48 protein-coding genes and 2 riboswitches (2 of these 50 cut by a window edge) are annotated in these 57,671 nt (G+C 41.8%); of the genes, 20 read left to right on the top strand and 28 right to left on the bottom strand.

The window, feature by feature from the left end; genetic code table 11:
- From L4D20_RS12095 to L4D20_RS12070, 6 genes are all read right to left on the bottom strand, one after another.
- Positions 1-626, bottom strand: the 5' portion of a protein-coding gene (locus L4D20_RS12095; RefSeq protein WP_428801846.1) for a lactate/malate family dehydrogenase. 328 nt of this gene lie to the left of the window's left edge; the window shows 626 of its 954 coding nt (coding positions 1-626); it begins with the start codon at positions 624-626; the stop codon falls past the left edge of the window.
- A 198-nt stretch (positions 627-824) separates the two neighbouring features.
- Complete coding sequence (locus L4D20_RS12090) at positions 825-1,712, bottom strand: DMT family transporter (protein WP_428802139.1); 888 nt, start codon at positions 1,710-1,712, stop codon at positions 825-827.
- Positions 1,713-2,043: 331 nt separating this feature from the next.
- Positions 2,044-2,829, bottom strand: a complete 786-nt coding sequence (locus L4D20_RS12085; protein ID WP_428801845.1) for an HAD-IIB family hydrolase — start codon at positions 2,827-2,829, stop codon at positions 2,044-2,046.
- Between the two features lie 27 nt (positions 2,830-2,856).
- Complete coding sequence (locus L4D20_RS12080; RefSeq protein WP_428801844.1) at positions 2,857-4,140, bottom strand: TRAP transporter large permease; 1,284 nt, start codon at positions 4,138-4,140, stop codon at positions 2,857-2,859.
- 9 nt (positions 4,141-4,149) lie between these two features.
- Positions 4,150-4,614, bottom strand: coding sequence for a TRAP transporter small permease (locus L4D20_RS12075; protein WP_428801843.1), 465 nt, complete (start codon positions 4,612-4,614; stop codon positions 4,150-4,152).
- Between the two features lie 107 nt (positions 4,615-4,721).
- Entirely contained in the window at positions 4,722-5,738 is a 1,017-nt protein-coding gene (locus L4D20_RS12070) for a C4-dicarboxylate TRAP transporter substrate-binding protein (RefSeq protein WP_428801842.1), read from the bottom strand.
- Between the two features lie 298 nt (positions 5,739-6,036).
- On the opposite strand from L4D20_RS12070, the gene L4D20_RS12065 reads away from it, so the two are divergent.
- On the top strand, positions 6,037-6,741 hold the full coding sequence (locus tag L4D20_RS12065) for a glycerophosphodiester phosphodiesterase family protein (RefSeq protein WP_428801841.1): 705 nt from the start codon (positions 6,037-6,039) through the stop codon (positions 6,739-6,741).
- Positions 6,742-6,781: 40 nt separating this feature from the next.
- A complete protein-coding gene (locus L4D20_RS12060; protein ID WP_428801840.1) occupies positions 6,782-7,528 on the top strand; it encodes a DeoR/GlpR family DNA-binding transcription regulator in 747 nt (248 codons plus the stop codon).
- Positions 7,529-7,832: 304 nt separating this feature from the next.
- Here the strand turns inward: L4D20_RS12060 and trpS are convergent, their stop codons facing one another.
- The 6 genes from trpS to hppD all read right to left on the bottom strand — a co-directional run bounded on the left by trpS (position 7,833) and on the right by hppD (position 14,656).
- Positions 7,833-8,855, bottom strand: coding sequence for a tryptophan--tRNA ligase (gene trpS / locus L4D20_RS12055; RefSeq protein ID WP_428801839.1), 1,023 nt, complete (start codon positions 8,853-8,855; stop codon positions 7,833-7,835).
- 608 nt (positions 8,856-9,463) lie between these two features.
- Positions 9,464-10,462, bottom strand: coding sequence for a DUF1254 domain-containing protein (locus tag L4D20_RS12050; RefSeq protein ID WP_428801838.1), 999 nt, complete (start codon positions 10,460-10,462; stop codon positions 9,464-9,466).
- Between the two features lie 206 nt (positions 10,463-10,668).
- A complete protein-coding gene (maiA, locus tag L4D20_RS12045) occupies positions 10,669-11,322 on the bottom strand; it encodes a maleylacetoacetate isomerase (RefSeq protein WP_428801837.1) in 654 nt (217 codons plus the stop codon).
- A gap of 1 nt (position 11,323) precedes the next feature.
- The gene (locus tag L4D20_RS12040; RefSeq protein ID WP_428801836.1) at positions 11,324-12,385 is read right to left on the bottom strand and encodes a fumarylacetoacetate hydrolase family protein; all 1,062 of its coding nucleotides are present in this window, start codon (positions 12,383-12,385) and stop codon (positions 11,324-11,326) included.
- Positions 12,386-12,423: 38 nt separating this feature from the next.
- Positions 12,424-13,560, bottom strand: a complete 1,137-nt coding sequence (locus L4D20_RS12035; RefSeq protein ID WP_428801835.1) for a homogentisate 1,2-dioxygenase — start codon at positions 13,558-13,560, stop codon at positions 12,424-12,426.
- A 10-nt stretch (positions 13,561-13,570) separates the two neighbouring features.
- Positions 13,571-14,656 carry a 4-hydroxyphenylpyruvate dioxygenase gene (gene hppD, locus L4D20_RS12030; protein ID WP_428801834.1) on the bottom strand — a complete coding sequence of 362 codons (1,086 nt, stop codon included), beginning with the start codon at positions 14,654-14,656 and terminating at the stop codon, positions 13,571-13,573.
- A 469-nt stretch (positions 14,657-15,125) separates the two neighbouring features.
- On the opposite strand from hppD, the gene L4D20_RS12025 reads away from it, so the two are divergent.
- Both L4D20_RS12025 and ribA read left to right on the top strand, forming a co-directional pair.
- Positions 15,126-16,232, top strand: a complete 1,107-nt coding sequence (locus tag L4D20_RS12025) for a M20/M25/M40 family metallo-hydrolase (protein WP_428801833.1) — start codon at positions 15,126-15,128, stop codon at positions 16,230-16,232.
- A 292-nt stretch (positions 16,233-16,524) separates the two neighbouring features.
- Complete coding sequence (gene ribA / locus L4D20_RS12020; protein WP_428801832.1) at positions 16,525-17,577, top strand: GTP cyclohydrolase II; 1,053 nt, start codon at positions 16,525-16,527, stop codon at positions 17,575-17,577.
- Positions 17,578-17,700: 123 nt separating this feature from the next.
- On the opposite strand, the gene L4D20_RS12015 is transcribed toward ribA, so the two are convergent.
- Entirely contained in the window at positions 17,701-18,456 is a 756-nt protein-coding gene (locus tag L4D20_RS12015; RefSeq protein WP_428801831.1) for a substrate-binding periplasmic protein, read from the bottom strand.
- A 128-nt stretch (positions 18,457-18,584) separates the two neighbouring features.
- Between L4D20_RS12015 and L4D20_RS12010 the strand changes: the two genes are divergently transcribed.
- Positions 18,585-20,555, top strand: a complete 1,971-nt coding sequence (locus L4D20_RS12010) for an ATP-binding protein (RefSeq protein WP_428801830.1) — start codon at positions 18,585-18,587, stop codon at positions 20,553-20,555.
- A 4-nt stretch (positions 20,556-20,559) separates the two neighbouring features.
- Here L4D20_RS12010 and L4D20_RS12005 read toward each other — a convergent pair whose 3' ends face one another.
- The 5 genes from L4D20_RS12005 to L4D20_RS11985 form a co-directional block, all read right to left on the bottom strand.
- The gene (locus tag L4D20_RS12005; protein ID WP_428801829.1) at positions 20,560-22,326 is read right to left on the bottom strand and encodes a putative bifunctional diguanylate cyclase/phosphodiesterase; all 1,767 of its coding nucleotides are present in this window, start codon (positions 22,324-22,326) and stop codon (positions 20,560-20,562) included.
- 265 nt (positions 22,327-22,591) lie between these two features.
- Complete coding sequence (locus tag L4D20_RS12000) at positions 22,592-23,332, bottom strand: chromosome partitioning protein ParA (RefSeq protein WP_428801828.1); 741 nt, start codon at positions 23,330-23,332, stop codon at positions 22,592-22,594.
- Between the two features lie 115 nt (positions 23,333-23,447).
- Positions 23,448-23,606, bottom strand: coding sequence for a hypothetical protein (locus L4D20_RS11995; protein ID WP_428801827.1), 159 nt, complete (start codon positions 23,604-23,606; stop codon positions 23,448-23,450).
- 545 nt (positions 23,607-24,151) lie between these two features.
- Positions 24,152-25,498: a YadA C-terminal domain-containing protein gene (locus L4D20_RS11990; RefSeq protein WP_428801826.1), complete on the bottom strand. Its 1,347-nt coding sequence runs from the start codon at positions 25,496-25,498 to the stop codon at positions 24,152-24,154.
- A gap of 185 nt (positions 25,499-25,683) precedes the next feature.
- Positions 25,684-26,154, bottom strand: coding sequence for a TetR family transcriptional regulator (locus tag L4D20_RS11985; protein WP_428801825.1), 471 nt, complete (start codon positions 26,152-26,154; stop codon positions 25,684-25,686).
- 284 nt (positions 26,155-26,438) lie between these two features.
- Positions 26,439-26,541: riboswitch (glycine riboswitch) on the top strand.
- 20 nt (positions 26,542-26,561) lie between these two features.
- Positions 26,562-26,675: riboswitch (glycine riboswitch) on the top strand.
- 192 nt (positions 26,676-26,867) lie between these two features.
- On the opposite strand from L4D20_RS11985, the gene L4D20_RS11980 reads away from it, so the two are divergent.
- The 3 genes from L4D20_RS11980 (at position 26,868) to L4D20_RS11970 (ending at position 33,114) form a co-directional block, all read left to right on the top strand.
- On the top strand, positions 26,868-28,256 hold the full coding sequence (locus tag L4D20_RS11980; RefSeq protein WP_428801824.1) for an alanine/glycine:cation symporter family protein: 1,389 nt from the start codon (positions 26,868-26,870) through the stop codon (positions 28,254-28,256).
- A 349-nt stretch (positions 28,257-28,605) separates the two neighbouring features.
- Complete coding sequence (locus L4D20_RS11975) at positions 28,606-31,473, top strand: ATP-binding protein (RefSeq protein ID WP_428801823.1); 2,868 nt, start codon at positions 28,606-28,608, stop codon at positions 31,471-31,473.
- A 117-nt stretch (positions 31,474-31,590) separates the two neighbouring features.
- Positions 31,591-33,114 carry an HD domain-containing phosphohydrolase gene (locus L4D20_RS11970; protein ID WP_428801822.1) on the top strand — a complete coding sequence of 508 codons (1,524 nt, stop codon included), beginning with the start codon at positions 31,591-31,593 and terminating at the stop codon, positions 33,112-33,114.
- 89 nt (positions 33,115-33,203) lie between these two features.
- Here the strand turns inward: L4D20_RS11970 and L4D20_RS11965 are convergent, their stop codons facing one another.
- Entirely contained in the window at positions 33,204-33,848 is a 645-nt protein-coding gene (locus tag L4D20_RS11965; protein ID WP_428801821.1) for a LysE family translocator, read from the bottom strand.
- A 181-nt stretch (positions 33,849-34,029) separates the two neighbouring features.
- Between L4D20_RS11965 and L4D20_RS11960 the strand changes: the two genes are divergently transcribed.
- The 8 genes from L4D20_RS11960 (at position 34,030) to L4D20_RS11925 (ending at position 42,192) form a co-directional block, all read left to right on the top strand.
- Positions 34,030-34,455 carry a glycine zipper family protein gene (locus L4D20_RS11960; RefSeq protein ID WP_428801820.1) on the top strand — a complete coding sequence of 142 codons (426 nt, stop codon included), beginning with the start codon at positions 34,030-34,032 and terminating at the stop codon, positions 34,453-34,455.
- A 155-nt stretch (positions 34,456-34,610) separates the two neighbouring features.
- The gene (locus L4D20_RS11955) at positions 34,611-35,048 is read left to right on the top strand and encodes a hypothetical protein (RefSeq protein ID WP_428801819.1); all 438 of its coding nucleotides are present in this window, start codon (positions 34,611-34,613) and stop codon (positions 35,046-35,048) included.
- A gap of 238 nt (positions 35,049-35,286) precedes the next feature.
- A complete protein-coding gene (locus L4D20_RS11950; protein ID WP_428801818.1) occupies positions 35,287-35,943 on the top strand; it encodes a response regulator transcription factor in 657 nt (218 codons plus the stop codon).
- Between the two features lie 132 nt (positions 35,944-36,075).
- On the top strand, positions 36,076-36,567 hold the full coding sequence (locus L4D20_RS11945) for a Csu type fimbrial protein (RefSeq protein WP_428801817.1): 492 nt from the start codon (positions 36,076-36,078) through the stop codon (positions 36,565-36,567).
- A gap of 59 nt (positions 36,568-36,626) precedes the next feature.
- Positions 36,627-37,310, top strand: a complete 684-nt coding sequence (locus tag L4D20_RS11940) for a fimbria/pilus periplasmic chaperone (RefSeq protein WP_428801816.1) — start codon at positions 36,627-36,629, stop codon at positions 37,308-37,310.
- A complete protein-coding gene (locus tag L4D20_RS11935) occupies positions 37,307-39,688 on the top strand; it encodes a fimbria/pilus outer membrane usher protein (protein WP_428801815.1) in 2,382 nt (793 codons plus the stop codon). Before L4D20_RS11940 ends, L4D20_RS11935 begins: the two co-directional genes overlap by 4 nt.
- Positions 39,678-40,529 (top strand): hypothetical protein, encoded by an 852-nt coding sequence (locus tag L4D20_RS11930; protein WP_428801814.1) that lies wholly within the window; start codon positions 39,678-39,680, stop codon positions 40,527-40,529. Before L4D20_RS11935 ends, L4D20_RS11930 begins: the two co-directional genes overlap by 11 nt.
- Before the next feature lie 178 nt (positions 40,530-40,707).
- Complete coding sequence (locus L4D20_RS11925) at positions 40,708-42,192, top strand: carboxypeptidase M32 (protein ID WP_428801813.1); 1,485 nt, start codon at positions 40,708-40,710, stop codon at positions 42,190-42,192.
- A gap of 80 nt (positions 42,193-42,272) precedes the next feature.
- Here the strand turns inward: L4D20_RS11925 and L4D20_RS11920 are convergent, their stop codons facing one another.
- The 4 genes from L4D20_RS11920 to L4D20_RS11905 all read right to left on the bottom strand — a co-directional run bounded on the left by L4D20_RS11920 (position 42,273) and on the right by L4D20_RS11905 (position 43,866).
- Positions 42,273-42,884 (bottom strand): LysE family translocator, encoded by a 612-nt coding sequence (locus tag L4D20_RS11920; RefSeq protein WP_428801812.1) that lies wholly within the window; start codon positions 42,882-42,884, stop codon positions 42,273-42,275.
- An 84-nt stretch (positions 42,885-42,968) separates the two neighbouring features.
- The gene (locus L4D20_RS11915; RefSeq protein WP_428801811.1) at positions 42,969-43,193 is read right to left on the bottom strand and encodes a hypothetical protein; all 225 of its coding nucleotides are present in this window, start codon (positions 43,191-43,193) and stop codon (positions 42,969-42,971) included.
- A gap of 160 nt (positions 43,194-43,353) precedes the next feature.
- Positions 43,354-43,605: a PnuC protein gene (locus tag L4D20_RS11910; RefSeq protein ID WP_428801810.1), complete on the bottom strand. Its 252-nt coding sequence runs from the start codon at positions 43,603-43,605 to the stop codon at positions 43,354-43,356.
- Between the two features lie 75 nt (positions 43,606-43,680).
- Positions 43,681-43,866 (bottom strand): hypothetical protein, encoded by a 186-nt coding sequence (locus L4D20_RS11905; protein WP_428801809.1) that lies wholly within the window; start codon positions 43,864-43,866, stop codon positions 43,681-43,683.
- Between the two features lie 251 nt (positions 43,867-44,117).
- Between L4D20_RS11905 and L4D20_RS11900 the strand changes: the two genes are divergently transcribed.
- Positions 44,118-44,429 carry a hypothetical protein gene (locus L4D20_RS11900; protein ID WP_428801808.1) on the top strand — a complete coding sequence of 104 codons (312 nt, stop codon included), beginning with the start codon at positions 44,118-44,120 and terminating at the stop codon, positions 44,427-44,429.
- A 23-nt stretch (positions 44,430-44,452) separates the two neighbouring features.
- On the opposite strand, the gene L4D20_RS11895 is transcribed toward L4D20_RS11900, so the two are convergent.
- A complete protein-coding gene (locus L4D20_RS11895) occupies positions 44,453-45,361 on the bottom strand; it encodes a DMT family transporter (RefSeq protein WP_428801807.1) in 909 nt (302 codons plus the stop codon).
- A gap of 167 nt (positions 45,362-45,528) precedes the next feature.
- Between L4D20_RS11895 and L4D20_RS11890 the strand changes: the two genes are divergently transcribed.
- Positions 45,529-46,437, top strand: a complete 909-nt coding sequence (locus L4D20_RS11890; RefSeq protein ID WP_428801806.1) for a helix-turn-helix domain-containing protein — start codon at positions 45,529-45,531, stop codon at positions 46,435-46,437.
- 25 nt (positions 46,438-46,462) lie between these two features.
- Here the strand turns inward: L4D20_RS11890 and L4D20_RS11885 are convergent, their stop codons facing one another.
- Entirely contained in the window at positions 46,463-47,221 is a 759-nt protein-coding gene (locus L4D20_RS11885) for a RecX family transcriptional regulator (RefSeq protein WP_428801805.1), read from the bottom strand.
- Between the two features lie 255 nt (positions 47,222-47,476).
- Here L4D20_RS11885 and L4D20_RS11880 point away from each other — a divergent pair, with 255 nt between their 5' ends.
- Positions 47,477-48,142 carry an SDR family NAD(P)-dependent oxidoreductase gene (locus L4D20_RS11880; RefSeq protein ID WP_428801804.1) on the top strand — a complete coding sequence of 222 codons (666 nt, stop codon included), beginning with the start codon at positions 47,477-47,479 and terminating at the stop codon, positions 48,140-48,142.
- Positions 48,129-48,752, top strand: a complete 624-nt coding sequence (locus L4D20_RS11875; RefSeq protein WP_428801803.1) for an alpha-ketoglutarate-dependent dioxygenase AlkB family protein — start codon at positions 48,129-48,131, stop codon at positions 48,750-48,752. Before L4D20_RS11880 ends, L4D20_RS11875 begins: the two co-directional genes overlap by 14 nt.
- A 33-nt stretch (positions 48,753-48,785) precedes the next feature.
- Here the strand turns inward: L4D20_RS11875 and L4D20_RS11870 are convergent, their stop codons facing one another.
- The 3 genes from L4D20_RS11870 to L4D20_RS11860 form a co-directional block, all read right to left on the bottom strand.
- Positions 48,786-49,505 (bottom strand): class I SAM-dependent methyltransferase, encoded by a 720-nt coding sequence (locus tag L4D20_RS11870; protein WP_428801802.1) that lies wholly within the window; start codon positions 49,503-49,505, stop codon positions 48,786-48,788.
- Between the two features lie 115 nt (positions 49,506-49,620).
- The gene (locus tag L4D20_RS11865; protein WP_428801801.1) at positions 49,621-49,833 is read right to left on the bottom strand and encodes a hypothetical protein; all 213 of its coding nucleotides are present in this window, start codon (positions 49,831-49,833) and stop codon (positions 49,621-49,623) included.
- Between the two features lie 234 nt (positions 49,834-50,067).
- Positions 50,068-57,671 carry the 3' portion of a retention module-containing protein gene (locus tag L4D20_RS11860; protein WP_428801800.1) on the bottom strand. 5,164 nt of this gene lie beyond the right edge of the window, so 7,604 of the gene's 12,768 nt are visible here — the last part of the coding sequence; its start codon lies beyond the right edge, outside the window — the gene reads right to left on this strand; its stop codon occupies positions 50,068-50,070.

The following is a 57,671-nucleotide window of genomic DNA, read 5'->3' as shown; positions in this document are numbered from 1 at the left end:
TCATCCGCATCAATACGTGAAAGATGATTGGTATCGCAATAATAGTCTGCTGGTTGCCCTGCAATACTGATCAAGCTTTTCGGCGTGAAGCAGTTGCTTCCGTGTTCACCAAGTACATAGCCAAACACATTTTTGGGGTCAAGATTTACTCGACTCGCAACAATAGACATGAGCCTTGCTGTATCAATAACGCAGCCGCTACTAATGACTTTATTCGCAGAGAAATAGGTGTTTTTAACAATGAAATGAGTGACGATATCACATGGATTACTAACAACGATTAACGTGGCATTAGGTGCTACTCGGCCCACTTTAAGCGCAATATCAACACCAATTTTGGCATTAATTTCTGCTAAATCCATTCGGGTTTGGCCTTGCTTGATTTGCGCACCAGCTGTGATAACTACAATATCAGCGCCGATCAATGATAAGTAATCATCGCTCGCCATAATATGAGTGTTTTTTGAAAAAGTTAACGCAGCTGTGTGACGAAAATCTAGAACCTCCCCTTCAGCTCGCTCTAGGTTTTGATCCAATACGACTAATTCACTAACACTTCCTAGCGTTAGTAAATAATTACAAATGCCAACGCCAACAGAGCCTGCGCCAATCACACCGATTTTCATGTTCGTTCCTTGATAAAGAGTGTTACAACTAAATTTAGTCTACTAACAGCCTTATCATCAACGCTAACTTTATTTCAGCGTTCGAATCAAATAAAGAATTATCTACTGCATTTAAGATTTGAATTGAAATATTTCAATCAACAGCAGTCAGATCATCTAGTTACAAGTAACTCTTTATTTAATGAAAGTACCATAGTTCTAGCGATGGCGAAGGGTGAAGCCTTTAAACAGTCGGCCTTGAGTTCGATATAAAACCAAAGCTAACAAGATAAAACCACAACCAATCAGCTTTCCCGTAGAGAGCTGTTCGCCATACCAAAGGATACTTAAAATCACAGTCCAAACAGGCTCCAAAATCATGATAAGTGCGGCCGTTCCCGCAGCTGCTCCCTTTTGTCCTAGCGTCTGCATGACATAACGAAGGCTGGTAGCTAAAACAACGCTTAGCGCAAACCAAACCCAGATTGAAGGTTCAATCACGGCAGGGAAATCTTCAGTAATAAGTGAAAACAGCGAAACTAAACACCCAACGGTGAACAGTTGAATCGTGGTAAGCAAAAGCACTGGCAGCTTTTGTGCGTATTTTCGGTTCACATTAAAATGTAGCGCAAGCATGGTGGCACAGCCGATAAAAAAGAACTGGCTACTCGATTGCTGCCAACTCCCCGATAAAGAGAGAAAGGCTAATCCGATCATTGCAACAGGTAGCGACAACCAGAACGCGCGCTGTGGACGCTCTTTGAACAATAGCCAACCAACAAGCGGAACTATAAGCATCGACAAGCTAACAATAAACGCACCTTCGCCGAGCGTATCACTAATAGAAATAGCGTAGATCCAATTCATAATCGCGCCCGCAAGCAGGCACCCTACCATTGCCGCCGAAGTGATATCTTTCAATCGAGCTTTAACCAATGATTTATAGCAAAGCGGAAGCAGACACAGTGAGGCGAGGATAAATCTCAACCCAATAAACCCAAACGGAGGTAACCCTTGAATAGCCTCTTTGGAAAAAATCCAACCAAACGCGGCTAGAATCGTGGTCATTACGAGGATCAGTGAGGATTTGTATTCTGTGTTCAATATGCACTCTCGAAAAGTGATCGCTAGCCATAATGGGTAGCTAAGATTAAAGGTATGGGCCAAAAATATGGAGCAATATTTACGTCTATTGATAAGAGATTTAAGACCTCGCTATGATGCCAAAGTTACTTAGTAGATTCGACTAACTTTTTGTCTAGATTAGAAGTATTTTATATTGCCTACGTTATTAAATAGACTTGACCAATCACTAGAGCACCAAACCATTGCACATAGAAATATGTACAACTCAAATGTTCAAAAAGGCGATAAAAATAGCTTTCATCGCCTCAGATTGAGCTTACCAATATTGTTGCTTCTCTACACTTAGGGCTTACTACTTTAACGCCAGTAATTTTTCTGCGAACTCTGAAAAGCCTAACCCGCCAGGTTGTTGCATCACAACAGATGGATGATGATCTAAGCGATCCCAATAGTGTTTGATATTGGCAACGCCTACGCTGTATGGCATCGCTTCAAACATAAACTGATCATTCATCGAATCGCCGACATAACACGCACGATGTAAAATCTCATGATCTGACAATCCTTTCTCTTTTAAGAAAGCCATCGTCGTCGCTCGCTTAGAATGCTCACCATACCAAGCATTAATATGAATAGAGCTCGCCGTAGCATGTGCACCCAACGCGTGAATTTTAGCCACGACCTCTTCAATAACTTGGTCGTCGACTTTAGGACGGTTCTGGCCAATATCAATCGCTACTTCGCACAATCGGTAAGATTGATCCAAAGTGAGCTCAAGCTCTGGATATTCACTCAAGATTTCCAATACTTGCGACTTCAGTTTGTCTTGCTTTGTTCGAATATGGTCTAAAGGAACGTCTGAGCGCAGAGTTAAATAGCCTTCTTTTTTCTCCATGATAAACGCGCCATTTTCACCCAATACCGCATCTACTGGCCACAGTTGAGCAATATGGTCGCACCACCCCGCACAAGCACCAGTAACAGCAACCACCTTCTTGCCTGCATCTCTTAGCTTTTGCAGTGCAATCAGTGTTTCAGGAGGCAAACGGCCTTCCCATGTCAGGGTATCGTCCACATCGGTCATTACCCAGTCTATCTCTTTCCAATCTTGGCTTAATTCATTCGGTACCGAATTCATTACTACACCTCAAATTTATACATAGTGTTAAAGTAAATTCGGCAAAAACATCACTAAACTTTCAGAGAAAGTCAGCAACATCAACACCGCCAGCAGTGCCAGCAATAAAGGCACAACCTCTTTTACGAAATCAACCATACGCACTTTTAGTATCGAGCATACGGTGAACATCATCGAACCAAATGGTGGGGTTACGCCCCCTATCATTATGTTTACGATGACAATAATGCCGAAATGAACAGGGTTAACACCCAAGTTCAATACGGCAGGAAGCAGCAACGGTGTCAGAATGATCATGGCTGCGCCCCCTTCTATAAACATGCCAACAACGAGCAATAAAACGTTGATGAGTAACAGCAGCACTAGCTTGTTGTCTGTCAATTCAATCAGAGCAGCCGCAACGTTATGAGGAATTTGTTCTAGGGTCATGTAATAGCCGAACACCATCGCACCAATAATGATGAACATGACGCTACTGGTTCCCTGAACCGTTTCTCGCATTATCTTGGGAATATGTCGAATACCCAGTTCTCGATAAACGAAAACACCAATAATGATACAAAGTAGAACGGCAATGGCGCCTGCTTCTGTTGGTGTGAACAACCCAAATCGCATACCCAAAATGATGCCAAACGGGATCAACAACGCTGGTATTGCTTTTAGGAAGTAGTGAATACGCTCCTTTGCTGGCGCAGCTTCAGAGCGTGAAGGCTTGTATTTACGTTTACGAGATATAAACGCAATCGTCACCATTAGCGACAGCGCCATCAAAAACGCAGGGACATAACCTGCAATGAACATTTGATGCACAGATACGTTTGCCAATAAGGCAAAAATAATCAGGTTAATACCCGGTGGTATCACCGGACTAATACTTGAAGAAGCGGCCGTAACAGCTGCGGTAAACGGTAAATCGTAACCGCGCTTTGTCATCTCAGGCGCAAGGATCTTGGACTGCATCGCCGCATCAGCATTGGCTGAACCAGAAATACCGCCCATCAAGGTACTCAACGCTACATTAACCTGCGCCAAGCCCCCTGTTTTATGGCCAATCATAGAGTCTGCGAACGCAAGCAAGCTTCGGCTTATACCCGCGTAGTTCATCACCGAGCCAACCATAATAAAAAACGGAATAGCTAATAGCGGGAAAGACTCAGCAGAGCTGATAAAACGCTGCATAACCAAGCTAACGGGGATGGATTCGTTGATGAACAGGAAATACACCATTGATGACGCAATCAACGAAAACGCAATAGGAATATTTAGAAGAAACAAAACAAAAAGAATGATTATCGGCAGATAGATTTCCATCGACAGAACCTATTTATGTAAACGTTTGAGTAAAGCGATATCTTCCACAATGAATCTCACTGTGTGGATAGCCATTAGAGAAAAACAAAGTACTAATACACCATTAATGGAAAAGTAAGACATACCCATCACCGGTGTCACTTTGTTAGAAAGCATGAGGTACTGGTAACTCAGAACGACCATTAAAATATTCAGTGCGAGTAAAAAGAAAGAGACGCACAACTTAAAAGGTATCTTAACTTTGCTTGGCAACATGGCGACAATCACATCAACGCCCATGTGGAGTTTATGTTTGTAGCAAGAACTGATGCCTAGATACACCGACCATATAAAACAGATGACCGATAACTCTTCACTCCAAGGGACAACAAAACCAAACCCATAGCGCAGTATCACGTTCACTATCACCACTAAAATGGTGATTGAAATAGCAATTGAGGCGAGTATTTCTTCAATATTTCTTAAAAAAAACAACAACCTTCTCCATCAAAAGTCTTGGAACAGGGGGATAAAATAGGAACAATGCGATCCGGTTTCATCCAGATCGCATCCTTTTTAGTAAATGAGACTGTTATGATCGGCTATTGGGCAGCACGAATTTTTTCAAGCTCATCCATAATAGTTGCGTGTACACCTTCGCTCCACGCAGGGAACTGGTTATATACATTCGCCGTCAATTCGTTGAACTCTTCAGAGTTCACTTCGTTGAACGTTACTCCAAGCTCTTCAAGCTTCTCTGTATATTCTACGTCCAACTTAACAAGTTCAGCGGTGTTAGACGTAGCGCCTGCGTCAAGCTCTTCATTGATGATAGCTTGTTGCTCTGGTGTAAATTTGTCCCACAATTGTGGCGAGATGTAGATACCTACCGTGCCAAGGAAGTGCTTAGTTAATGACATGTTCTTAGCCACTTCATATAGCTTGGTAGAGTACATAGTCAGAATAGAACCTTCTAGCCCGTCAACAACACCTTGCTGAACGCCTGCATAGGTTTCAGGGAATGGTAGAGAAGCGGGTGCTGCACCCATCGCTGTTAGAGTACTAATGAACAGCTGACTTTGAGGTACTCGAACACGCATCCCTTTCATGTCTTCAGAGTTAACAATTTCTTTATTGGTGATCATATGACGATAGCCAAACATATAGTCAGCATTTAAAACCTTAACGCCTTTTTCTTCGGCTTGTTTTTTAAGACCAGCCACAAAGTCAGTGCGCATCATTGCCAGATATTCGTCGTAAGTGTTGTATAGCATTGGGCCAGCAAGTGCAGCAAAGTCTGGCACGTAGTCGCCTAGGTACGTTAAATCTTCAACAGCAATCCAGTTTGCTCCGTTCACAACTTGCTCTAGGTTATCTTTATAAACAGGAAGTTGACCGCCAGGGAAAACTTTAATGTTGACCGAGCCATCAGTGCGTTCACGAATTTTATCTGAAACCTTGATAAGTTCTTGAGTAAGTAGTTCATTTTGTGAGAACACTAAACTCATGTTGATATTAATGGGTTCAACCTTTGCCGCCGTGTCCGTTTGCTCTGATTCACCGCAACCGACCAGTAGCGCCGATGCAGCAATGACCGTACCTATAAGTAGCTTTTTCATTTCTCGTCACCTTGTAATGGCTATTTTTAGCTCAAATAATAATGGGGGTTATTAAGTTTCGTAGAGTATGCAAAGTAATTATTACATTCACATGAACATTTTCACTACAAATATGAACATTAGGCGACTTGTAAGATTGAGAGTGAGAATTGGCTCCCACTATTGGATTAATGTCATTAGCAAACAGCATTGATTGATCTATCGTCTCAATTCAAATACATGAATAAAATAATCATAAATCTGTAATAAACCCAATATATTGTCACTTTTATTTTCAAATGAACATTGAGAGCATATTATGATCACAGGACATCGCGGCGCAGCGTCACTTGCACCAGAAAACACGTTAGTAAGTATTGAGCAAGCCGCTAAAGCAGGCGCTCACTGGGTTGAAATTGATACTCAGCTTAGTGCCGATAACGTTCCGGTTGTTTTTCATGATAAAACGGTGAATCGCTGCACCAACGGTAAAGGCAAGATATCTGAGTTAGACCTTGCCACTCTTAAATCACTGGATGCAGGTAGTTGGTTCGGAGAAGAGTTCTCTGGTGTTACCATTCCGACTCTAGAAGAAGCTTTGGACAAATGTGTTGAACTCAACCTAACTCTCAACCTTGAACTAAAGACTTACGATGATAAAACCATTCACGCGTTGGTCGAACAGGTTATCGACGTCGTCAACAGCCGAGATTACCCGATCGATAAATTGCTATTTTCAAGCTTTAGTAAGGACGCGTTGGTTTTGTGCCAAACGCTAGCACCTAAAGTGAGAAGAGGGTTTATTTGCGAAGTGTGGAACAGTGCTAGCATTGATTCATTGACGTCTTTGGCGCTTTATAGCGTACACATTGATCATCAAATTCTCAATGAATCAACCGCAAAACAGATTAAAGAGTCAGGCCTAGTTCTTAAGATCTGGACGCTCAATGAGCCAGAAAAAGCAGAGACTTACTACCAGCTCGGTGTCGATAACATCATCACAGACATGCCAGATAAATTCTAACGAATAAACATTTAACGAGTAAGCACTTAGTGAGTAAGCAATGGAATTGAACGACCGTCAAAAACAGATTCTGTCTACGCTAAAAAGCAATGAAGACGTACAGATTGATCACTTGTCCGAGCTATTTTCAGTAACGACCCAAACTATTCGTCGTGATGTAAATCACCTATGCGAGCAAGGATTAGCACGCCGAGTACACGGTGGAGTTAGCCTTCCTACTACGTTAGCCAACACCAGTTACCGTTTTCGTTCAGAAGTTGAATCTGAAATTAAAGATAGAATTGCGATGGCCGTTGCCAATGATATTCCAGATGGTTCGACGGTCATGATGGGGATTGGCACTACGGTGACTCGTATCGCTCAGTACTTATTAACTAAGTCATCATTGCGGATAATCACCAATAACCTCCAAGTATCAAAAATTTTAGAAGCCAATGAACAAATTGAAGTTTACATGGCAGGTGGACTGTTACGTCGAGAGCACCAAGATTTAGTCGGTAGCAGCGTTATTGATTTTTTCTCAGGTTTCGAAGCAGACATTGGTATTTGTGGTTGTGCTTCAGTGACAGACAGTCACTTCTCAATGGAGCACGAACAGCTCGAATCCGATCTTTCTCAATCTATTATTGGTAATAGTCGTCAGAGTTGGCTGGTAGCAGATGCCAGTAAGTGGGATCGCTTTGCTGCCGTGAAAGTATCGTCTCTCTCTGCATTTGAAAGAATCTATACCAATAAGATACAGCTTCCAGAAGATATCAACATTCAGCCTATTATCAGCAAACAATAGAGTTTGCTCGCGCAAGATACGACAGAATCGCTCGGTGATCACACGCGCAAAAGCATCTTTGTAACTCGTTATTGGGCAGGAACGTGATGGCAACCTTGCTAAAGATTATCTCAGGTATAGGAAAAATTAATGCTTTTCCCCCGTTGAGTGTGCTTTACAAAAATCAGCTAAACGAAAAGGCGTTAGTAAGTTCAATCCCACTAACGCCTGAAATAAATAGAACATCATGCAATGTATGATGAGCATAGTTAAGTTTATCGTTCAAATAACAAACGTTTCGAATCAAATTGCATAAGTGACCTGTTTAGAAAATATTAAGCCCAAAAACATCTTTAACATCAAAAAGTACTTTTTCTGTTTTCTCTCTAGAGAGTTGGCTTCCTTTCACCAAAATATCAATGAGTTGAGCTTTGTCGTTCAAAAAGTCTGCTCTTCTTTCTCTTACTGGTCGAAGCATGTCCTGCAAGCACTCTTCTAGAATTTTCTTCGTCGTACCGTCCCCAAGGCCACCTCGCTGATAATGTTCTTTTAGCTGACTGATATAATCCGAATCTGGATGAAAAGCATCGAGATAGGTAAAAACAACATTCCCTTCAATCGCACCTGGGTCTTCAACTCTCAGATGATTTGGGTCTGTATACATCGATTTAACGGCAGCTGAAATCTCTTTTTCAGTCGCCCCTAGATTGATGGCGTTACCCATCGACTTCGACATCTTATTTTTCCCATCCGTACTAGGCAAACGAGGTGAATTGCTTAATAAGGGCTTACATTCAGTCAATACTGCTTTTCCTGCTAAAGAGTTAATCTTTCTCACTATCTCATTAGTTTGTTCAAGCATTGGTAATTGATCATCCCCAACAGGAACTAATGTTGCATTAAATGCCGAAATATCAGCCGCTTGAGATATCGGATATGTTAGAAAACCAGCAGGAAGCGACCGCTCAAACCCTTTACTCTGAATTTCACTTTTTACCGTTGGGTTTCGTTCTAACCGACTGATCGTTACAACATTACTGTAATACATTGTCAGCTCTGCAAGAGCGGGGATTTGCGATTGAAGACAAATCGTCGATTTAGAAGGGTCGATACCGACAGCAAGATAGTCTGCTACAACATTAAGAATATTAGATGATACTTTCTTAGGGTTGTGAGCGTTATCAGTAAGGCCCTGCATATCAGCAACAAGAATCGTTTGGTCATGAATTGTCTGTAATTTTACGCGCTGCTTTAATGAGCCGACATAATGACCTAGATGCAAAGGGCCTGTAGCTCTATCACCGGTTAAAATGATTTCTGATTTGTTGGTATCTTGTTTTGTGTTCATAGATGTATCTCCTAGTAAAATAGATCGCTACTGGAGATACAAAAGAGGTTACAGTCTTAGGCTACCTTCCAGCAGCTTTAGAATGTAAGAATTCCGCGCCGCTCTAATTAGAGCGCCACCAGAAAAAGAATGAGGTAGTCATGGGAATGTATTTCATTTTGACAATCTAGCAACAACTAGGTTGAAACGCAACCCTCTAAAATTCATTCATTTCCCGTTATTTTGAACAAGTGAATGCCCTCAGAATTGAAATTATTCACTATCCGACAGTACATCTTTCATATTTTTAATTTCGGTATGAATTGAGTCTGATAGGTTAATGGATAATTCATAGAGCACCTTGGGGCAAAAGTGATTGAGCTGATCACGGAACCAGGTACCCCCCCGTCTACTTGATATAGCCAAGAGCCGATCAGGTTTTATTATAACTGGCAAACTCTATTATCCTCCGACACCAGTTGAAGAATAATTTTCGATCTTCTTTACGAATATTCGAACTGGTTTTCTACTTACCTGAATCTGGCTTTTTATCCTTTCTTTTAAAAGAAAATCGCACCTACTTTTGAATTTATACTCAAAAGAGGTGCGAATTTTTGATTGCTCTTAAATTACTTTACCGGCTTGATATCCAGTAAAGGCTGAAACTCTTTATCTAATACCGCTTTACTTGGCCCATAATGACGCATCAATGGTGACCACTCGCCCGTTGGATTATCAATCGTAATATTGTTTGCCTGACCATCACAGCCAAAACGAACCGTGTAAGTACCGTCATCATTTTGTTCAGCATTCGTGCTGCTTACATGTGCGTTATCACTAAATACATAGATGTCTTTGTTATATACGGTAATTGACCAGAAGTATTTGTCCTTAGGATCTTCAAACGTGACAGCGTGACACTCCATGCTATTGAAATTCTTAGACATCTGATAGACGGCGTCTTGTTCCATTGCACCGCCCCAACCCGTTGCTGCACCTAACGGATGAAGCTTCATATCAACACTTTTTTCTGTTCCAAACATTCCAGCGTATGAACCGCCCATTTGAGCAAACTCCTTTTGAAGCTCTTTATGAACCACTTCATGGGTATGTGCATCAAATGCTTTTTTGGGTACAGCTTTAGAGCTATTTGCTTCGATCTTTAACTGCTTTTGAAGACGGTTAATCTCTGCAATATCTTCAGGGCTTCCATCAATCGTTCCTATTCGAACAATCACAAAAACATGGTCGGTCGTTCCTTCCACTTTATATTGACCGCTGCCATAATTCATTGGCTTGGTGAAGTGATTACCGTCAACTTGTAGCAAACTAATATAACGTCCATCGGTTTCCGGTAGAGTCACCGTTGCGCCTTTTGAAGTGTCAATAACGGCGGTGGAATACACGGTATCGTTATTTGAGCGTACTATTTGCGCATGTTGCTTAAGCGTTGGAACTCCAGGATATTTAAACCACTGGTTCACGCCTTCCCCTCGCTTCTCTTGCATTAACATCATCTTTTGCGATTCTGCTTGAGCATAATTATCACGTGTGACTTCGATAGATTGGCTTGCAAACACTGAGAATGTGGTTGACGTTAACATAGCGGCTAAAATAAGCTTTTTCATAATGGAACTCCCAACTGGCTTTATGAACTGTCTTTGATTTAGTATCAATATTAATCTATTTATTCGCTCAAATCTGAGCCTCAACAACATCAATATATGACATCGATTAAATAAGCCACTGATTTTGTTGCCAGTTTGTGATCGATATGACACCTAGTGAGTAATATAAAGCTATTGGTCGGACGGTCAGCACACAACAAGTTCATTCAGACTTGAACGGCATCCGGTTGATTTTCAGGTAACGCATCAATAAATGCGGGATGTGCGGATAAGTTTTTATGTATTACACTGATAATAGGAAATGGGCTCATATCAAGTTTAAAACGGTTTGCGTTATAAACTTGAGGAGCAAGACAAACGTCAATCAACGACAACTGATTCCCCTCACAATATAAGCCTGAGGTTTGGGACAGCTTCTTCTCTAATGAGTGAAAGCCGACCGAAATCCAATGACGGTACCATTGGGATTTTTGATCGTCTGTCACTGCTAACTCACCTGCTAAATATTGCAATATACGTAAGTTGTTAACGGGGTGAATATCAATCGCGATATCTTGAGCTAAGGCTTTCACTCTATACTTTGCTTCGGTTTCACTTGGAATCAAAGGAAACTGAGGGTATTGCTCATCAAGATACTCAATGATCGCCAACGATTGAGTTAGCTTTAAATTCCCATCAATCAAAACGGGCACAAGCTCGCTAGGGTTAAGTGCGCTAAAATTAGCGTGATGCTGCTCTCCCCCATTTTTAATCAAGTTAACGGAGAGCTGCTGATAATCGAGTTTTTTTAAATTAAGCGCAATCCTGACACGATAAGCGGCGGAAGAGCGCCAATACCCATATAGCGTCCTTTCTTCCATTTTACGCTCCTTTCTCGCTGCCTAATTCATCAAACCATTGATCTAATATTGGACCGTAAGGCACGATCTTCTGGTTAATGGCGCCAAAAATAGTGTTACCACCCTCATCCCTCATCTCTATGTTTATCGTATCGTGATAACGCATAAATGAAGTACTTGGTTTTCCGTCTCGGATGGTTTCTATCATTCTTACCTCGGCAATACATGAATAGCCAACGCCTCCTTCAGATATCGCACTACCATGATCCGTACCTTGCTTATTTGACACGGTACCAGACCCAATAATTGTTCCTGCGGACAACAGACGCGTTTTCGCTGCATGAGCAATAAGTTGAGGAAAACTAAACGTCATGTCTACCCCTGCGTTTGGGCAACCGAACGGTTCATTGTTATAGTTTGATATCAACGGTAAATGCAATTTCCCTTCGCTCCATGCATCCTCTAATTCATCTGGGGTCACCGCCACCGGAGAAAAAGCGGAAGAAGGTTTCGATTGATAGAAGCCAAAGCCTTTACCGAGTTCTGCGGGGATCAAACCTCGTAAAGAGACATCATTAACAAGCATCAGCAGACAAATCGAATCAGAAGCGTGATCCGCTTTGATTCCCATTGGCACATCACCCGTGATAATCGCGACTTCTGCTTCGAAATCGATTCCCCAGTCTTCACTTTCAACAGGGATATCATCGGTTGGGCCGATAAACGCATCAGAGCCCCCTTGATACATCAAAGGATCGCTCCAAAAACTCTCAGGGATCTCAGCGCCTCTTGCTCGCCGAACGAGTTCAACATGGTTTACATACGCAGAACCGTCTGCCCAATGATAAGCACGGGGTAATGGAGATTCACATTCATGACTATAAAACGAAATCGCCCCTGCATGATTCCCTTGATTCAGTGATTCATAAACACCTTGAAGTGATGAGACAACGCTCTGCCAATTATCTAGGGCTGTTTGTAATGTCTGCGCAATATCGGGTACCGCGATACATTGAGTTAATTCTCTATTCACAACCACAAGAGTGCCATCTCTCGTTCCATCTTTTAATGTGGCTAACTTCATTGTATCTCCTCATCCTTGTTCTAGGGTCTGTTATCGAGTTACTTCTCAGACGTACGCCAACTGTATACGTAGTCCTTATTTTCCACGTTTTCAGCCTCTTGAGTAAAGTGTAGTGCATGGCGAGTATCAATCATGACTGCTACTTCATCGGTAAACTTCTTCTTATACTCTCGCCCTGCTTGAAAGGCTTTAGGGTGCGGTCCATGAGTAAACCCCGCCGGATGAAACGTCATCATCCCCGCTTCAATATTGTCTCGACTAAAGAAGTCACCTTGGTGATAGAACAGCACTTCATCATAGTCATCGTTATTATGATAAAACGGGACTTTTAACGCGCCAGGATCGCTCTCGATGGGTCTTGGTACAAAGGTACACACGACAAATCCACAGCCAACAAACGTCGTATGTGCCGATGGTGGAAGATGGTAGCGGTGTGACATCAAAGGTCGAATATCACGCCAGTTGAGTTTTACGACAGCAAGATCACCATGCCAACCAATTGCATCGAGCGGGTTAAATGGATACGTGATAACGCTTACGCTGTCGTGCCTTTTCACTTGAACCTTTGTTGTCTCTTCAGAGTATTGCGCCTTAAATTCATCATCTATCGAAGGCACTTCAAGGACTGCAGGATCAAACAGTGCATGATTACCAACAATGCCTTTTTCCGGCAATGAATACGCTCCATCACTGTTTTCAATCATCAGTAAAAATAGCGGCTCATCAACTTCAATTCGCCACATTGTCGAGCGAGGAATCATCACATAGTCACCCTCGCTGATATCAAGGTGCCCATAGTCACAAAACAATTTTGCAGTACCTGCATGCACAAACAGCAATTCATCACCATCTGCATTGCGGACTAAGTCGGTCATTGATTCTTCTAGTTGCCAAACGCGAATTTTACATTGAGCATTGTGAAGCACAGCAGGAACTGACCAAGGGCTTTCTTGTTTAGACTCTTCGATATTATTGAGGTTAAACGCTCGTGGTTTTAAGTCCCCCTGCCACTCTTGCCAACCCGTTGGAGCATGCTGGTGATGAAAGTGTGCAGCAGGGCCAAAAAATCCGCTTCGACCCGCTTCACGCTCATAGATTCCTTGCTCAGGAAAGTCGGCATGAGCTTGTTTTGAGCTGATGCCTTCCTTATGTGGAAACGATATCCATTTGTTCATCAATAACCGCCTATGACTTCACGTTTTCTGCATCTAGCACGCCACGTCTGATCTGATCTTCCTCAATAGATTCAAACAGCGCTTTAAAGTTACCTTCTCCAAATCCTTCATTTCCTTTCCGTTGGATAATTTCAAAGAAGACTGGGCCAATAACTGTTTGAGTGAAAATTTGCAGTAATATGCCATCTTTCTCTGGTGCGCCGTCGATCAACACTCTCAAATCTCGTAATTGATTAAGGTCTTCTCCATGACCGACAACTCGCTGATTCACTTTGTCGTAGTACGTGTCAGGGGTTGGCATAAAATCCATACCTTGCTCACGAAGAGTTTTCACTGTCTGGTAAATATCATCGGTAGTTAGGGCGATATGCTGAATCCCCTCGCCTTTATACTCACGAAGGTACTCTTCAATCTGTGATTTATCGTCTGAAGACTGGTTAATTGGGATTCGGATTTTCCCACATGGTGCTGTCATTGCACGGCTCGTTAACCCTGTTAGTTTTCCCTCAATATCGAAATATCGAATCTCTTTAAAGTTAGCAATTCGCTCATAAAAACCAGCCCAGACATCCATTTTCCCCTGCATAACATTATGGGTTAAATGGTCTATTTCATATAAGCCAACATCTTTCTCTTTTAGTCTTTGTGCTGCATCTGAATAAAACAGAAAGTCCACGTCATAAATACTCTGGCTTCCGTAGCGATCGACAAAATAAAGTAAGCTATTACCGATGCCATAAATCGCTGGGATGCTTAGCTCCATTGGGCCAATTTCTGTTTTATACTCTTCACCACCGTTGTTAAGCACATGCTTCATCGCATTGCCTGCGTCATGAACACGAAAAGCCATGCCACACACAGACGGCCCATGAACTTTTGCAAACTCTTCGGCCTGACTGTGAGGCTCTGCATTAACGATGAAACTGATATCACCTTGTCGATACAGCCACGCCTCTTTAGAGCGATGCTTAGCGACTTCCGCAAAACCCAATGAGTTGAATAACTGTTTTAAGTCATTAATTCCTTTTTCAGTTGCTGCTGTGTATTCAACAAATTCGAACCCATCTGTACCCAATGGGTTATTTTGATCAATCATGCTTCACTCCTTCGATAGCGCATTATCTTCATTACAAAAAACCGTGGTCCTTTTAATAACTTAAGATGAAGTGGGTACAAATTAGAACTTTCTTACAAAAATACTTTATGGCCTATCAACAATAAAACAGATGTAATCAAATTGTTACACAGTGATTTTCATGCATCATGCATTGATAAAAATACAAATCGCGCCGACTAATAAATACGTTAGATCAAAAGCTTACACTTTATTAACAGGGATTTATCACTGTCAACCTCCTCACTCTGTTGATGAAAATTTGGTAACCCAGAAATTACAACGCAACATATTATTTACATTAGGGCTATTTACACCCGTAATGGAAGGCTCGATTAACGAAAAGATGATTACTAACTAAACAGTAGAACGTTTTATTGATTTAACTCAGTGTTTTTTGACGTGCTTCAAGGCTAAGGTAACAACCTCCTGTTCCCTGCGAGATATAATAATGACTCAAATTAACCAAGAAAGACTGGTTGAACACTTTTGCCAACTGATCAAAATCGACAGCGAATCACGCTTCGAACTCGAAATTTCTATGGCACTAGCAGAACAACTAGGTGAGCTTGGCTTCACTGTACATAAACTGCCTGTAGCAGAAGAGATCTCAAACGGTTTCAATATTTATGCTCGCCTAGAAGGTAAATTGGATGACAGTGTAGTTTTAAGCTGTCACATGGACACGGTTGCACCCGGAAACAGTATCGAACCTATTATTGAAGACGGTGTAATCCGCTCAAAAGGCGACACTATTTTAGGTGGAGATGACAAGTCAGGCATCGCCGCTATTATGGAAGCGGTTCGTTGTATTCAAGCTGAAAACATCGAACATAAAACCATCGAAATTGCATTTACTGTTCATGAAGAAGGTGGCCTTCAAGGTTCAAAAAACTTCGACATGTCTTACATTAAATCGGACAAAGCTGTCGTTCTAGATTCAGGCGGCCCTATTGGTACAATTATCAATCGCGCACCTGGTCAGCAATCAATGGCGTTTACCATTAAAGGCCGCCCTGCCCACGCAGGATTAGCGCCAGAAGAAGGCATTAGTGCCATTGGTGTCGCTGCTGAAGCAATCACAAAAATGAACCTTCTTCGTATTGATGAAGAAACAACAGCGAATATCGGTATTGTTGAAGGTGGTAATGCAACCAATATCGTTATGCCAGAGCTTCGCGTTGTAGCTGAAGCTCGTTCCCTAAATGACGAAAAGCTTGCAGTGCAAGTTAATCACATGGTTGAGACGTTCCAAGCTGCGGTTGACAAGCATGGCGCGGAAATGGAACTTGACTCAAAACGTGCGTACAATGCTTATGTGATTGCTGAAGATCACCCTCATATTGCCACTATCATGCAGTCATTTGAAGCTATCGGAGTAGATCCACAAGCTAAACCAACTGGCGGTGGTAGTGATGCAAATAACTTCAATGAGAAAGGCCTAACAACCGTGAACCTTTCGACTGGAATGGCGAAAGTTCATACGACAGAAGAGTTCATTACGGTTGATGATTTAGTAAAAATCACTCAGTTCATGAAACATTATCTCACCGCATAAATTATATTGATATAAATATTAATCTAAACTCCAATAAACGGAACGAAGATAACCTATTAAAAATCCGACAGTTACCTGTCGGATTTTTTGATATTACTATCAATAAAGTTTCATATCTCTCTAAGTACCTGACCTGCATGGGATTGACGAACTCTTATCCCCTAACTAGCCTTACTATAGTCAATGCATACTCAACTAGGTTGTATGAGTATCATCACACTGAACGTTAGACACATGGCTTGGCATTTAATTTTAGAAATAAAGTTAAAATAAGGCTTAGGAGCACACTGTTATGGCTACATCGATTTTGTTCTATGAACCGTTTGACTCAAATGGTTTCCTCTCCAACTTTTACCCCGTTATTATCGACATATCCGGCGTAAATTGGCCCTCCAGCGAACATTATTATCAAGCTCAAAAGTTTCATTCTCAAGAGCTTCAAGAGAAAATACGACAAGCTGAATCTCCAGATGTCGCGTTCCAACTAAGTAGGCAGTACCAAGATCAGGTTCGTGAAGATTGGATGGACACTAGAGTCGAGGTGATGAAATTCATCGTTAATCAAAAATTCACCCAACATACTCAATTGGCCTTTCACTTAGTCAATACTGGTGACATAGATTTAAAAGAGCACTCACACAAGGATGATTTTTGGGGCGATGGCGGTGATGGCCACGGCAGAAATGTGCTCGGCCAGATTCTCATGGAAATTCGCAGCTCACTAAAAACTCAAACACCTTTCAATCTCGTTAGTTTTATCGATGCTGCTAAGCTGCCGACTCGATGGGGTGAATTCAAAATGCATGCTTTTGTCGAGCACAGTACTCAAAAAGAGCACATTGCATTAGTGTATGGCGACATTAACAAAGTCAGCGCGCCATTGATTCGGTTACATTCAGAGTGTCTAACTGGAGATGCTTTATTCAGTGCTCGATGTGATTGCGGATTTCAGCTATCACGAGCCTTAAAAAATATTGTTGATGAAGGTGCCGGAGTGCTTCTGTACTTAAGACAGGAAGGACGTGGCATTGGATTATCGAATAAAGTCCGTGCATACCATCTACAAGATGAAGGCGCAGATACAGTTCAAGCAAATGAACGTCTTGGGTTTGCTGCTGACATGCGAGATTATGCTTTCTGCCAAGGAATGCTAGGCTATTTTGGCATCACCTCTGTGCGATTAATGACCAACAACCCACGAAAAGTAAACGCACTTGAAGGGGCCAATATATCGGTTGTAGAGCGTGTGGCTATTCAAGAAGGGAACAACCCGCATAATCACCACTACTTAAAAACCAAAGCCGAAAAGCTCGGGCACATGTTTGATGCGACATTTATTAAGTGATGCTTACCAAGTAAACATAGAAGCGCCTGTTTAACCTGCATGGCAACGACCTTCTTTCAGTACAAAACACTCTGAAAGAAGGTTAATCTCCGCTTCGACGCACTACTACCGTTTCACCTTCAACTAAATGTATTTACTGATGATCAGTTCAAGTTCACCAGCCTCTTTCATTGAGCTCAAACGTTGATTAATAAACGCTTGAAGCTCAGGGTCCATGGATGAAGAAAACGCCAAATAGATTGGATAATCGGCAATCACGTCGCTAAATGGTTGAATACTGAACTTAGTAGGATCAAGCGATAATTTACTTAAGTTGTACCTAACTCGAGATTCCATCTCAACGAAAGCCATTTCACCAGGTGTTCGTTTTACAACTCTAAATGCGGCTTGATAGTCCTTTACACGAACCTCTTCAATAGAGCCATCATCCAAATACGGTTGTAATTCGATGTAGTCAAAGCCTCGTAATAGTACAATCCCTTTATTTGTAACCGAGTGCATCCCTACAAACTTAATAGGATCCTGACTACTCATCACGATGCTATGTTTAACCGTATAAATGGGAATATCAGACAGATTATCTGCTTGAACACTTCCCCAATTGGGGCTTCCATACGTGATCCAGTTTTCTTCCCCACCCGATTCAAGCACCGAGATCATTCGATTAAATGGATAGGTATGGTAGGTAATTTCGTGTTCTGATTGTTCAAATATCGCTTGTACAATATCGGTCACAATGCCGGAATGATTCTCTGACTTTTCTTCAATCTGGAATGGCTGTGCCTGCTCAGAGATAACATAATAATTTACAGGTTTTGCCATGACTGCATGGCTCAACAGTAAGCTTGAAACAAACAACAAATTAAATAGGGATTTCATAACACCTCCTTTATAAAAACTCATCGATTAATCTATTTACTATTTACCGATAAGGACTATCTTTAAAACTAGCACCCTTTCGCATACAAACAACTTTCTTATGCAAGCTATTTAACAAGAGGTGGGCTTTGAAGAATAAACGTCAGTTAGGTATTGATAAACAACTAGTTATGTACACCATTTTGGTGAGTATTGTTTTGGCTCTAATAAATACCTCTATCCACTCCTACCTAAGTTACAAAAGCGAACTAACAGAGCTTCATGACGAAATTAAGCTTCTCGAAGAGACTAACCTTTCGAGTTTCAGTGCGAGCCTGTGGGTTGAAGACAGAGAGCAGCTGACGATATTAGCAGAAGGGTTAATGCGTAACCCGAGCGTCAATTACATTAACATTATTGATGGTGCATCTGACTCACAAGCCAGCGCAGACAGCCCACATGAGACAATCCTGGCGCTTGGTGAAATCGTTACGGGGGACTATATAGACACCAAGTGGGACTTAAACCACAAGCTCGGTTCAAAAACTTTTCATTTAGGTGAGCTGCATGTGCAGACATCACTCACACCGTTGTACGAACAGTTAACAAGTAGCTTTCTATTGCTTCTTGCCATGAAGGCCATTGAGTCTTTGCTCATTATTACCTGTATATTAGTTATCGCCCTAAGACTCGTTGTTAGACCTATTGAAAAAATTAGCCGAGCCATGGCTGACTTCAACAATGGGCCTCTACCTAGCAGAATGACACTACAAGAACGTCTCTTTCAAGATGAGATTGGAGAACTCTCTACCAACTACAATGCGTGTATTGACCACCTTGACCTCAATTACCACAAAATGGTGGATGCGAAGAAAAAGGCAGAAATAGCCAATCAGAAGAAAAGTGAATTTTTGGCCAATATGAGCCATGAAATACGAACCCCAATGAACGGGATTATTGGTATATCAGCACTCTTACAAGATTTATCAAACTCTCCAAAGCAACTTGAGTACCTCAATGTTCTTGATACGTCCTCTAGAAACCTTTTAAATATTATTAATGACATCCTGGATTTTTCTAAAATCGAAGCTGGTCATTTACAACTGGAACAGGCCCCCTTTGACCTCAATCTTTTAATTAAACAGCAGGCAGACGTATACAGCCTCAAGGCGAAACAAGCGGGACTAATGTTCGAATGTCACATTGATGAAGAGATTCCTGAGGTATTAGAAGGTGATCCCGTACGTTTAACTCAGGTCATCAATAATTTGTTAGGCAATGCTATTAAATTCACACAGAAAGGCTCCATTCAATTGGAAGTCAAACTGATCGGACATAGTCCTAGCCAAGCAAACATAAGCTTTTCAATAAAAGACACTGGAATTGGGATCGCTAAAGATAAGCTCGGTGATATCTTTGAAAAATTTCAGCAGGCCGATGGCAGTACAACTCGGAAATTCGGCGGGACAGGTCTTGGTTTAGCGATCAGTAAAAATATTATTCAGTTAATGAAAGGTGAACTCAACGTCATCAGCGAACTCGACCTTGGTAGTAATTTTTTCTTCGAGCTACCACTGACTGTCTCTACTCAGTCTTTGGCAAACAAAGTGACAACCTCACCCAATATTTGCGACTTCCCGGTGACACCAGCAAACGACACTATTTCAATTACTCCTCCACTACAAACATCCAAGAACAATGGCCATGTACTGTTTGTAGAAGATACCATCGTCAATCAACAGGTCGTGAAGATCATGCTGATGAATATTGGTCTGAGTGTGGATATTGCAAATAACGGTGTAGAAGCACTACAAAAATGCCACCAGGAGCAATACGATTTGATTCTAATGGATTGCCACATGCCCGAAATGGACGGTTATGAAGCAACCGAAAAAATCCGTTCGCAACTTGGCTGGGTTCAAGATGTCGCCATTGTTGCTCTTACCGCAAATGTTGTTAGTGAAGATAAAAAACGCTGTTATGCGGCAGGCATGAATGACTTTATTTCAAAGCCAGTAACTCCAGCCCACCTTTTCCAAGTGCTATCTAAGTACCTACCTGAACTGACAAAAGAAGAACCCTCTTCATCTAACGACTTAAAAAACATTGACGGTAAATGATTAACTAAGATAGAAACTCTCTATTAAAGTCCTCAACATACAGGGGTTTTGAGTATAGGTACCCTTGGTATATATTACATTGCTCATCATTTAATAAATTCAGCTGCTCTGACGTCTCTACGCCCTCTGCAACGACTATTTTCCCTAGATTGTGCCCCATTTGAATAATAGTACGAACTAACATGTGGTCGGTATGTAGCGACACGCACTCATCAATGAACGACTTATCAATTTTCAAGGTATCAATAGGAAGCTGCTTTAAGTAATTAAGAGAAGAATAAGCAACACCAAAATCATCAATGGCTACTTTAACGCCTAGCTTTCTAAGTTTTTCACATGTTCCTATTACATGCTCAGATTGAGTCATTAGAGCGGTTTCGGTGATTTCAATCTCCAGTAATTCTGGCGGTAGATTCGTTATTTCCAATGTAGATGACACGAACTTATAGATATCGTCATGCACAAATTGCACCGTTGAAACGTTCACCGATACACATAATCGGTTACCGCCTTCTAGCCACTCTTTCGCTTGAGCACACGCTTGCTCTATAACCCAGCGCCCTATGGGTATTATTTGGGTGCTTCTTTCTGCGATCCCAATAAAACTGACGGGAGGAATAATGCCGAGTTCAGGGTGAATCCAACGAATAAGAGCCTCTGCACCCACTATTTCATTATCACTACAATTAACCTTAGGCTGGTAAGCTAAACAAAACTGCTGATCATCGAGCGCCCTGCTCATTTCTTTTTCTATCTGATGCTCTCGAATCGTCTCGTCGAGCATGTCAGAGTCGTACCACTGTATGTAGTTCTTACCTCGTAATTTGGCTTTATTCACCGCAATATCGGCATTTTTACACCATAAATCGGTATCTCTCATGGCATCCTCTAATAGAGCAACACCGATACTGTAGCCTAATTTATATGGGATATTTTCGATTCTAAATCTAGGTTGATAACCATGCTTTAACTGATGTTCCGTGTGACTAATACGGTCCCCAAGATCCTGTGTCCCTTTAACTATAATGGCAAACTCATCACCACCTAACCGATAGAATTTATTGTAGTCAAACAACAAGCCAGACACCCTTTCGGCAAATGCCTTAAGTAGCTTGTCGCCTTGGCTGTGTCCTAAGCTATCGTTTACGGCCTTAAAACCATCAAGGTCAATATGGAAGAGTGCATAGTCATGACCGGTCTTTTCTTTAATCTCGAGTAGATCATTAAAGAAAGCCTTACGATTTGGTAATCCCGTCAACATATCCGCCATACTATCGCGCTTATAACGCAGCATCTGGTTACGAAGTTTTACTTGATAATAGGTCATGACGGTTGCAAAAGAAGTGATCAACAATACCTCAATTGCGTCTTCTAGAAATTCATCAAAATCGTCAGGTGGAAGGTTAATAAGATAGCTGATGATTAACAACACTGCCGTTGCTATAGGCCATAACGAACCAGGGAATATAACGATGTAACATAAGGGAAGAAGAATGAAACTCTCTTCAATGGCATCTAGCTCAAGCGGCTCTACAACCCCACCAATTAATATGAGCAACATTGAACCGACAGCAGCGGCGACTTTCGTCTTTTTAGCGCTAGAAAAATACGCACTGAACATGAGTATGGGAAACAGGAAGTAAATCCACCGAGCAACAGCATGTTCGACGAGTAGAGTATGAGTAATGATAGCTATGGACAGTATAAACGCGAGTTGTACTAACCGTTTGATATTAAAAATACGCGAACGAATCTGGACAAAATTCGACAAATGACTACCTCTCACCATCACTATTGATTTAGCTTTATTATAGTCGCGCTAATACAAAGCGTTGCTTACCAATAATTCAAAACTTTAATAGCTAAAGTATAGATAAAAATTGGCTAACGATTAGTACAATAAATAATAAAATGAGAAACTTAGATGCAATACACAATTTTGTTGATATGAGTAACCAATTAATGAGAAATCGTGTGGAGACGGATACAAAAAGACCTTACTTATGTAAGGTCTCGATTCATAGGTGATATTAAAATCAAAGACCTAGTTCATCTGACAGTGCTTCAATCTGTTTAAGATCCAGTCGATGAACTTGTAGCATTTGGTTAACTTGGCTTAAGCGAGAGTTTGCTTCATCTTGCCTATCACAAGAGTCTGATTTTGCATCCCACGAGGTGCCTTCCAAATATACATCACATTGCGTTTTAAGTGACTCTATAATCGGTAATAACTCTTCACGCTCTTTTTCTAAGCTTTCTACTTCTTGTTGAATTCGCAGCTCTTTTTGGAACAACTCTCTCGAGCGTTCAAACATGGTGGCTTGCATGTCAGCTTGTCTATTTAAACGATTATTCTGCGTGTCTGCATCTGCGATCTGTTCCACTTGATTTGCCACTTGTGACTCAAGTGATAAGTTCACTTTCTCAAGCTCTGCGACTAACTCTTCAAGCTTTTTAATGTCATTTTTGTGCTGCTCTTGTTGATTGGACAACTCTAGTTCCATCTGCTCTGCAAGCTGCTCATCAACCTTAGCGACTTTTTCTTCGACTCGCACCACCAACTGCTTCTTATCTTTTAAAAGCTGTTGATATTGCGCTTCAAGTTTGTGATACGTTTCTTCCCACTTCTTCGCGGTTGTCGCTGAACCGATCAACCCACCTAAAGCTAACCCGAGTAAACAAGCAATAATAATGTAGATATACGTACGTTTATCACGTTCTTCGACCACGACAACATCGTCATCATCAAATTGTTCGGTATCACTTTGCTTGTTCAAATGTCTCTCCTAGAAACCGTACCCTTGTGTATACAGTCATCGTGTAAATTCGGCTTTTGCATCAACTGAACTTTTTCATCAACTGAACTTGGTCTCAGTTATTTCCTAACGCCAGTTATCTTGATAGTTCAGTAATCATAATTGACGCAGTATAAAGTAAAAAGCTAGCCACTAATGTCACGACAATGCCTTTTTGTATCTTTTCATTAGTTCGATAACGAATCAAAACAAACGCCAGCGCAGAAACAAAAACAATCGCTATTAACTTTGTCATTCCCTAATCCTCTTCAACGTCCATTCATTGCATTATCTGCTCTTTGCCAATAGACATGGTAAGAAAGCTATCCAGTCATCAAGCATGTCACTCTATTTTATACTAATTACTCTTTATGAATAAGATAAGAATAGGTGTTCTCACACTCAACTGAAGAATAATTGTTCAATCAAATATTTCATTGGTGATATCCCATTTAATTTTTGGTCACACCATTAAGTCGATGGCTGTCTAAAGGTTCACCAAACACACCAGCGCACAATGTTTCATGTAAAAGCATTTCTAATTCTTAAAACATTAAGTTGATAAAACGAAAAAAACCCATCAACGAGTATCGCTGATAGGGCTAGATGTATTCAATATGTTATTCGGACAATGCAAACACTAAAATTTAGTGAACCTACGGCTTAAAGAAGGTTCTTTAAGTGCTCTAAACACTACACCGTTAAACAGCATGGATAATGACTTGATGAATAGAGCGCTTAAAAAAACTCCCTACCCGAAGGTAGGGATAAACCGTTAATACCAGTTTGTAGGGTATTAGATTACCAAGCGTAACCAACACCTGCGCCTACTGATACATCTGTATCTGAAGCAGTTGTGATTGAAACGTTAGCGTTAGCAGTCCAGTTTTCATTCATGCGGTGTCCGTAACCAATAGCCATTGATTGTGCATCACCTGCGTGACCAAGACCAACACCGATAGCGTTAGTTTGGTTAGCACCCATGTATGGACGCGCTGCCGTTACTGCTTGAGTTGAAGCCATTACACCGTCCATTTTCTCGTCTAAACGGTCAACTTGGTTGTATAGGTCGTTAATGCTTAGTGTGTTAGCGTCAATCTGTGCGTCTTGACGATCATCTATTGCTGCTTGAGTGTTAGCGTAAACCGCTGCTTCAGTACCTTGGTAAGTATCTTTAATTTCAGAAACGCTGTCTGAAATTGCACTTACAACCAGTTCAAGTTGCTCTTTAGTTAACTTACCAGCATCAACAAGTTTTTGTTTCTGTTCGTTTGCTTTTTTGTCTTCTGGTAAAACAGAATCTTTAATTGCAGTTTTAGCCGCTGCAATATCTTCTGCCTTAACTTCTACTGGTGTTGCAGTTGCCGCAACAGACGTATCAGTTACCATCAATTTACCGTCAACGATTGAATAAACTAAATCATTGTTAGTTTTACGGCTGTTGATTGAGTCAACAACAGAAGATTGTTCTATACCTTCAGCAAGTTTACCATCAACAAGTAATTCTTTTGATAGACCTTGGTTTTTACGCTCCATGCGCTTCTCAATTGCGCGTTGGTTTAGGTTGTTATTTGCAAGATGTTCACGAACATCACGATTAACACCTTTACCTGCACCATTGTTATCTTCGAAACGTTGTTCAGCAATTGCAATTGCTGCTTCTTTTTCTGAAGCAGATAAAGCATCCCAAGAACCGTATGACCCCTTACCAAACTCTTCTTTGATACCATGAACGACGTAAGTTTTCAGCATATCGTTTGAAGCAAACTTCTTACCATCTTTTAAGAAGTTACCATCTTCGTCTTTAACTAGTTCGATAGGTGCAACAGGTTTAAAATCGCTATCTAATTCATTAGATTGGAAAGTCCAAGTATCATCGCCGTTATTTGTGATAGCAAATGTTTGCCCCTTAGCATCAACAGTAAAACCATCGGCAGTTTTCGTAAATGTTTTACCGCCAATTTCAACGGTATCTCCAACAGTAACACCATCGCCATCAGTATCTGTAACAACTGCATTATTCTTTGCAAACTCAGTAATAATTGTTTCAGGATTATTAATGTCTAAACCTTGAGTGTTATCACCAAGTGCTGCTGTTGCACCAAAAGAAGTTGCTGCGATAAGTGTTGCTAGAATTGTCTTTTTCATTTTTCGTATACCCTACGATTAATTGCGCACTAGTACGCATTGGTTTTAATAAAAAAGCGAAGGAGTGCCTCGCTGTGTATGGGTACGCATTATAGAGATTGAACTCATTACGTCAAGTACTGGTACGCATAAAGTTCAAAGTTTTTTTGTTTATTTTGAATGTCGGTTTTAAGTGGCTGTTTTTTCTAGTCTTCTATGAATGCATAAACCGTACAGCCTAGTACCATCTTCATCGTATCTTCTGCTTCTTGGTATGGCATGATGGTTTCGAGTTGCTTAATCATTCTATAAATAGCGGCTTTTGCTTGTGGCGCGGTTCCACTCGACATGATGTTATCCATTAGCATACGAACGACTTCACGAAATACATGTGACTCTTCATCATGGTACGCTTTAAGCCAACTCTTAATGAATGCTTCACTGGTGCTAAAGTCTAACTTCTGCATAGCCATAGGGAATACTTTCCCCTGCAAGGCCGTCATGAACATGTTTTTACTTTCGTAATAGCGTTGAATGCTGCTCTTACCCATTCCCAACTCTTTAGCAAGTCGGTCATAGGTTACTACTTCCCAACCTTCAGTCATGAATAATCGAAAGATAAGATCGTCCATCATTTGTTTCTTCTGTTCGCGCTCTGCAACGGTAATACGTGCCATGTTATCGACTCAACTTGATCTGTTTAGGTAATGATACGCAATAATGTCATCACGCGGCACTGTTTATTGTTAGTTAACTGTAAGAATTCAAGTTAAATACTAATACGCAGTACTCAACCAATCCTGTCAATACTGCTTATCAGGGGTAAAAGTGGTGGTATACAAGACTGATATACATTTATGAAATTGGAGTTGAATTACAGTAAAAAGATGATAGAGTTCACACCTCAATAATCATTAGCATTATTGACTTACTTTTGTGCATTTATTGCACATTTGTTCCGATGAAGACTGTAGGAGAGCGGTATTTAACCAAACCTTAACACTTGGTTAGCATTACCCACCGAAGAAGTAAATCTTTCAGGTGCTTTGTACTAATGAAAATTAGAAAAGCGTGGACTGTAGTTGGAGGAACCTCTGGAGAGAACCGTACTACCTTGTTGTAGAAAGCGGTCGCCGAAGGAGCAAGCTCTGTGTAAAAGCAGAGTCAAACTCTCAGGCAAAAGGACAGAGGAGTGGAAAGACACTAAACAGTTTTATTGTTCAGTTATTTACAAATTAAGTGTACCTATATTTGTAACGGCTCAACGGATACTGCCTCAATGTATATGGCAACTACCCAGATGATCTGGATAGCGGCTTGTGTGATGATTCATTCGACCTTCACACCTTTTCCCTCTTCTCCTTATATTTTGTTTTTTTAAGGGGAAATCATGAACAATATTCAATCTGTGTTACAAACCATCAACAGCTTTGTCTGGGGACCACCACTACTGATCTTACTCGTTGGTACTGGCGTCTACTTTACGTTTAGCTTAGGTTTGCTTCAATTTAGGCACTTACCTACCGCTCTAAAACTTGTTTTTACCAAAGACAAAAACACATCCAGTAAAGGCGACGTCTCAAGCTTTGCTGCTCTTTGTACTGCTCTTTCTGCCACCATTGGCACAGGTAACATTGTAGGTGTTGCCACTGCAATAAAATTGGGTGGCCCTGGGGCTCTCTTTTGGATGTGGATTGCGGCTGTATTTGGGATGGCAACAAAATACGCAGAATGCTTACTGGCGGTTAAATACCGTAAAGTAGACGACAAAGGGCAGATGATTGGTGGCCCAATGTACTACCTACAGTATGGTGTCGGCTCTAAAGCGCTTGCGATTATGTTCGCTATTTCCGCTCTGGGTGTTGCCTGTTTTGGTATTGGTACTTTCCCTCAGGTAAACGCTATTCTTGACGCTAGCGAAATTTCGTTTGGTGTTACTCGCGAAATATCAGCCCCTATTCTTACCTTTTTGGTGGCGTGTGTAACGTTAGGCGGGATTCAATCCATTGCTAAAGTGGCCGGTAAAGTCGTGCCTGTAATGGCCGTTTTTTACGTTGTTACCTGTGCTAGCGTTATTATTCTTAACGCTGACAAGCTTTATGATACGGTTGAACTTGTGCTGGTTTCAGCGTTTACCTCGACAGCGGCGAGCGGCGGCTTTCTTGGGGCAAGCATCATGCTAGCAATCCAATCAGGAATCGCTCGCGGTGTATTCTCTAATGAATCAGGCCTCGGTAGTGCGCCAATGGCAGCAGCCGCAGCGAAAACAGACTCGTGTGTAAAGCAAGGGCTAATTTCGATGACAGGCACCTTCTTTGACACCATCATCATCTGTACCATGACAGGCCTTGCACTTATTTTAACGGGAGCATGGCAAAGTGGTTACGCTGGCGCAGCGATGACGACACATGCATTTGCAGAAGGACTGAGCTCAGACACGTTAGGTCCAATGCTTGTATCTATTGGTTTAATGTTCTTCGCATTTACGACCATTTTAGGTTGGAATTATTACGGTGAACGCTGCGTTGTGTTCTTGCTAGGAACAAAAGCGGTTCTACCGTACAAGATCATATTCATTTGTCTTGTTGCATCAGGCGCTTTCTTACACCTCGACCTTATATGGATCATTGCAGATATCGTTAACGGCTTAATGGCAATCCCAAATTTAATTGGCTTAATTGCGCTTCGCCATGTTGTCATTGAAGAGACTAAGCGATATTTCTCAAATATTACATCTTCAGAAATCCCAATGAACAGCCAGCAAAATACAACGAGTTAGTAAAATTACCGATTACATCGGCATAATATAAAGATTCAAAAGGCAAGCGCATTCAATCGCTTGCCTTTTTTATCCTTGCGCTAAATTAAATCTCGCGCAACATCAGCTGATTATGTCCTATGCTAAAGACTATAGAAGAATAGCGTTAGACCGAGAGAGGTACTTGGCATGCTAGCAACTCTACACAGTAATACGGCATTAAGAATCTTATTGTTATTTCTTTCCTTCATTCTTATTTCTTGGCCAATAGTGACTGATATTGGCTTTTCAGTTGCTACTCTAACGCTCTCACTACTGGTCAGCTGGCTCGTTGTTATTCTAACGTTGAAATGGCTAACTAGGTAAGAACATGATCAGTACCAGTTATTTAGTACTAATTATTCTCACCTATGTGGGTGTGCTGTTCTTCATAGCAAACTGGGCAGAGTCTGAAAGTAAAAAGGCTAAGGTTTTCTCTTCTAGTGTCTATGTTTACATTCTCTCTCTCGCCGTTTACTGCACCAGTTGGACCTTTTACGGCAGTGTTGGCCTAGCCTCTCGCAGCGGTATTATCGTTTATACGATCTATCTTGGCCCGACATTGCTTATGTTAGTTCTGTATCCAATATTGAAACGTATTCTTCGAATAAAACAGACTTATCACATTAATAACATTGCCGATTTTCTGTCTGCTCGTTTTAATCGCAGTCTATTTCTCGCCGGATTATGCTCTATTGTGGCCATGATAGGGATCATTCCTTACCTTGCACTGCAGCTAAAAGCGATCAACAAATCTATTTACGTACTACTAGGCGATGCCCCTACTAATGGCCTGACAACAGCGGTTGATACTGTAAATATCGGAGCATCCGGTTCAGGCAGCATTACCTGGCTAATTTGGTTAGGGGTCGGTATTTTCACTATCGTCTTTGGTATTCGACATATTGATCCAACCGAACGCCACCCCGGGATGATGCTAGCGCTTGCTGTGGAAGGCGTGATCAAGCTAATCGCAATGCTTGCTGTTGGTTTCTTTGTCTGTTTTATTCTGTTTGATAGCCCACAAGAAATATTTACGAGGTTAATGACAACACAGCCTGAATCAGCCAATAAAATGGCGACAACGCCCTCTTTCATGACATGGACAAGCTATACTATTTTGGCCGCTTCCGCTTTCTTCATGCTACCAAGGCAATTTCATGTCATGGTTGTTGAAAATGCCCGCTTAGATTTCATCAAAAAAACCCAATGGCTACTACCCGTCTATCTATTTTTAATGACGATGTTTGCAATGCCCATTGCCGCTGCGGGTCTGTTATTGCTTGGTCCACAAAATCCTGACACCTATATGTTGACTCTCCCACTTAGCCAGAGCCAACACGCTTTAACCCTTTTAGTCTTCATTGGTGGTTTTTCTGCCTCAATGGCGATGTTGATGGTGTCGGGTATGACGTTGTCCACCATGTTCAGTAACCATTTGGCCTTACCAACTCTTAGAAAGCTTGCACCGAATCACAACTTCGGTAGCTACCTTCTACAGATTCGTTGGTTTGCGGTTTTCCTCGTTTTTAGTGCTGGACAAGCCTTCTATTTATTCCTTGGCGAATCCTACATGCTCGTCAACATGGGCATGATCTCATTTTGTGCCGTATTGCAGTTTCTGCCTTTGGTGATTACTGGCCTTTTTTGGAAAGATGTAAATTCAAAAGGTGCGATTATTGGTATCTCAGCAGGCTTTCTTGTCTGGGCATATTGCTTGTTTATTCCAGCGATAATGAATAGTGGTTGGATTGATGCTTCTATTCTTGAATCTGGCCCATGGGATATCGAATGGCTTCATCCTGAGCACTTATTTGGTTCAGTGATGAACAAAGTCAGCCACGGCGCATTTTGGTCTATGGTTGCCAATATCTCAGGTATCGTTTTTGGTAGTATTTTCTTTCGAGAGAGCAGAGAAGAAGTTCGATATAACGCTGAGTTTATTGAGAACATGACTAACGAGCAAACAGAAGAAGAGCAAGAGGAGTTTGATCTCCCTTCTGATATTCCACTTCAGCCTAAACTGGAAATATTAGTGCAAATTTTTGGGCAATATTTCTCGATCGCCGATGCGTTGAGTAGAACAGACAAAGTACTCGACACCACTCATCTAAAAGATAAATCGACGGTAACGACTCTTGAGCTAGCCAATTTAGAAAAAGCGGCTGAACGTCAATTAAGTGGTGCGACAGGTTCAGCAATGGCCCACATCATTATTCAAGAGTCCTCTCTCTTTAATCAACACGAGAAACAACAACTAGAACAAACCTATAGCCAATTGCTTGGTCAATTAAAGATCAGCCCAAACCAGCTACGTAAACAACTGAATTATGCCAAAGAGAAAGAGAACCTCGCTACGCAATACAACGAGCAACTCAAGTCTCAGGTTGAAGAACGAACGTCTGAACTGCAACAAGCAATGACGCAGCTGCAAGAGACGCAATCTCAACTAGTTGAAAAAGAGAAGCAAGCGTCACTTGGTATGCTTGTCGCAGGTGTGGCGCACGAGATTAATACCCCCATTGGTATTTGTGTTACTGCGTCTTCTAATCTACAAGAAGAGGTAAAACACTTAACTAAAGCGTATAACGACGAAACTTTAAGTGAGTCTGACCTATTGGAGTTTTTCGAATTATGCAACGAGTCCGCAGTCATTATTCATAAAAATAATGAACGCGCCTCAGAGTTGATCCGCAGCTTCAAACAAATAGCGGTTGACCAATCTAGCGATGAATTAAGAGAGTTTAACCTTCAGGAGTACATCGATGAAATTTTACTCTCCCTTCGACCGCAGCTTAAAAAGTCACCTCATAAACTTGAAGTCGTATGCCCAAAAGAGATTTATTGCTCTTCCTATGCAGGGGCTCTGTCTCAAGTAGTCACTAACTTAATCATGAACAGTCTGATTCACGCTTTTGAACCTGACCAAATCGGTGAAATCAAACTCGTCGCAACAGACAATAATGACCATTTTTCTCTAGTCTACAGTGACAACGGAATGGGGTTAGACGAAGAATCGACTAAGCGTCTGTTCGACCCATTCTTTACCACTAAGCGTAATCAAGGTGGTAGTGGGCTCGGTACCCATTTAATCCATACGTTAATAACGAGAAAACTGGGTGGCAAAGTTCATATTGATACGGCTCCGGGACAGGGGCTCAAATTTTCAATGGAAATTCCAAAGCATGTCACTAAATAAAAGCACTTGGATTAAACACTTTCCGTATCTGTTTTTTACTGGAAGTAGATGGCTTGTAATTCGCTTAGTCTTTGCCTATACCCATATAAGACACTTAAATTGCAGGGAGTATTTGCAATGCCATTAAAACTACTCCGAGAGCTTGAAGAGAAAGACCTACCGCCGTGGAAGGTGCTCATTGTTGATGATGACCCCGATATCCATCAGGTCACAACGTTAGTTTTAAAAAGGTTCAAATTAGACGAACGCCCTCTTGAGTTTCACCATGCACACTCAGGGATTGAAGCCAAAGAGAAATTGTCGACAATTGAAGACATCGCACTTATCTTCCTTGATGTCGTCATGGAAACAGAAGAAGCAGGTCTTGAAGTCGCTCGCTGGACAAGGCAAGACTTAGGGAACCATAAAACCCGGATAGTGCTTCGTACTGGTCAGCCGGGTCAAGCACCTGAACACTCTGTCGTGTCTGAGTATGATATTAATGATTATAAAGAAAAGACCGAACTTACAAGTCAGAAACTGTTCACTACCGTGTTTACCGCTATTCGTTCCTATCGGGATATCGTAGAAATCGATCGTGCGCGGCAACTTGAAGTCAATTATCGTCATGGCCTAGAGCGTGTCATTCAATCAACAGCTGTAATTTTTCAGCAAAATACACTCAATACGTTTTCCAATGGAATACTTCAGCAAGTTCTATCGCTTTTGCGAATGAACGAACAAAGCATGCTTGTCAGTGTTCGTGGTCTAACAACCATTATGGAAGGGCAAGAGAACTTTCGAGTATTGGCACAAATCGGAGACGAAGAACAAGAAGTCACTGATACGCATGTATTGAGTTACCTAGAAAGAGCGTTAAAAGAAGAAAAAAGTGTTATTGATGGGGATATTTTCGTCGGGTACTTTGCCACAAGTTCCGGTGCAGTGAGTTTGCTCTACTTGAAAGGGGCACGCAAGATTACCGAGCTAGAGAGCCAGTTACTCACCATTTTTTCTTATAGTGTTAGCTTGGCTTTTGAAAACCTCTTCCTCAGCCAAGAGATTATTGATACCCAAGGTGAACTTATCTATCGGCTTGGTGATGTCGTCGAGTCTCGATCCCATGAAGCGGGTAACCACGTTCGACGCATGTCTGAACTAAGCTATGAGCTTTGTTTGCTGCTCGGCCACTCTGAAGAAAAGGCTCAGCTACTGAAACAAGCCGCCCCGATGCATGATGTGGGTAAAATCGCCACTCCAGACGCTGTGCTACTTAAACCGGGTAAGCTGGATGCTGAAGAATGGGAGATAATGAAACAACATGCTGAGATCGGATACAAGATTTTAGCGGGCTCAAAGCGAAAGATCTTACAAACAGCTGCAATGATCGCCCATGAACACCATGAGAAAATAGATGGTACTGGTTACCCTCAAGGACTAAAAGGTAACGACATATCCATTGAAGCTAGAATTATCGCCGTCGTCGATGTGTTCGACGCATTAACCCATGAACGATGTTACAAACCAGCATGGCCGATTGAGGATGTTGTGAAGGTACTCAATGAATCAAAAGGGACACATCTCGATGAGCACGTTGTCGAAACCTTACTTGATAACCTAGAAGTCGCACTAGAGATCAACAAAAAATACAGCAACGATTAAGGTCTTTCCTTAGCTGGCCTAGAGAGAGGTGACAATGTAACAATTATTGCCACTTTAAAATCCTATAATCTTCTTGGTATCTCTTGAGACTAAGGTTCAACTACCGACTTTTCTAACAACAGTTTAATACCTAAAAAGACCAGCACAGCACCTGTTGTCCCTTCCATCCATTTCAAAAATCGCTCGTTTGTTAACAGTGATTTAGCTCGGGACAACACACTAGACAAACCACACTGCCAAAGCATAGCAATCACAAAGTGGATGGTCGCCATAAACAGAGATTGTATCAATGCAGAACCTTGTGGATCAATAAACTGTGGCAGGAACGCTAGATAAAACACTGCGGTTTTGGGATTCAAGACATTCGATAAGAATCCTTCTCTTAGCGAACGTAAAGAGTCTACTTTGCTCGCCGTTACATTATTCACACCGAGCGACGAGTGGCTATTTTTCATCGCTAACAAGCTATTAATGCCAAGCCAAATCAAATAGCCCGCACCGACTAGTTTTACAGCTTGAAAAAGTTCGGCTGATTGAGCCAATACCGCTGAAATACCAATTGCAGAAAACAAAGCGTGTACATAGAGACCGCTGCAAATACCAAAACTGGTTACTACGCCATCGGTTAAACCACCTCTTGAAGTATTCCTAATCACCATTGCTGTATCCAACCCTGGCGTCAACGTTAGAATGGTAATGGCGAGAATAAACGCTTCGATATTTAAAATTAGCATGGGCTGATAGCAACGGCTTGTTAAAAGAGATTAGATTCAAAATAACCAGTTCTATCAATAATTGCTACTGGAAAATGAAGTTGATGGATAAAGTTCAGTCTCAAATTTAACATTCATCAGTATCAGAATGTAATCCATGGGTTTGGTTTAATAAATTCGTCCTAACGATTGAGAAGCCATTATGAAAAAACACTACATCATTGCTACCTTGCTATTAATGTCTAACACCGCTTTCGCTGATGGTGGCGTCGTGACGGATGTTTCGACTAATTTAATCTTCGACTACGATAATATTTCACAAGAAGAAGCCGTTGATCAGCTTGACGAATGCCAAGATATTGCCAATACGACTCAAAAAGCCGAAGCCACAAACAAAGGTTCTGCCGTATCAGGTGCAGCAAAAGGGGCGGCGGCTGGTGCAGCCGTTGGGGCGATCAGTGGAAATTCTGGCTCTGATGCTGCTAAAACAGGTGCTGCTATTGGTTTAGTTAGCGGACGAATAAAAGGCAATCGCGCAGCCGACGCATCGCAACAACAAAACCAACAAGCTTACCAAACTGTGTTACGTAACTGCATGACAGACAAACACTTTGTTGCCTTAAACTAATTAACGCTTACCAAGTCTGCACAACGTCAAATTGACTATAAAAAACGAAAACTGAAGCGCTAATCATTCGTAGTTCTCCCCCGCTCTACGAGTGATTAAACCTCCATCAATAACACCGGATATCCATTATAATCCTTATCGCTAAACGAGTGTCTATGAGTAACCTCTACAGAATGTTGTTTCCAATCATAGTTGCTGCCTGTCTTCTTTTACAGATTGCTAGTTTTAGTAGAGCAAACACGCCTGCCGATCGATATTTCCAAGAAGCGGCTCAAAATGAACTGACTCATGAACAAGCATTTTCATACTACCGAGGGAACTTCACTGCATGCGGCCTTTCATTACTTTCCGGTGAATCGTTTAAACAAGTCGACAATTCACTCTTTCAAATATTCGCCACACGAGTACATTTGCCACCTAAATACCAACAAGTTGCCCCACATATCGATAATGAATACTTATTGCTCGGTGAGAACGCGACCTATCAGTTTATGCTTGGTTTAACGGAAGCTGAAAAACTTCAATTTTGCCAAACGTTGTTTAATCACTATTCAGGGTCTTGGGAATTGTCGGATACTCTTTCCGAGCCATAGGCTAGTTCTTTACTTGCACCGCTAAAAACAGTCTTAGTAACCCTACTCATGCCTCACACCTAATGCCTCATACCCTAAACCCCATAACACCCCACAAGATATTCCAGATGTGATATAGATCACTGCGCAGCAATCAAGTTAGTTTAAATGTGCGTCAAACTTCATATTCCGCAATACTACTTTTGAGGTACTCTCTTATTGTTTACATGGACAGTAACAAGCTCAATGGAGAGTACGTATGCAGTATGAAGTCATTATCATAACTAACAATGATCAATATGCGAAAAAACTGAAGATTCAGCTTTCAATATCATTTACTTCAATATTAGTTCAACGTAGATCAACAATACGCCATGAACTTAACGACAGTCCAAATACGAATCTTGTAATAATCTATGATTCTGAGAGTCTTGGCGATATATCTGATACAAATCTCGAATCAGGATACTGGTTAAATGTATCGCCAGAAATAAACGCTAGTTCACAAATGCAAAGTTTGATGGATGGTTTCTCTGGAATTGTAAAATCTAACCTTAGTATTGATCAGTACCCTCAAGTCTTACGCTCACTATTTATTGGGGAGATTTGGTACTCAAGACATATCATTGCATTTGCTATTCGAAAATATCAATCCCAATCCATATCTTCTGAAGAAATGACAGACTTTGCTTTAGCTAATATGGACTTGACGCTTCGAGAACAACAACTAGCCCGCTTACTCGTACGTGGGCAAACTAATCAAGAAATCGCTGATCACCTATTTATCAGTATTCATACTGTTAAAACACACGTATCTCGAATTTTGAACAAACTCAGCGTCCATTCAAGGAGTGAACTACAAGGTATCTTGCTTGCGCAGCAAATAAATAAGAAAAGCATTCTATCTCCAAAATGAGCCTTAAGATACATCACTCAAATATAACCCTAAAGGATTGTTTTCATCATACTTTAGAGTGACGACTGGATAACCCGATACTTGTACTTTAGGTATTGAAAACAGTCACAGTTCACTGCTAGGAGCAATATCATGAAAAAGGCAATTTTATTATCCGCATTGGTTCTTTCTTCATTTTCCGTATTAGCCAATGGCAATACTGGTAGTACAACATGGGATCTAGAAGGCACCGTAGATAAACGCTGTACAGTCGGTTCGAAGGGTAACAGCGCTATAGACATAATGGCTGGAGGCGAACAAAGTAACGCAACCATTAATGTTTGGTGTAATTACAAAGTAGGCTTGCTATCCACTTCAATTTCATCAAAAAATAAAGGTGCTCTAAAAGCTAAACACGGTTTATCTACATACACCATTCCATATGAATTAACGCTTGGTGGGCACACTTTTGATTTCACTAGTGGTTCAGAAGAAGGTCGCATCTTTAAAATACTTGATTGGAACGGTATTGGCGATGGTGACAACGAAATAGACCACACCTTTACCGTTAAGCCTACCTTAAATGGAAGAGAGTACGCCGGAGATTATAAGGATACGATCACCATTAATGTCGCTGCAAACTAAAGATTAAAATCGCATATTAAGCGCACTTAGGTGCGCTTTCCCTTCTAAAGGAAAAGAGAATGAAAGTACTATTTCTGTTCCTACTTCTAATGACACCACAATTGGTTTTAGCATTTCAAGTTGAGCCCATGGTGCAAAAGTTTGAATCTACAGGCAACTTAGCTCAAGCTGGATTCCGAATTGAAAATACAAGTGACAAACCACTTGCTCTAGAAACTCTAGCTCAAAGAAGACACGTTACATTTGGTGACAATGAGGCTTTAGAGGTCGCTGAACGCGACTTTATTATTATGCCCCCGCAGGCATTTATTGAGCCTGGGCAATTTCAGTTTTTTCGAGTGAGGTATTTAGGATCTGAGCCTATAAACCAATCAATCTCATACCGAATTGTCTTCAAACAGCTACCACTTCAATACGAAAATAAAGAGTCTGGGTTAGAGCTACTCTTCAATTTCGCGACTCTGGCATTTGTCAGTCCAAATGGAGCTCAACCTCTTTTAATTGCAGGTATTGATGAAGATATTCTATCAATCAAAAATATAGGTAATGGCTTAGCTGACTTTTACGGGTCTACCATTAATTTTGTGAACAACAATAGTAACAAGATTCTAAGCTGGGAGGATGTCGGAAACTACAGTACAACTAATTACCTAATACCCGGTCAAGAGGTTCAGATTCCGATACAAGATGATTGGAATATTCAGCAACTAGAGATTACATCGGTCAAAGTCATACTCCCATGAATGCAAGATTGATCATTTTTCTACTGTTGTTCAGCCAATTAACTCAGGCTGGTGATTGGGTTATCGACCTGCCCTTGAACCAAGACGGGCAGTACATAACAGATGTAACCATTGCCACCGATGGCGTCCGAATTCTCTACTTCCCCACCAGCCAATTAATAAACCGCCTCTCACGCTTTTTAAGTAAAGACACGATAAGTTGGCTTGACTCTATAGATACAGTCACCCCTCAAGAACTTACAAAGTATGGGGTTCATCTCGAACTAAACCCACAAACACTGCAAGTAGATATGAAAATCGCATCGTCGGCTCGTTCTATTCAACGTGTAGGAATCGACTCCAGTGATCATTCGAATGAACCCTACTCAACGGCTAGTCGTTGGAGCTGGCAAAATAGTATGAATATATCTCATCAGCAGTACGCCAACGCCGAAAGAGAAGATTCATCATTAGAGTTACTTGGAGGTGCAAACATTGGAGGAGCTGACGGTATCAATGCCACCTACCGCATATACGGAAACAATAACGATGGTTCAAACTTTTACCGTGGGCCAACACAACTATTTTACGACCATCTTACTTCGCCATGGCGAGTGTCTTTGGGGGATGTGGAACCTATTACTTCCGGTCATTTACCTGGGCTAACATTAGGTGGAATAACATGGGATAGAGCCTACCAGAAGATTCAACCCTATCGCCAACTTAGAAATAGCGGGACTCAATCACTTGAACTCGAAGAATCCGCTGAAGTCACTATATATATCAATGATATTCGTGTGTCTCGTATTAGGCTCGCCCCGGGGCGATACGAATTGGATGACTTACCTTTAACCAATGGTACCAATGACATCCGTCTCGACATTCGCTATACGTCGGGTCGAATCGAAGAGATAACTTACAGTCAGTTCTACAATGCACAGCTGCTAAAAGCCGGTCTATTAGATTTTTCACTCTCCGCAGGTGTAGAACGCGCTCAGGTTGGCCAAACCCTTGAATACAGTGATCAAGGAATACTCATCGGTTTTTATGAATATGGATTATCCGATAAATGGACAATAGGGACTAATGCCCTTACACATCAGGATGGCTACCTTGCAGGTGTATCGATAGTGAATGGGAGTGATATTGGCAATATATCGATGCGTACTTCTGCAAACTATAGTCCTTTGAACATTGACGAAAAATTTGGTCACGCAATTAGTCTAGATTACAGTCAACAAATATTTGGAAGCTCAGACTTTGGTTCGCCTAATTTTCGTATTAGCTATGAGTGGCAAGAGCAGTTCAATTCGACACCTTGGGCAGCCAATAACGAAAGCACTTACAACAGTTTCCGTACTGATTATCAGTGGTACATTAATGAAAGTTGGGACGCCAGTTTCTACGCCAGTTACCAAGACAACAATGACCTAGGTAAACAATACGATGCTTCTAGCAAATTAGCGTGGCGTAATAGTAACTGGAGAGTCAGTCTAACCGGAGAATATACGCGCACCGATAATGAAAGTAATGAGTTTAGCGGCTACATTAACATGGAGTTTTTTTATGACATCCTCAATAGTCAGCACCGCCTCGGTGCCAGTTACAATAGTAAATTACAAGAAACCAGATTAGAGGCTAGAAAATACAGCGACAATGTCGTTGGTGGTTGGGGTTATGAAGTCAGTGCCTCGAATAGAGAGTCTGATAAAAGCTATCTAGCTCGTACTGAATACAATGCAAATCGATGGCGTGGGCAAATCGACGTCGAAAATATACAGCCCGATTATAGCGAAGGAGATACCAAGTTCTATGGAAGCATGACGACAGCATTAACCGTGGCTGATAATAAGTGGGGTTGGAGTCGTAATGGTGTAGGCTCAAACGTGTTGGTTGACGTGCATCCTTCATTAGCTGGTAGTAATGTACAAATCAACCCAAACCAACTTAATCAGCCAGAAGCAATAGCGACATCCTCCATTGGTAATGTCATTCCTCTATCTAGAAACCATCAATTGAATACACTCACCTATTCAGTGCCTGATGCCCCTATCGGTTATAGCTTAGGCTCCGGTATTGAGCGCTACAAACCCGGTTCGCTGACGACACACATATTGACTATCGGCTCAGATGCCACTCGAACAATCATTGCGACCGCACTTACGAATACTGGTGAGCCTGTCGCGCTATATGCTGGATTAGCTTCTAACAAAGAAGGCTATTCAATGTCCATCTTTACTAATAGTACGGGACGGTTCGTTATTGATGGCATTTCATCCGGCACATACCAAATCAAACTTGGCCCCTGGCTAGGTGAAATTATCGTTAGTGAAAATGACCCAATACTAATCTATCTAGATGATTTGATATTGCAGCCCAAGGAGGATAATGATGAATAAAATACTAATGACACTGATTACTATCATTGTAAGCTCTACAGCATACGCAGATTGTGAAGGGACATCGAATATTCGCTTCGAGTCCAATAAAGTAGAATTTAGGGACGACTCAACCTCTGCTTGGATTCCCGGAACCATTGAGGTTAATGGTGCGCTAAGACAGTGTGTGAATAATCTGACCCTAAAGCCTGTCTCTTCCAATACTGTCCAGCTAAAAAGTGCATCGCATAGCCTTGATGGTATCTTAATGGACGCAAACTTTATACCTCTATCCACTCTTTCTGGTGGCCGCTATATTCTTCCCTTAGAGCCAGACGGAATAACCAAATTATGGCTAAGGCTTCCCACTGCTGGTTTCTCTCCAACGGGTAAATATTCAGGGAGATTACAGACTAAGTTTCCAGAGAAGATGCAATTACCTCCTCGATTCGTGGAATTGAAGTATAACTCTATTCCAGTTGTGTCAATGAAAGTGCCGACTGCTTCCGAATCTTGGCTAAGTCAAAGTGGTAATAATTATCGAGTCGATCTCGGAGAAATGACGCATGGAGTCCAAAGAGATATCCAACTGGCACTTAAGAGTAACGCTCTAGTAGAAATTCGTATAAGTAGTAAGGAAGGGAAACTACAACACGAAACCCTTCGGCGAGCCAAAATTAACTATAAGATAAAATTAAATGGTCAACGTTTCTTACCAAAACAATCCATTCAAATGAATGTAGCCAATATTCCGTCCAATCGATATAGCAACATTCCTTTCTCCATTATTGTTGATCCACAACCCCGAGCTTATGCCGGAAAATATTCCGATCAACTCACCTTAACTGTCAGTGCTAAATAGCTGAACGGACCCAAAGCGAGTAGAAGCTAAACGTTCTGGTTAGCTTCTACTTTCACACGTTGAAGACATCGATTCCTACTGTGAACTTCCTAATCAGTCAAGCACCTGTTATAACTTGAGAATCAACTAAAGATTGATACACTGAAAGCATCTTTCTTCCGTCATGGATGGCTTCGTAATGACTGCATTCAATAAATTAGTCGAACACTCAAAAACAATCTCACACTTTAATCACTTAGCTGCTATTTGTGGTTGGGATCAAGCGTCTATGATGCCATCTGGTGGTAACCAAGCGCGTTCAGAAGCGATGGCACAACTCTCAGTTCACATTCATGGGCTTCTGACTCAACCTCAACTCTCTGATTGGTTTGCCCAAGCTGAAGCTGAAACACTTTCTGCACAAGACAATGCGTCACTGCGTGAATTAAAACGCCAGTGGATGCAGGCGAACGTATTGCCTGAGTCTCTAGTTCAAGCCAAGTCCCTTGCTGGTTCTATGTGTGAACACGCTTGGCGCTCTCAACGTGGTGATAATGACTGGCAAGGGTTTGAAAAGAACTGGGCTGAAGTCGTTAAGCTTTCTCAAGAAGAAGCGCAAATTCGTGCGGAAGCAACGGGACTGTCTCCTTATGATTCCATGCTCGACATTTACGAACCGGGTACCACATCAGCATCACTAGATGTACTGTTTTCCGATGTAAAAACTTGGCTTCCATCTCTTATTGATGATGTCATTGAGAAACAAAAATCTGAAGCATTTATAACGCCAGTCGGACAGTTTGACACTACCCAACAGAAAGCTCTTGGTTTAGAAGTAATGAAGCTTTTACAGTTTGATTTTGAACACGGCCGATTGGATGAAAGTGTTCACCCATTCTGCGGCGGCGTGCCTTCAGATGTGCGAATTACCACAAGGTACGATGAGTCTGAATTCGTTCAATCACTGATGGGCATTGTGCACGAAACAGGCCATGCACGCTATGAACAAGGTCTACCTAAAGCGCTCGGTGGATTACCTGCTGGAGAAGCTCGTTCAATGGGTATTCACGAATCTCAGTCACTATTTTTTGAGATGCAAGTAGGCCGTAGTGATTCGTTTATTCAACATCTGTCTAGCCTCGCTGGTAAACAATTCACGACACATGATCCTGCATTGTTTGGTTTTGATAACTTCCAAAAGCTCTATACACGAGTTAAGAAAGACTTCATTCGTGTTGATGCGGACGAGCTAACCTACCCTGCCCACGTTATTCTGCGTTATGAAATTGAACGTGATCTGATCAATGGGAAAATCAAACATACTGATGTGCCAGAGCTATGGAATCAAAAAATGCAGCAATACCTTGGCCTAAAAACCGAAGGGAACTTTAAAAATGGCTGCATGCAAGACATTCACTGGACAGACGGTGCATTTGGATATTTCCCTTCATACACTTTAGGCGCTATGTATGCGGCTCAATTTATGGCTTCAATGAAACAAACGGTTGGTGTGGATAGTGTCATTCATTCTGGCGATTTAACGCCTATATTTAATTGGCTAGGTGAGAATATTTGGAGTAAAGGCAGCTTACTTACAACTGACGAACTTGTTAAACAAGCGACGGGAGAAACACTAAATGCTGACTTCTTCAAAAGCCATCTAGTGGAACGCTACTTAGGTTAATCGGCACAATCCAGAACCTGAATAGAAATAAGTGCTAGTGTTATTCACTGGCACTTTTCATTCATACTCAAATACTCTAATTAGGTATACTGTTCAACTAACTCCAGCGTCACTGGTAAAACCGATACGACCAGCAAGCCTGACATTGTCCAGTTAAACCATTTGCGATTGGCTTCATTGTTTAAATACCGCTTCAGCCAAGAACCAAAAAATAACCAAATACCAACGCTAGGAAACGATACGATCAAAAATGTTCCCGACAAAGTAAGAGTTTGATTAAACAGTTCTGCGCCTTGTATAGTAAAAGCCGCACAAGCGCCTGTCGCTACAACCCACGCCTTCGCGTTTACCCATTGAAATAGTGCTCCATTGAGAAATGTTAGTGGTTTTTTCTGTTCTTTCGTTGATAAGCGACCGCTTGACCCTGAAATTAACCAAGCAAGGTAAAGCAAATATGAAACGCCTATAACCTTAATAATTTGGTGCAAACTTGGATAAAGCTCAAACACCTGCCCAAAACCTATTCCAACAAGAAAAAGCATAAACGCAAAGCCAAAACAGATGCCAGACATGACTGGTAAACTTCTTTTAATACCAAAGTTCAACCCAGATGTCATAAGTAAGATATTGTTTGGTCCTGGGGTCGCAGATGAAACAATTGCAAATAGAACCAGTGAGTATAAGTAGTCCATTACTTCCTCAGATGGAAATTAAGGTAAACGCATAACGCTACCTTCAGTCCCTATTAGTAGAGTTTAATTAAACCTGACTATACCCTAAACAATCGAAAATATGATTTTTTCATTCGATTGGTGCTCTTCTACTTCTAAGATTACGCCTAGAAAATCATTTGATTTCATAGCTGATGTCACGATCTCTGCTTGATCACTATTTAGGCGCTTTAAAAATGGGCTAACAGCCAGTTTAGCTAAAGCTAAAGGTACTTTAATTGTGTCTTCTTTTTCGCCAAGAGTGAACGTTTCGATCTTCAACGTTTTCATAAAACATCCTTATTATGAGTGGGGAAACGTATCCAAAATACAACCTTTTTATGGTACCAATTTTGACGCAGAACAGATAAACAATAATGTGCATATATACGTTTGGCTTTTCCTACAAAAATATACACTTTATGATCTGTCTATTTTCTATAGTGTTGCATTAAGCTTCATGCGCCACTCTATTCTCGGGCTTAGACCATTGAACTATCGCTCTGAGATTCATGGCAAAGAATATGATATTGGCAATGATCATGGCAATACTGCCCGTTAGGCAACCAACAACAATCCAACTTGAGTTACCGCACATCATTAAAATGAAGCCAACTTTATTCTTATTACCAATCTGCCAAATTGCGAGGAAAGTAAAGACCATCGCGACCCAATCAACGCCGTAGTATTGTAAATAATCCATTAGAAGCCCTTACCGCCAGATTAGTCGAGTATTCAACTAAATAGCGAACATAAATCAAAAATTTATGTTCGCTATTTATTCTTTATCACTTTCTGGGTTTGAGCGAATTAAGTCTGCATTCAGAACTATCATAGAGAACGAAATATGAATAACGATAATAGACAGTAACGCTTGTGATGAAATATTGAGAAATAGAAAACCCAATAAGAAAAATACACTTGAGATAGCAACAATCGACTTACTTTTTGATGTGCTCTTCATAATAACTGGTCCTGATGAAATCGAATAATCACCATGGTAGCTCTTGTTTTTCTTCCATTCTTTGAGATAGTTAACAAATACAAAAGCTTATGATATCAGCCTTATATGTGTACCTAACTTGTACTATGTCGCTAGCAACGTAAATGAAGTCAGTGCGATAGATGCGTAACTTCAATACATTTATTAAATGTAAATCAAAATGCATTGCCTATACTTTATATTATGTCAGAAAGGCTTAATTGGATATTTATATGGCAGATCAAAACGTTGGACAAATACTTCAGGCTTTTAACAGTATTGAATCTAAGCTCCAAGAACAAAATGGGATGATTCGAGAGCTAACGGCAAAAGTTAGCGCACTTGAGGGGCAAAACAAAAAGCTTGAACAATTGATGCATCAATTAAAGTCCCCTTCAAGCTCACAAACAAATCACTCTGGAAAAAATAATGAGTTTCAAGACAAGGTAACACAAAGCTTGAAGTCCATCGAAGACAAGTCTAAAAAGGCCATAGAGCTGATTAAAGTCAACGGCAGCAGCGTAAAAAAACGAGCTTGGCCTTAATAAGGTTTATTCATCATTAGGCATTACTGTTGGCTGCTATATGTACGATACCAACGTATAACAGGTTCATGAAAGCCAAACACACGAAGGTTGCCCGCTAATACCAGAACAACACCTATAGCTGATAGCCATGTCCATTCATATCCTTCAAATATTGTAGATAACGACAGAGCGACTAGCGGAAACAACACAGTACAGTAAGCTGCTTTTGCCGCTCCAATCCTACCAACCAGTGCCAGATACGTGTTGAAACCAACCACGGAACCAACAATGGCAAGATACATTAGAGCAGATACATAGGTCGATGTGTCGGGTATGCTCAGTGGTAAATCCAAGATCAACGCAATGATCAATAGATATAGCGCCCCATACCCCATTGCCCATGCGGTAGTTGGCAATAGTGGCATCTCTTTTTTCTGCGCTCGTGCTGACACCAAATTCCCCATAGAGAAGAAGCACGTACCTAAGAAGCTAAGCGTTAAGCCAAGAAAAATGGTTAGATCCATATCTGCACTGACGAACTGTGAAGCAAACAAAAGAACAACCCCTGTAAACCCAGTTATGGCCCCCTGCAAAAATGCAGTAGATGGTCTGCGTTTTTCAAGTATCCAGAGATTAAACGAATTCAGTATTGGAGCGAGTGAGAATACAACAGCATTCAAACCACTGGGTAAGTATTCGGTTGCAGCGTAAAAGAGTAGAAAGTTATTTGAAAACAGGCATAAAGCAAGAAGCGCTGCCATTTTATGGTTTTCAATAGATAGCCTAGGTAATGCATTGCGAACAATCAAAATAACGAACAGCGCAATGGACGCAACGGCAAACCGCCAACCAACAGACACGACAACCGGTGTATCACCGAGTTGATATGCTATCGCCAGCCATGTTGAGCCCCAAATTAAGACGGTAACTGTGTATAAGATTGCATTCATTGCACTTTACTTCCTTATTAAAACTATTTGATAAGGCTACTTAGTTCAGTCATGTACTTCGTCCATATTCCTGCTGTTTTTACAGATTCTTGCGCTTTTCTTTCGCCTTTGGTGTTCACAAGTATTGAAAGTAAGTATATTGAATTAAGAAATATAGGGAGTTTGTATTGGATGAGCGTTCCCCGTTTAGGGATAAGCACAAGCGTGTCTACAGTGTATTGTCTAACAACACTGCAACACTGCATAAGGAGCTATGGCTAGATAATGGCATGGGTTCTGCTGTGTGGAGCAATAGTAATGGAAGTGCTAGTTACGATAAACCCGGGCATCATACCTTAAGCTACTACTTACAAGGTGGTCACAATACGCAGCGGATCATGAACTCCGGGAACCTGAATGGTGGAATAGATAAGCTATGTTTAATGCCAAAAGATCATCGTTCAGATTGGGCTTTTTCAGCGCCATTCTCTTTCTTCCACCTCTATTTTGAACAAGCACATCTACAAAGTTTTACAGAACAAGTATTTGATAAAGAAGGCAGACACATTGAGCTAAGTGAACTCACTTTCGTTGATGACCCTTTTGTAAGCCAGCTAATTAGAGAAACAATGCTGAATCAAAACTGGGAGGATTCAACTGATAAGTTGATAGTTTCGCACGCTCAGCAAATGCTACTCATACACCTTCTACGCCGTTATTGTAATTACTCAATGACCAAAGCAATAAGTACTGGCGGGCTATCTATAACAAACCAACGAAGTGTCACTGAGTTTGTCGAGGCAAACCTATCTCGCTCTTTTTCACTAAGTGATCTGGCGACTTTGGCTAACTTGAGTGATTTTCACTTCGCTAGAATGTTTAAAACAAGCTTTAACTGCACACCTCACCAATACGTTCTGTCTCGCCGTATTGAACTCGCTAAGCAACTGCTTACCAATAATACGTCCACACTAGCGGATATTGCTCAGCTATGTGGTTTTTCATCACAGCAACATATGTCGCAGCAATTCAAATTACGAGTCGGCGCTACACCCGCTGTATATCGACGTGAACTGGGCAAAGCCGCCAGTAAATGATCTGGCCAATATCTTAGCCAATAACCTAGCTAAGCTCTTCCATAGCAAACTTAATTTCATCTGATGAGAACCCTTTTCGGCTTAACATCGCATACGCTTTACTACGTTCTTTATGGGTCTTTAAATCATACGATTTTTTTTCAAGCTGTTCTAAACAAGAGGAGTAAAAATCAATCTCTTCAGCGTTCATTAAACGTTCTACAGTGGTCTCAAGCTCAGTGATATCGATTTTGCGCTGACGTAGCTCTTGGCGAATAACCGTCAAGCCCTTCCCTTTACGAGCGTACTTTAGAATTTCTTTTTCCAAATCTGCTTTTTCAGCTTTGATTTCAAGGTTAGTTTGAAGCTGGTCAAAACAGATATGCTGTTTAATCGCTTCATTCACTTGCGCGTAACTAAAGCCTCTTTTTTGAAGCGTTGAGACGAGTTTTTCTTTGCTTATCGTAAACTCTTGATAAGTATTGTTTACTCGATCGATTAATATTGTTTGCTCATCGATTTGCAGTGCTTCAGTAACCTTCGCTATCGCTTCTCGAATCAAGGTATCTTTGATCCCTTTCTTTTTGAGTTTTTCTAGAATGTACCCTGAACCATATTCACTAGCAAATGCACGTTCTGCGAATTTTTCGGCAAATTCATTATCTGATTTTAGATAACCAAACCCCCGAAGTTTCTCCATCGTATCGGCTATCCACTCTTCATTGTCGGTTTTCACACGCAGCTTAGAGATCAACTCACTTTCGGTAAGATCCCTTTGCCCCAAGTGCCACATTGCAGAATTCATAACGCTTTCTATACGCGTGGCTTTTTTAATTCGATTTTGTTCAGGAGACAAAGGGCTACCTCTAATTGATTCGATTTAGCGTTAACGACTGAGACCAGCATTGTTAAGCTTGTATCCACCCATTTTTCCACACCCTCCAGTCAAAGCCAAACCTTATATAAGATTAAGAAACTGTGAGCTTTCACATTAAAGCCAAGAAGATATTTTTTAGTGAAAACGCTACATTGGGGGCAGTTTAAACAGTCTGAGATAACTATGATTTTAATTACTGGAGCAAGTAGCGGATTAGGCGCGGCATTGGCTAACCTATATGGCGATGAAGGTGCTTCGTTAACACTGACTGGACGTAATCAACAACGATTAGACCAAGTGCAAACGCCACTGTCTGACAAGGTCAAAACACAAGTATCTGACCTCTGTGATCCACAAAGCGTGACTAAGTTATTTGATTCAATAACAGAAACTCCTTCCACAGTGATCCATTGTGCGGGTAGTGGCTATTTTGGCAATATTGAGCAGCAAGAACCTATCGAAATCAAAAAACTGCTCGATAACAACGTTACCTCAACCATTCTATTTTTGCGTGAGTTAATCAAACGCTACCGCGATCAAAAAGTAAAAATAGTGGTCGTCATGTCGACCGCAGCTCAAGCGGGGAAAGCGAGCGAATCGACTTACTGCGCGGCAAAGTGGGCAGTGCGTGGATTTATCGAATCACTGCGTCTTGAGTTGAAAGATAGCCCAATGAAGATCATCGCCGTATATCCAGGTGGAATGGCGACCAATTTCTGGGATTTAGGCGACAAAGAGAGAGACACTTCAAGCTTTATGACCGCGACCGAAGCGGCTTCTATGCTTAAACAGGCGTTAGTAAATACTGAACATGGTTACATCTCGGATATCACAATTGCCCGTGGCTAGCCCTATTCAACTAAAAACATGGCACTCGGTACCTAATGGCTTGTTGTATTGGGACCCGCACTTTATCGATAATGATCAGGCAGAAGCTTTGTTTAGTGCTCTACGTGATCAGGTCCGGTGGCGTAGTGATGAAATAACGCTATTTGGCAAGACCATGCCAATACCTCGCTTACAAGCATGGTATGGCGATGCCAGTTATCGCTATTCCAATCTCACCATGGAACCCGATCCTTGGCTGCCGATACTATTAGATCTAAAGTCTCAGTGTGAAAACGTAGCTAACGGTGAACAAGTCACCAATGCTCGATTTAATTCTGTTTTGGCGAACCTATACCGTGACGGCACTGATTCAAATGGTTGGCACAGCGATAATGAGCCTGAACTTGGGCCACAGCCAATTATCGCTTCTATTAGTTTGGGCGAAACTCGAACGTTCCACTTAAAACACAAACAGACCAAACAGAAATACACGTTCGAACTTAACTCGGGAAGTTTGCTGATTATGGCGGGTGAGATGCAGAAATATTGGCTTCATACCGTTCCAAAAACCAAGAAGCCAAAAACTGAAAGGATTAACCTAACCTATCGCCTGATACATCAATCATCGTAACGCTTTAATGGCGTATGTTTAAACCATAGCGCTCTATTCGTTCGGTTTTTCACAACGAATGAAGATAAAGTTCGGATTTTGTTTTAGTCGCTCATAGGTGGAGGAACACATCTCTTTCACTTTCTCATCCACCTCGCCTTCACTGATCTTTGAAATCAGCAGCCCAGATGATGTTACCGCATTACAAAGTTCAGCGAGCGAACGGCGATAGAAGCTGACGCTCACGGAGATTCCAACTGTATCCCACTCTTCTTCAATTAGCTCACGGTCAAAGTAATTACCTGATAACGTACATTCAAAATCGGCAAACGGGTGATGGGTTGAGAACACCATGTAGCCCCCTGATTTTAGAACGCGATGTACATCTTTGAACACTACGTCGAGATCTTCGATGTAGTGCAAAACCAGAGGGCAAACAATCACATCTGCACTGTCAGATGCTTCCACAGGAAGCCCTTTTGATAAATCTTGAGCGTAAGTTTTGACTGTGCCCTGCAGCACAAACTCAGCAAGATTGGATTCAACTAAAGCCACCATATCTGGTGATTTATCAACGCACGTCACTTGGCTAGCCGATTGTTTAATAAACCATTCAGAATAAATGCCTGATCCGCACCCCATATCAATGATATTCATGCCTTTTACGTTATCAAGTAACGCAAGCGTAGAAGGACGCTCCAGATAGGCGTTGTAGATGTTATCTCTTACAACGTCGCCATATTTCTGTGCGTGTTTGGTATACATTTCAGACATTAACAACAACCATTCTAAACATTCAACGACGGTTCAATCTAGCCCGTTCTAATTTTCAAACCCTGCCCTTCAAGCCGTAGCTCTCAAGCCAGAACTAAGAGATGCAAGCTAAACATTAAGAGTATTGGATCTCTTGTTCAATAAAGTCAGACTCACTGAACCACAGAACTTTGCCTACGTATTGACTTTCGATTAACTGAGCATCAACCATTGAGGCCAGTCGAGCATTCATCTTTATCCAGCCGTCTTGGTCACTTTCCAGTTCATCCACTAGGTCAGCAACAATGCTATGTGCTTCTGCATCTAACAGTAGGCTAATGTAATTCATCTATTTTCATCCAATCAATAACATACATCCTCTCGTACCGAGAAGGAGTTCAGTTTACGTTTAAATTATCTGGCAAATGGTAACACGTTATCGGTTTAGAAAGGCTACCAACATTAGGTCACTCGAAGGCGTTTATATCGATCGGAGGCTTGACTTAGATTAGAGGGAAAGAACCAGCGCTTTAGGTATTAGCTAAAGCGCGAGTTTCCCTAGGAAGAGAAAAAATAACGGCTCTTACAGTTCATGCATAATCACTTGTTGCTCAATCATTGCAGTGACAATATCAGTCGACTCAAACCCACTGAGAGATAGCTGAGGAGCTAAATCTTCAACTAAGATCGTTTGCTCTTCAGCACCAACACCGTGAGGGTGAATGGTAAGCGTTATGTCATCTCCGTTGATGTTTGCATCAAGATGTTCAAGCAAGGTATCCATATTGACATTGTCCATGCGTAACTCAGGCAGAACGTCTCTCAAATCGATCTGGTCTCCTTCGTCTAGGTGGAAATCAGTAATCGTGTCAGTGACGCCATCATCGATCTCATGCCAAACGAAAGTATCCATTCCTGTACCGCCAGTTAGAACATCGTAACCTAGCCCACCAACTAATATATCATCACCTTCACCGCCCAATAGTGTGTCATTACCTGCGCCACCTTCGAGAGTATCGTTACCCGAACCTCCTTCTAAGCGGTCGTCACCACTTCCTCCAGTCAGTGTACTATTTTCACCGTCCGCCAATATCTGTTGATCGTCTGTTTCAGCAGACATATCGATAACAGACGCATCGGATACGACATTGAGCTGAATATCGATAGATTGAGAGAAAGCTTCATCGTTATTTGATTCTGTCGAAACGGCAAGAACGCTCAAAGTGTGCTCGCCAATAGGCGCGTTGTTCACTTGAAGTGAATCAATTGCATCTGCAGAAACCACCCATACACCGGACATGAAAGTAACGCTTCCTGCGTCACTGCTTAAACTAGCGTTAGATGGCAATCCCGATACTTCTAACGTCAATATTTCTCGGCTGTCCGTTAGCGCGGCAATAAGCCCTACTATCGCGATGCCGTTGTTACTTGCCGCTTGGCTAGTGGTAATGTTTCGAATGTAATTAACCGCTGGATCAACCGTTAACGTTGGCGTATCTGCCACTGGTATCACTGTTATATCGTAATGCACAGGATCAGTTTCTATCACAATACCCGATGGGTTCCCGCTGTCTTTCGCAACCACTTGAAGGTCAATATTACTGATTGAAACATCACTTGCATCTAAAAAGAGACCGTGAGGTGCGGTTGGTGTATCGATAAGTGCATTCAGATCTGCCAAAGTTCCGGTGAGAACAACGGTACCGCTACCATCACCCGCTACCACAACACCCGAGCCAACAGGCAGTGCAACCGACAATGTCCCAGCATTAATGCTTAGCGTTACAGTCATTAGATCGTCAGCGTATCCATCAACGTAATCTGGGTCACTGATGTTAATACCACTAATTAATTGAGCCGTGTCTTCACTCACCACGTGAGTCACACCTGTACCATCAATCACAGGCTCATCGTTTACCCCTTCAACAATGAAACTAACCTTTGCGCTATCTTGTAAAAAGTCATTCAAGCCATTGGTTTGTCCATCATCTTCGACGACATAACCAAGTTTTACACTACCATTGAATTCATCGGCAGCAGTAAACGTCCAGTAAGTGCCATCTGCGCTTTTCTCTAATTGACCTTGTCCTTCTTCAAGCGTTAGGTCGACAACACGAATAGTGTCTCCTTCCATATCATCTGTCGCATCAATCAAGTCTTTTGCGTAGATGATCATCTGCCCTTCTTCTAAAATCGTTCCGAAGTCGAGATTATTAGCTTGAGGCTGATCATTCACTTCCGTGACATTTATCTCAAAAGTCGCTTGATTAGTTGATGACGTCGTACTGTCACTTGGATCAATCACGCCATTATTTCCACCGTCATCAACGACAGCTGTAACGGTCACTGCACTTCCAGAGTTAATGTTGTTACTGTCAGCATCAGGTTTAAACGTGACCTTACCTGCGTTCAATGCAGCATTAATATCGCCAACACTGCCCGTCATCGTGAGTTTACCTTGAGCATCCAATGAGAACGTCACATCAGGGAATGCGGAAAATTCTAGCTCGCCTTGATCAACGCTCAGCGTTAGAGTGTAAATCGCGTCTGGATCATCATAGGTAGCATCAATATCCTCGATGCTGAATGAGTCAATGGCGATGTTGGTGTCTTCTTGGGTTTCCAAATCAGACACGTTCACGAATATCGGTTGGTCGTTTACCGGATCTATTGCCAAATCCACATCAAACTCAACAGGAGGACCAATGTATTCGTTGCCATCCGAGTCTTTATCGACCGACTGAACCGTTATGGTCAATGGATTGTCTATGCCCATCGCATTGCCCGAATCGCTGTTGTAATCTCCAGAGTTGAATATAATTTTGTCTAGGTTCTGAGCAAGAACATTCAGCGTCCAAGTGCCCGTTACTGAGTCGTAAGTTGCTGGTGTCACGCCGTCTGGGTAAAAGATCGTGGCATCATTAGGAACGTTAGTGACTTCGACTCTTAACACTTCTGCGCTGTTTTCAGAGTAAACACCATTGCCTGAAACCGTTGCTGATTTATCGATAACAGAAACTTTAATATCAATGTCGATATTCTGACCTTCTAAACCTGAAACAGCGTCAGTGGCATCAATATCGATGCTGTCAGCGACCGGTATCACATTGAGGACAAACTTTGGCAAATCAGCAACTTCTGTTGGAACACCTAATAATGACTCTTGAGTAAATACCGTAACGCCAAACTCAGCCGTTCCGCTGTAGTTCTTCGGTGGTAAAATAGAGATAGCACTCAAATCAACCGTAGCTCCAGCATCCGATGGGATTTGAACACTCCATACGCCATCTCCATTATTTTTAACCGTGTAGCCAGAATCAGCTGTTAGCAAGAAGCCGTCTGGAACATCCACAAACTTAAACGATACAAACTGCTCTGATCCATCTAAGTCAATCAATGAAAGGCTCACCGAGCCCGCTATGCCTAGCGATACTGATTCATCTTCGTTAGTGGTGATCTCTACGATTTGGTCGGTGCCGTCTGAAGAATTGGTATCGTTAGGGTCATCAATCGTACCCGTTACGGTAACGCCATCTAAAACTGGTGTTACTTCAAAACTGACACTGGTAGAGAAGTTATCGGAATGCTCAACCGTTTGATTAGGTGTGAACTCATCAAATGTCGCGGTATCGGTCACCGTTCCTGATACGTTGATTGTCACTTCATTTTGATCATCGTCACCTGGATAGTTCTCTTTCGCCCTAAATAGAATATTGTCGAGTGCACCTGCGCTAATTTGGCTGGCATCAAAGGTAAGCTCCGTACCTAAATTTTTACCGTCAGTATCATAAAATGCACCGATATCAGGGTTGGCCAACGTCAGTGTGACCGAAGAAAGAACTTCTTGCCCCCCTTCAATACCTGAGACTTTATCCGCCAATTCATGACCTAGGCTAAGCTGAATATAACTGTCTTCGTAGCCGATGCTGTCCGCTTGACCACTTCCATCGAGATCCATTGGGGTCATGCTGTCATCTAGCGAACCTATCACTTTAATAGAAATGGCTGGTTCATCACCGCCTACGTCAGCAATAGGATCTACTCGAACCACGACCGAGCTCTCCTCAGAGTTTTCATTTCCTGAAGTTATGTCTTTAGTGATAACGGTAATTGGTAATCTAAAGTCACCAGAGTAGTCGTTTGGAAGCTTCAATGTGAGTCCATCAAAAGGCTCGACTACGCCAGCATCAGAAATTGTCGTTTGGAAAACAAACTGTCCATTAACGAAATCTACTTCTGCGCCAGAGATAGATATTGGATAGCTTTTACCATCAATCATCACATAATCGTCTATAACAATCGTCACTTCATCGGCTGAAGTATCTGTATTGGTAAAACTGATAATGCTGTTGAGTTGAGCACCTAAATCAACAGATTGATCTTCGGTTGCATTGATTATGCTATCTGAAGTAACCGTTATCTCCGCCGCGACTTCATCTCCTCCGTCAATCGATTCAGGAAATGAGAGCGTTACCGAACCCGTTCGTTGCTGCTCTGGGGAATGCTCATTAGTGTCTTCCCCTTCATCAATCACGAGTGTTTCTATATTGAGTTTTATTGAGTTATAACTGTTTGAATCACCTGTAATGCCAGGAGTTAGATCAAGCCCTTGTGGCGCACTGATACTAAAAGCATCCTCATCGATAATGATCCAACGACCGTTACCTTCATAAGCTGCACCGTTAACAACGAGTTGGCTGATAATATCTAAACTAAGTTCACTACCATCGAGGTGGGTCAATTCAACGATAACGTCTTCTACCACTTCAACCGATGAAGAATCCGTTTCCTTGTACTGGATAACGTATTCACCATCCAACGAAAGATTGTCATTGTTAGTGGTAAAGCGAATTATACCTTTGTCATCTGCTGTAATAGCTCCGGCAGCATTGTCGGTATAATCTGTAGCTCCCGTTTCATTGGTCACAACGAGCTTATTGTCTGCATCTTGGTCTTCGACAATAGCTCGCACTGTCACATCAATGGTGCCAGTTATCGTTGCGGTAACACGACCGCCCTCACCAACAATGTCGTCACTGGTGTATTCGTGGTCGCGCTCTTCAATCTCAACCGTTGAGCTTAATGTGAAGTCTTTACTTGAATCGACTGGCGGTAAGATTTGAATGAAATCAGCTTTAAGGGCTGCTTGAGTAAATGCTTCTGGTGATAAACCATTGGGTTCAATAACAACAACCTGAGATTGACCGTCTAAGCTAACGTCTGTTGTAACTAAGATATTATCAACAAATACTTTCGCACCTAAAGGAATGCCTTCAAGCGTTATCGATGTGAAGTGTTCATCGCTGTCTATGTAATCTGAGCCTTCTGGGTGCCAATCAATATTGATCCGCTGATCTTCATTTCCAATAGAGCTGTTTGTGTAGTTATCCGAAGCATCAATAACAGGTGCGACATTGACCCGAACTTCTTGTTCAAAGGTATGAACATGACCATCATTTTCCGTCACAATAATGTTAGCGGTAATATGAATATTCTCTGTCGACGAGTCTATTGGTCGAATTATGATTCCTGAAGTGGTATTAAACCCCGTAACGTTCGCTTCGTAGATAGGCTGACCATTGCCATCGTAACCTACAAAGTTAAGATCAATCTGAGTCCCATCGCTGTCCTCAATAACGACACCTTCTGGGATATTAGATAGAAGAACAGTTATGGATTCAGAGTCATCAAGTGGTTTATCACCTCGCTCACCCGATATGACCGAGAAATCAAAAACAGCATAGTGATCACCACTCTGGCTCTCTTCTATGGTTGTCTCGACACCTTGAACGCCACCTTCAGTAAAACTACTCCAGTGTGAGCCGATCGTCTGTGCTACCGCTACATCAGCCACGCCAGAGACTTCAACATTCACCACTTTAGTTCCTAGCTCCTGCTCAGATACATGCACAGCCCCATCAGATAAAGCTGCGCTATCTTTGACTACACCCGTGACTTTAAAAGAGAAGTCTTCGTTACTGTGTTTTTCAGGCACAACATCAACGTTAGCTAGCTGATCGTATGGGATTTCGAAATAGGTTACTCCGTCAATTTCAACGGTTGTAATTTGGCTATCGCCACTACCAATCCATACAAATTCAGCGTTTTCAGTCACGTCTGAGATACGAACGAACAGCACCTCTGAACCATCACTGTCAACTGAAGGGTTCATGGTGATCACTTCATCTAGCGTAAACGGGTCATAATTTTCATCACTACCGTAATAATCTGGATTGGCGATATTGTCTTCATTTATCTGAATTCTGCTAACGCTAAAGCTGCCAGAATCAGCACTTGGTGTTACATCAATAACCAACTCTTGCGATTCTGAACGTGCTGTAGATTTGTCTACCGTTCCATCGTTATAGGCGTTTGAGCGCTCTTCGGTAACGGCAGTCGCTTCAAATCGAATTTGCCCAGAGAAGTTATCGATTGGATTCACTTCAATACGATTGATGTCACTCGCCGCAATAATGTAAACACCATTCACTGGCGTCAGAACATCGCCTTTGCGATCAAGTAGCTCAAACTGCCCTTCTCCTTGAGTCACTTTTAGCTCATAGGTGATGGTTTCCGCTCGGCTAGTGTCTTGCGATTCCGCTCTAAGCTGTAACCGAACATTACTGTCATCTTCGCCTGTCTCATAGTGGTAGGTGCTTCGGCTATCATTCCAATCCGCAATATCGGCAACACTCTCAATTTCGATTCTAAAGTTCGAATCAATGGTATGGTCCGCAACTCCGTTGTTATCAATCTCGAGCTGATAGTTAATTTTTACGCCGCCATTACCTGTTGAGTAGTTTTCATCGGGTACGAAGTAAAGATTATCGATGGTTGCGATGGTGTTGTTACCACTTTGGCTAAAGCTCTGCTGCAACACTGAATCATTGAAAACGATATTGCCAGTCACTGGGTCTGCGTCTAACTTATGGAACTCACCATTTTCTAGATAGTAGAAGTCGCCTCGATGATTGCCGCCTTTGATCGTCAAAGCGCCAATTGACTCGTTATTATCAGCGTCAAAGAGGTTTACTTGCAGTGATATTTGAGCAGGCGTATCCGACAAACCCGTCTGGTTATCTTGTATGTTCTCTGCGTCTGGTTCATCGCCTGATGCATAGTGAATGCTGGCATCTCGTCCAGAGTCTTCAAATGTCGTCACTTTCAATGAGATTGGGCGAGACTCTTTATCACTAATGGTGATTTCTAGTGGCGCTGTTGAAGTGTCTAAATCCCCATCGGTTGCGGTCACATCAATCGAAAAATTAATCTCATCACCATCATGCTCAAGGTAATTATTGGCTCGAAACTCTATCTCTCCGTTTGAATTAATTCGCAAAATACCAAGTTGTCTAGTTTCTGTGCCACCAGCGCCATCATCAGTTTGCTCATAAACGCGAACATTTTGTCGCCCGTCATTCAAATCAACAGAATCAAGATAAGTACCTCTTGGACCACCAAAAACAATGGTTGCTCCACTTTCCGTAGTCCCTTCAATTTGAGTTAACTTCGCGCTGTCTGCCCCTTCATCAGTGGCATTCTCAAACATCTCAATCTTGCTGTTCTTATAGCCTTGCCCTTCAATGCGAGAGATTGAATGCTCGGTTAGCAGCGGTACGTCATCTTTAACCGTTATTGGAAGACTTATTTGATTTGAAACATCACCATCAAAGTCTGTGGCCACAATAGTAAAATCTAGCTGTAAGGTGTCTTCGCTATCTACAACACCGTGATCCAAAGAGCCTAACAGCTCAAATTGGTAACTGTTGTCGCTCGTATCAAATGTGATAGTGAAAACAGGTGTGCCTGATTCAGTTTGTGCGGTATAGGTAAAGCTATTGCCTGATGCAGATGTGCTTTCAACGAGCGCCCCCCACTCAAGAGATTCACCGCCACTGGTAAGCCCTACTAATATTGAATTGGCATCAACGAGTTCGTACTCTACAACTCCGTCTGCTCCTTCCTCGATGACAAACAACCCTGATACCTGTGTGTCGTTGCTTTGATCAGAGCCAACACCAGTAAGATCATCCTCATCAACCAAGTTTTCCCCAGTTGTGCTAGAAATAAAAGGCTTATCATCAATGACTTCTATTGGCAGAGAGAAACCTTTAGAAACATCACCATCGGCATCGATAGCGACAACATCAAAAGGAATGGAAAGTGTATCCACATCGCCTAAGTGAT

It is taken from the genome of Vibrio kyushuensis, assembly GCF_050337325.1.
Classification (GTDB): Bacteria; Pseudomonadota; Gammaproteobacteria; order Enterobacterales; family Vibrionaceae; genus Vibrio; species Vibrio kyushuensis.
The sequence above is the reverse complement of the archived record's forward strand: the minus strand, read 5'-3'. Positions and strand labels throughout refer to the sequence as shown.

Coding starts and splice junctions, on each gene's coding strand:
- L4D20_RS11920 (WP_428801812.1), bottom strand. CDS start 42,884: ATGGACTACTTATACTCACTGGTTCTATTTGCAATTGTTTCATCTGCG.
- hppD (WP_428801834.1), bottom strand. CDS start 14,656: ATGATTGATCAAAATAACCCATTGGGTACAGATGGGTTCGAATTTGTT.
- L4D20_RS11905 (WP_428801809.1), bottom strand. CDS start 43,866: ATGAAGAGCACATCAAAAAGTAAGTCGATTGTTGCTATCTCAAGTGTA.
- L4D20_RS12050 (WP_428801838.1), bottom strand. CDS start 10,462: ATGAAAAAGCTTATTTTAGCCGCTATGTTAACGTCAACCACATTCTCA.
- L4D20_RS11980 (WP_428801824.1), top strand. CDS start 26,868: ATGAACAATATTCAATCTGTGTTACAAACCATCAACAGCTTTGTCTGG.
- L4D20_RS12080 (WP_428801844.1), bottom strand. CDS start 4,140: ATGGAAATCTATCTGCCGATAATCATTCTTTTTGTTTTGTTTCTTCTA.
- L4D20_RS12060 (WP_428801840.1), top strand. CDS start 6,782: ATGGAATTGAACGACCGTCAAAAACAGATTCTGTCTACGCTAAAAAGC.
- L4D20_RS11965 (WP_428801821.1), bottom strand. CDS start 33,848: ATGCTAATTTTAAATATCGAAGCGTTTATTCTCGCCATTACCATTCTA.
- L4D20_RS11870 (WP_428801802.1), bottom strand. CDS start 49,505: ATGTCTGAAATGTATACCAAACACGCACAGAAATATGGCGACGTTGTA.
- L4D20_RS11975 (WP_428801823.1), top strand. CDS start 28,606: ATGATCAGTACCAGTTATTTAGTACTAATTATTCTCACCTATGTGGGT.
- L4D20_RS11925 (WP_428801813.1), top strand. CDS start 40,708: ATGACTGCATTCAATAAATTAGTCGAACACTCAAAAACAATCTCACAC.
- L4D20_RS11970 (WP_428801822.1), top strand. CDS start 31,591: ATGCCATTAAAACTACTCCGAGAGCTTGAAGAGAAAGACCTACCGCCG.
- maiA (WP_428801837.1), bottom strand. CDS start 11,322: ATGGAAGAAAGGACGCTATATGGGTATTGGCGCTCTTCCGCCGCTTAT.
- L4D20_RS11915 (WP_428801811.1), bottom strand. CDS start 43,193: ATGAAAACGTTGAAGATCGAAACGTTCACTCTTGGCGAAAAAGAAGAC.
- ribA (WP_428801832.1), top strand. CDS start 16,525: ATGGCTACATCGATTTTGTTCTATGAACCGTTTGACTCAAATGGTTTC.
- L4D20_RS11910 (WP_428801810.1), bottom strand. CDS start 43,605: ATGGATTATTTACAATACTACGGCGTTGATTGGGTCGCGATGGTCTTT.
- L4D20_RS11900 (WP_428801808.1), top strand. CDS start 44,118: ATGGCAGATCAAAACGTTGGACAAATACTTCAGGCTTTTAACAGTATT.
- L4D20_RS12040 (WP_428801836.1), bottom strand. CDS start 12,385: ATGAAGTTAGCCACATTAAAAGATGGAACGAGAGATGGCACTCTTGTG.
- trpS (WP_428801839.1), bottom strand. CDS start 8,855: ATGAACACAAAACAAGATACCAACAAATCAGAAATCATTTTAACCGGT.
- L4D20_RS11990 (WP_428801826.1), bottom strand. CDS start 25,498: ATGAAAAAGACAATTCTAGCAACACTTATCGCAGCAACTTCTTTTGGT.
- L4D20_RS11930 (WP_428801814.1), top strand. CDS start 39,678: ATGATGAATAAAATACTAATGACACTGATTACTATCATTGTAAGCTCT.
- L4D20_RS11885 (WP_428801805.1), bottom strand. CDS start 47,221: ATGAATTCTGCAATGTGGCACTTGGGGCAAAGGGATCTTACCGAAAGT.
- L4D20_RS11895 (WP_428801807.1), bottom strand. CDS start 45,361: ATGAATGCAATCTTATACACAGTTACCGTCTTAATTTGGGGCTCAACA.
- L4D20_RS12025 (WP_428801833.1), top strand. CDS start 15,126: ATGACTCAAATTAACCAAGAAAGACTGGTTGAACACTTTTGCCAACTG.
- L4D20_RS12085 (WP_428801845.1), bottom strand. CDS start 2,829: ATGAATTCGGTACCGAATGAATTAAGCCAAGATTGGAAAGAGATAGAC.
- L4D20_RS11940 (WP_428801816.1), top strand. CDS start 36,627: ATGAAAGTACTATTTCTGTTCCTACTTCTAATGACACCACAATTGGTT.
- L4D20_RS12015 (WP_428801831.1), bottom strand. CDS start 18,456: ATGAAATCCCTATTTAATTTGTTGTTTGTTTCAAGCTTACTGTTGAGC.
- L4D20_RS11985 (WP_428801825.1), bottom strand. CDS start 26,154: ATGGCACGTATTACCGTTGCAGAGCGCGAACAGAAGAAACAAATGATG.
- L4D20_RS11950 (WP_428801818.1), top strand. CDS start 35,287: ATGCAGTATGAAGTCATTATCATAACTAACAATGATCAATATGCGAAA.
- L4D20_RS12070 (WP_428801842.1), bottom strand. CDS start 5,738: ATGAAAAAGCTACTTATAGGTACGGTCATTGCTGCATCGGCGCTACTG.
- L4D20_RS12035 (WP_428801835.1), bottom strand. CDS start 13,560: ATGAACAAATGGATATCGTTTCCACATAAGGAAGGCATCAGCTCAAAA.
- L4D20_RS11960 (WP_428801820.1), top strand. CDS start 34,030: ATGAAAAAACACTACATCATTGCTACCTTGCTATTAATGTCTAACACC.
- L4D20_RS12065 (WP_428801841.1), top strand. CDS start 6,037: ATGATCACAGGACATCGCGGCGCAGCGTCACTTGCACCAGAAAACACG.
- L4D20_RS11945 (WP_428801817.1), top strand. CDS start 36,076: ATGAAAAAGGCAATTTTATTATCCGCATTGGTTCTTTCTTCATTTTCC.
- L4D20_RS11935 (WP_428801815.1), top strand. CDS start 37,307: ATGAATGCAAGATTGATCATTTTTCTACTGTTGTTCAGCCAATTAACT.
- L4D20_RS11955 (WP_428801819.1), top strand. CDS start 34,611: ATGAGTAACCTCTACAGAATGTTGTTTCCAATCATAGTTGCTGCCTGT.
- L4D20_RS11880 (WP_428801804.1), top strand. CDS start 47,477: ATGATTTTAATTACTGGAGCAAGTAGCGGATTAGGCGCGGCATTGGCT.
- L4D20_RS11995 (WP_428801827.1), bottom strand. CDS start 23,606: ATGACAAAGTTAATAGCGATTGTTTTTGTTTCTGCGCTGGCGTTTGTT.
- L4D20_RS11865 (WP_428801801.1), bottom strand. CDS start 49,833: ATGAATTACATTAGCCTACTGTTAGATGCAGAAGCACATAGCATTGTT.